The organism is Flavobacterium crocinum (assembly GCF_003122385.1).
Taxonomy (GTDB): Bacteria; Bacteroidota; Bacteroidia; order Flavobacteriales; family Flavobacteriaceae; genus Flavobacterium; species Flavobacterium crocinum.
On sequence record NZ_CP029255.1, the window covers coordinates 2,595,219 to 2,652,889 of the forward strand.

Below are 57,671 nucleotides of genomic sequence, written 5' to 3' on the forward strand. Positions count from 1 at the left end.
AGACCAGAACAAAGGCTAGAATTAATCCGATTTGTTTTTTCTTGAAGAAACTGATAAAAATGGTTCCAAAATTTTGATGAGGAGTTTCTTTTTTGCTTTCTACAGCATTGATTTCATTTTTTGGTGTAAAAATGAAATTGTAAGCTGTAATAAATGTCATTAACAAACCAACACAAATCATCGTATAAGACCATGCTTTTGTATTGTCACCGTATTTATGTTCTAAATATCCGGCAAAAAGGACTACTAATCCGTTTCCAGCCAACATTGAAAGTCTGTAGAAAGTACTTCTGATTCCGATAAAGAAAGATTGTTTATCTTCAGGTAAAACCAATAAATAGAAACCATCTGTTGCAATGTCATTTGAAGCCGAAGCAAAAGCGGCAACCCAGAATATGGCCAGCGACATCATGAAAAATCCGTTGGTTGGAATGGCTAATCCGACCAGTAAAAAGGCGATTGAAATTAATAACTGCATTGATAAAAACCATTTTCTTTTGGTTCCGATTAACTCAATAAGCGGACTCCAAAGCGGTTTTACTACCCAAGGAAGATATAATAAACTGGTGTAGACTCCAATGTCTTCATTTGAAATTCCCAGATTTTTGTACATAATTACCGAAACTGAAATAATTATGGCGTAAGGCAATCCAGATGCAAAGTTTAGAAGCGGAATCCAGAACCAAGGTTTATTATCTATTTTCATTAGGTTGTGCGGGTATATAGTTTTTTAATGGTTTTTTTAGATCGATGGCAGTTGGCGTACTTTCGTTGGCATAATAATCAATAAAAGTTACAGCGCAGGCTTTATAAAGGTTTAGTTTTCCAGCTGCAATAGAGAAAGTAATTTTCCCGTCAACTTCTTTTATAGTTACTTTTTCTACAATTTTAGTAGCATCGTTAATATCGATTTTTGAGCTGTTTTCTCCTCCGTAAACGACCATATATCGAACTTTTGTATTCAGCGGACTTTTGAAAGTGAAGTTATAACGAATACTATCTTTATTGTACTCAATCACTCTTGGCGTATCAATAATCACGTGTCTTAAATTCGGTACCGCTGCAGGAAGAGCGGGATATTTGTATTGGTTTTCTTCTAAATGACGAACTACATCAAAGTTTTTCCCCATGAACCATTTCGAGCTAAAATAAGCACTTCCGGAAACGTTTTTAAAGGTTCTTAGAAAATCAATCTGTGTTGGGATTTCGGTCATATAATTCCAGCTTTTATCAGAGTCACCTCTAATTTTATAAGAAGCATGACCAATGTAAATAGCAGTATTATTCGAATTTTCAGACCACCATTTTACCAATTTTGAATAAGAAGCTCTTGTGTTATTCATACTCCAATACAATTGAGGCAAAATATAATCAATCCAATTTTGCTCCATCCATAACATTGGATCGGCATACAAATCATCGTAATTAGAAGTGGATTGCGTTTCAGAACCTCTTGGATCCTGAGATTTATTTCGCCAAACCCCAAACGGACTAATTCCGAATTGAACCCAAGGTTTACTGGCTTTTATGGTTGTTGAAATGGTATGAACAAAGTTGCTCACATTGGCACGACGCCAATCTGCACGGCTTAAACCTGCACCATATTTTTGGTAAGAAGCGTTGTCGTTAAATACTTTTCCAGGAACAGCATACGGATAAAAATAATCATCAAAATGAATGGCATCAATGTCATATTTGTCCACAACTTCTTTAACTACTTTCGTTAAATGTGCCTGAACTTCGGGTAAAGCAGGATCATAATAATATTTTCCACCATATTCGATCATCCATTCCGGATGTTTAAAAAAATCATGTCCAGGACTTAAAAGATTTTTATTCAAATCAAAAGTCGCACGATATGGATTCAGCCAGGCGTGAAATTCAAATCCACGATTATGCGCCTGCTCAATCATCCAGGCTAATGCATCGTAATACGGATTTGGAGCCAAACCTTCTTTTCCCGTTAAAAAACGAGACCAAGGCGCAAATTCAGAAGGATAAATAGCATCGCCCACACTTCGAACCTGAACAATTACGGCATTGTAATTTAATTTTTTATAGGCTTCTAAAATCTCAAGATAATCAGCTTTTTCTTTTTCTACATTATCGATGCTCGTTTTCGGCCAGTCAATGTTAACAACGGTAGCAATCCAAACACCTCTAAATTCGTTTTTAGGATGCATTGTATTTTGCTGCGCGGAAATCGTCGAAACGAAAAATAGAAGTAGAAAAGAGAATATTAGATACTGATTTTTATGCATTTCAATGTTTTTTAACAAAAACCAAAAATAGTTTTTTTAGATGATTAAAGGAAATTTAAATTTCGCAATAATAATACCATTCTTTCTGAAATACTAAACTTTGAATATCAGTTTTCTTTTATATAAAATCCATAAGATAATTGACCAGAAAAGAGCATAAGCCAGCGCATAAGCCAACGATGCATTTAAAGGATTTTCAAAAACAGGAACAATTCCATATTGGTATAGGTAGGCTTGAAAACCAATTTCTTCGCCTCCAATTTCCGGATTTTGCATTTTTATAGAGCTCATTACTCTCGGAATTATTCCGGAAAAGTAAAAGACAATCATTGGGTTTACACCCCAGATTAAAAACAGTTTAGCCCATTTTTTATAATTCGCAACATCGATAACATAATACAGAAACGTTAAACATAAAGTAGCAATTCCGCCCGTATACAAAACATAAGAACTGGTCCAAAGTGATTTGTTAATTGGGAAAATAATATTCCAAAGTAATCCTGAAATCAGCAGGACAATTCCGGCAATTGTCAGTTTTTTTACAATTTCGATTTTACTAATTGATAAATTTAAAATCTGTCCGATAAACATTCCGGTGATTCCAGTTGCTATTGCTGGTAAAGTACTTAAAATTCCTTCCGGATCCCAGGTTTTAGAGACGCTCCAAAGATGTCCGTTTAAAAGTAAATTATCGAGCCATGCTGCCAGATTGGTGCCTTTTTCAAAATTGGCTTCTCCAACTCCGGGAACTGGTACAAAAGCCATCAACAGATAATATCCAACTAAAATTGAAACGGCAGTTATAATCTGTGTTTTTAAATTTGTTTTTAAATATAAAAGAGACGTAAAGAAATAAACGATTCCAATTCGCTGTAAAACGCCTGGAATTCTGGTGTCTTCAAAGTGTTCTAGACCGCTGTAGGCTAAAGATAATAATACAATTAAGATTCCGAAAACAAGATATGTCTTGACTTTTAGGCTAAAATTCCCTAAAAGTGCATAAGCGATTCCGAAGAAAATAATAAGTCTTATTGATAAAAGAGGAAAACCTTCGAGACCAAACAAATGTATTCTGCCGAAAAAAGCTAAAGAAAATCCTAAACAAAAAATACGCAGTGATCGAACTAGAATTTTATTAAAAACAGCACCATCAAGATGTTTAACCGGCATTGCAAAAGGGATTGCTGTTCCCATTATGAAAACGAAAAAAGGGAAAACTAAATCGGTTGGTGTACAGCCGTGCCATTCTGCATGTTCTAATGGCGGGTAAATAGATGACCAGCTTCCGGGATTGTTAACTATCGTCATTAGAAAAATAGTAAATCCTCTAAATACATCAAGTGAGGTTAAACGTTCTTTTGTCATGGTTTTGGTTATTAATAGTTTATTGTTTGTGGTTTATTGTTTTGGCTGGTTTTAAAAATTAATCAGGAAATGAAATTTTCCCCATAGTTACCGACGGAATTTTCACAGAATTAAATTTAAAATCTCCTCCGGCAACAGTTTCATTGGCTAAAACTGCAAACAGAATCGCTTCTTTGGCATCACTGTTAATTCCTAAATCATCGCTTTTGAAGAAAGAGCAAGGCAGTAATTCTTTTAGCCATTGTACAATTAATGGATTATTGGCTCCGCCGCCTGAAAGATATATTTTAAAGTCTTCAATTTTATAAGAAGAATTTTTAACAGCAAATTGAATCGCTTCTGCAATAGTTTCAGCAGTAAAACGTGTTAAAGTAGCCAATAAATCGGGAGCTAAAATATCACTAAGATTGCTTTTTGAAAGTGCTAATTCTACATATTCAGCATTGAATAATTCCTGCCCAATTGTTTTTGGAAATCCTTTTTTGAAAAAAGCATTGTCTTTCAAATTTTCTAATAAAATCTGATTTACATTTCCTTGTTTGGCTATTTCAGCATCTTTATCGTAGCTTTTATCCAGAAAATATTTCTTAACAAAAAGATCGATTAAGGTATTTCCTGTTCCAGTATCAGTTACAAAAGTGTCTTCTGTTTTTATAGCTGAAGGCAGATATGTAAAATTGGCAATCCCGCCAATATTTAGCATAATTCTGTTTTCGCCTTCCTTTCCAAATAAAAAATAATCACCATAAACGGCTAACGGAGCGCCTTCGCCACCCGCAGCAACGTGTTTTTGTCTAAAATCCGACAATGTGATAATTCCAGTTTTTACGGCAATATGATCGCCGTCTCCAATCTGTAAAGTTGCATTTGGAAATTTCTCCTGCTGATGCAAAAATTTTGGTGCATGCAAAACCGTTTGTCCATGAGAAGCTATTAAATCAATATCTGAAGCCGGAATATTCCATTTTTCTAAAGTTTCATTTACCATTGAAGCATGAAGTAAACCAATCCATTCGTTAAGTAAAGCCAAATGCTGAAAATCGATATTTTTCTGAGCAAAGATTTTACGAATTTCTGTTTTGATTTCTTCTGAGTAACTAATCGTTTCAAACTGAACCAGCTTTACATTGGTGTTTACACCAGATCCTGAAATTTCGCATAAAGCAATATCCAGTCCGTCGAGAGAAGTTCCCGACATTAACCCAATAATACGTTTTGTTTCTTTTTGAGCAATTTGATAAAGTGCTTCAATATTTTTGTTCATGAAAGTTTGTTTAAAATGCAGCTAAAGTTAATTAGTTGTGGGCAATTTTTTAACACATAGAAACATAGATTTTATTAGCTTTATAAAAAGTCGTTTCACTTGCAATAAAACACATAGCTCTATGTGTTAGAAACTGGTTTCTTTTGGTACTCTTTTTAATTCAGAACAAAATCTATGTTTCTATGTGTTTAAAAAACAATCCACAAAGTTATTTCATTATAGATTCATAAATTATTTTCTGAATATCTTCACGAATCTTTTCTTTCGCTAGTTTATTTCCTTCTTCGCCAACTTCAGGATACGTTCTGTTCGATAAAAACACATAAACCGTTTGGTTTTCAGGATCGACCCAAGCCATATTTCCTGTAAAACCAGTATGACCAAAACTTGATTTAGAAGCACATTGACAAGTTGGGCCGTCTTTTCCTAATCTTTTATCAAAACCTAAACCTCTTTCTACGCCCTGATTACAATAAAAACAAGTATTAAAAGTGTCAAATGTTTCAGGAGAAAAATACTGTTCGCCACCATAACTTCCTTTTTGAAGAAACAACTGCATCATTTTGGCAACATCCATAGCATTGGAAAAAATTCCCGCATGTCCTGCAACACCGCCTTCCATTGCGGCAGCCATATCGTGAACATAACCTTGAATTAATTGATGTCTGAAATAATTATCAATTTCGGTTGGTGCAATGACGTTTTTATCAAATTTCAACAACGGATTATAAGTGGTATAATTCATTCCCAACGAATTGAAAAAGTTCTTCTGACTTAAATCTTCCAATTTTTCATGTGTTGCTCTTTCCAAATATTCTTTTAAAATGATAAAAGTAAAATCACTGTATTTGTATTCTTTTTTAAGTGAAATAGGAGAGTCGGCAATAAATTTCATAATCGTGTCATGATAATCATTTCGAATGTAAAGACTATCGGCTACTTTAGTTGTGAAATTGTTTTCTGCAACTTTTCGATAATATTGATCAGAAGGAAAACCCTTGGCATCTAATGTCGATTTGTAAAACGGACTCCAGGCAATCAATCCTGCATAATGGTTTAATAAGTCTTTAAAGGAAATATCTTTTTTGTTTGATTTAGCAAACATTGGAAGCATTGTTCCTAATTTTGTGTCTAACTCAACTTTGTTTTTATCGTATAACTGCATCACGTTTGGAAGCGTGGAAATCATTTTTGAAATCGAAGCAACGTCGTATAAATCAGTATTCGAAACTTTCACTTTCTTGTCATAAGTCTGATAACCGTAAGATTTCTGAAAAACAACACTTCCTTTTCTTGCAACTAAAACCTGCATTCCGGGAGCCATTTTTCCGTCAATTGCTTTTTGGGCAATAGCATCTATTTTATACAAAATTGACGAATTCATTCCGACATTTTCAGGTGTTTCAAAACCTAAACGATCGATTTTTTCCGTATCAATTCCTTCATTTACTTTAAAATTATCGTTGATTGAAACGGGTAATTTTCCTTTAGCGCTTTTGGCTCCAAATAAAATTTCGGCAGAAACAATCTGAGAAATCGTTGAATTTTGGTACGAAACCATCAATCCTTCAATGTCATCAAAATTTTTGATGGAAAGAAGCGAATACGGTTTTGCAAAAACGTCTAAAATTACTTTATTGTTTTCGGCAATTTTATTCAGGAAAAACAATTCATTTGATGAGAAATCTTGTTTTTCCCAAGCCTTATTCACTTTGTGATAACTTACAATAACCAGATCGTATTTCTTTAATTGTTTGTTTAAAGAATCAATGTTGGTGTTTGAAACTTCTGTTATTTCAGTATATTTTTTTAGAGTTGAAACAAAAGTACTGTTGACATCTTCTCCCAGTTTTACATAAGCAATTTTCTGATTCAGATTTTTAATTGGAAGAATGTCTTTTTTGTTTTTTAAGACTGTAGTTGCGTTTTCGAATAAATTATATTGAAGTGCATCTTTGTCAGGACTCGTAAGATCTTTTTGTAAATTCTTTAAGTCAACAGGTTTGTATTTGTTTAATCCCGCTTTGAATTTATAATGCAGGATTTTTTTAACCGAATGCGCTAAACGTTCTTCAGTAATCTGACCATTTGCATAAAATGTTTTTAATTTTTCTAAAGCTGCCGGAACATCATCCGGGCAAAGGAAAATGTCATTTCCCGCTTGTAAAACAGCCAATTCCAAATCGCCGACAGGTTTAAAATTACTGGCGCCTTTCATGCCTAAACCGTCTGTAAAAATAAGTCCCTCGAAGCCTAATTGTTTTTGAAGAAGTTCAGTAACAACATTATAAGAAGCAGAAGAAGGAATATTTTCGCCAGGTTCTAAACTAGGAATATTAAGATGCGCGACCATTACAGAAGCCAGACCTTCGTCAAAAAGTTGTTTATAAGGGTAAATTTCCACTTCATCCAAATGTTCTTTCGTAAAAGAAACGGTTGGAAGTGCTTTATGAGAATCGACTGCCGTATCTCCATGTCCCGGAAAATGTTTCCCTGTACACAAAACGCCTTGGCTCTGAATACCTTTCATTATGGCAGAAGCGCGATTGGCAACATTGGTTTTGCTTTCGCCAAAAGAACGGTTTCCGATAATGGGATTTAGCGGATTGGTATTGATATCTAAAACTGGTGCAAAGTTGAAATGAATGCCCATTCTTTTGCATTCGCTTCCCATTTGTCTTCCGACTTTTTCAATAAGATTTAAATCCTGAATCGCGCCCAAAGTCATGTTCCAGGGATAAGCGTAAGTTGAGTCTAAACGCATGCTTAATCCCCATTCGGCATCAAGTCCTATAAACAGCGGCACTTTGGCTTTTGACTGATAGATGTTGGTTAATTTTGCCTGACGAACCGGCCCGCCCTGAAAGAAAATAATACCGCCAATTTTATATTTTGAAACCAGTTCTTTTACTTTATTAACATGTACAGAATCTTTGTTAGAATAAGCATTTGCAAAAAATAATTGACCCAGTTTTTCGTCCAGCGTCATTTGGCTGTAAATACTGTCTGTCCAACGATTTTCGGCATCACAATCGGGAACAAAAGGCTTTTTTTCTGATTTGCTTTTTGGGATGTAAACTTCTTTATTTTCTGTAGAAATAGGTTCATTAGTTTCAACGGCAGTTTTAGTCTTTTTTGAAACGCCGCAATTGACAATTAAAAAAAGAACAGCGGTAAATAAACCTATTTTTATAATAGCATTTTTCATGTAATCAATTTTTGAGAATTCAGATACAATCTGAATTGCTTTATTTTGGCTTTTAGAAAGATATTTTTTCTTCTGTGCGTTTACTTGTAAAATAAATTCCGATATAAGTAAATAATCCGTTGATGATAATTAATTCATTATCAAAAGTGTAACCGAATAATTGCGCTGAATTTTCGCTTAAGAAATACGTAAATATTGGAGAGATAATACAGATAATGGGAATCAGTTTGTCGTTTACTAATCTTGATTTTTGTAATAATCCAAAAGCGTATAATCCTAATAAAGGGCCGTAAGTATAAGAAGCAGCTCTGAAAATTAGCGCCACAACAGAAGCATCATTAAAGGAATTTAAGACAATAATTACCAGAAAAAGCAATATTGAAAAAGCGAAATGTACCCAATGTCTTATTGTTACATTTTTGTGATTATCGAGATTTTCAGATTTATCCATTCCAAGAAAATCGACACAAAATGAAGTTGTTAAAGCCGTTAAAGCCGAATCGGTTGTAGCAAAAGTGGCCGCAATAATTCCTAGAAGGAAAACAAAAGCCGGAACAATTGACAAATGATTTAAGGCGATTTCCGGGAAAAGCAAATCGGTTCTTGGTTTTCCTGTTGCTAAATCTAATGGAATCTGAACATTATTTTTTGCAGCGTAGATGTACAATAAAGCACCTAAACTCAGGAAAATAATATTGATTAAAACAAAAATTCCTGTAAACGTAAACATGTTTTTTTGTGCTTCGCCAATGTTTTTACAGCTTAGATTTTTTTGCATTAAATCCTGATCCAGTCCAACCATTGCAATGGTAACAAACATTCCTCCTAAAATCTGCTTTACAAAGTGGTACTTGCTCGTAAAGAAATCATCAAAGAAAAATATTTTAGAATAATTACTTTTTTGAATGGTTGAAACCGACTCAAGAACAGTCAGGTTAAGACTGTCACAAACAAAATAAATGGTTATAAACACTGAACTAACTAAAAAAAACGTCTGTAAGGTATCGGTAATAATAATGGTTTTTAGACCACTTCTAAAAGTGTATAAGAAGATAAGCGCCAAAGCCAAAAGTACCGTTACCGGAAATGGGATATGAAAATCGTTGAAGACATATCGCTGTAAAACTATAACCACCAAATATAATCTAAATGCAGAGCTAATGGTTCTGCTGACCAAGAATATGGAAGCTGCCGTTTTGTAACTTCTAATTCCCATTCTATGTTCGATATAACTATAAATCGAAGTCAGATTCATTCTGTAATAGAGTGGAAGCAGGACTTTTGCAATAATGATAAAACCAATTGCGTTTCCTAAAACAAACTGGAAATATTTGAATTGTTCTCCGTTTGGCGAACCCACTTCACCGGGAACCGAAATAAAGGTCACGCCGGAAAGCGCCGTTCCAATCATACCAAAAGCAACCAGATACCATTTGGAATTTTTATTCGCTTTGAAAAAAGAATCGTTGTCTTGTCCTTTTTTACTGATTACATTTGAAATAAAGAGTAAAAGGCCAAAATAAACAAAGATAAAAATGAGAATTGTAGTAGAAGACATTTTGGTTTTGGTTTAGTTTTTAGTTTATTTTTTGCTGTTATGATCTAACAAAACAGCGCGTACACTTTTATGTTTTTGCAGTAATTCTTCGGCTAAATCATATTCAATTCCCAGTTCTTCCATAATCATTTTGATGCCTCGTTTTACTAATTTTTCATTAGACAACTGCATGTCGACCATTTTGTTGCCTTTTACTTTTCCAAGTTTGATCATTACTGAAGTTGAAATCATGTTCAAAGTCAGTTTTTGAGCTGTTCCTGCTTTCATTCTTGTACTTCCGGTTAAGAATTCAGGCCCAACAATTACTTCAATTGGAAAATCGGCTTCCTGTGCTATAAGTCCGTTGCTGATGCAAGAAATACTTCCTGTTTTAATATTATGTTCTTTCGCTTTTTTCAAAGCGCCCAAAACGTAAGGTGTATTTCCGGAAGCTGCAATTCCGATAATAAAATCCAGGCTTGAAATTTCAAATTTAGCTAAATCTTTCCAAGCTTGTTCGGTATCGTCTTCTGCATTTTCAACCGCTTTTCGAATCGCAGTGTCGCCGCCGGCAATAATTCCGATAATCATATCATGAGGCACGCCAAATGTAGGTGGACATTCAGAAGCATCTAAAATTCCTATACGTCCGGAAGTTCCGGCTCCAATGTAAAATAATCGGCCGCCTAATTGCATTTTTTTGACGATTGCTTTAACCAGTTTTTCAATTTTAGGAATTTGACCTTCTATAATCTGTGGAACTTTTTGATCTTCTGTATTAATGTTTGTCAAGAGTTCTTTTACGCTCATTTGGTCTAAATCTTTGTACAAAGATTCTTGTTCGGTTTCAGGGTTTTTATTCTTCATTTTTCTTTTCTTTTTTTTTGGGTTTTGAAACAGCAGATTTTGATATTTATGATTTCGATTATTTGTATAAGAATCCTCTATTTTATAAAAAATAGTCGGTTTTGGAAATTTTAGGTTTTTAAAAATGCCTTATTTAGTAGAGTAAATAGGGTTTTCTCATGATTTGAAAGGCTTGTAAATCTTTTTTCCAGCTTGCCCGAATGTCTTTTTCTGAAACTCCCGATTCAATTTGCTGTTGCAGTTTTCTTGTTCCGGCAAGTTTGGTGAAAAAGGCATTAAAAAATTTCGATTTGTCACTGGTATTCTCATAGGCTTTTAAGAGCCATTTTAATTCTAATTGTTTGAGTTTTGGGTAGGAAGTTAAATCTTCGCCAAAACATTCTTTTCCGTTATAAAGCGGATCTTTGGCTCCAAAGTTAGGTTTTGGCGTAAAGCTGAAATTTGTTTTGGTTAAATAAGGAGAACCATAAATTTGAAATTGCTTTTCCGTTCCGCGTCCCATGCTTACATTGGTTCCTTCAAAAAGGCATAAACTGGCGTATAAATTTATAGATTGATCGTTTGGTAAATTAGGAGAAGGTTTTACCAGTAAACTATATTCCATATTGCGGTTGTAATTAGAGCAGGGAATAATTGTTAATTTACACTGCACTCCGTCTTTAAGCCATTTTTGTCCGTTAACCATTTGAGCATATTCGCCAATTGTCATTCCGTGAAGGAGTGGAATAGGATGCATACCAACAAAACTGGTAAATTCTTTTTCTAAAAGCGGACCGTCAACAATACTTCCGTTTGGATTTGGTCTGTCCAAAATGATAAGCGGCAAATTGTTTTCGGCGCAAGCCTCCATTACAAAATGCAAAGAAGAAATATAGGTGTAAAAACGGGCTCCAACATCCTGCAAATCGAAAATCATAATGTCGATTCCGTTTAATTGTTGAGGTTTTGGTTTTTTGTTATCTCCGTATAGTGAGATTATTGATAAACCGGTTTTAGGGTCTTTTCCATCAACAATATGTTCACCTGCATCTGCAGTTCCTCTAAAACCGTGTTCCGGAGCAAAGATGGTTTGAATGGCAATTTTTTTCTCCAGTAAAAAATCAACTAAATGGGTTTTGTCAGATAAAATTCCCGTTTGATTGGTTACAATTCCTATTTTTTTGTCTTTTAAAAGCGGTAAATATTTCTCGTAATTATCTGCCCCGGTTTTTATTGTCGGAGGATTGATTTCTGATGTGTTGCAATTTACAGCTGTTGAAAACGAATAAGAATGCAAAGACGTTATAAACAGAGAAGCTGTAATAAGAACACTTTTTATGATGAATTTTATCATTTTAATTACAGTTAATAGTTAAAGCCAAAAACAGACTAATAAAATTAAGTTATTATTTGATTGGTTGTTCTTTGTGATTGATGATGAGAAATGAATATCTGAAATTTCAGATTGTAGTATTATAGGTTTTTCTTCATTGAATTTGCAATGAAAAAGCGATTTTTAAATACTGCCTCTGGTTAGATTAATTCCAGAGGCAGTTTTATTATAAAGGGGCAAATAGTCTATTTATGAAAAGGGAATTACCAACCAGGATTTTGTTTCAGTTCTACACCTTCCGCAGCGTATAAATTGATATCATTAGTTGGAATTGCACTCAGGTAATTTTTTGGCGATACAAACAATCTAGACACACCTGCAGCGTAAGGAATTACATATCCTTGTGCGTTTACTTTAGTTTTAGTATTTCCTCCTATCAAAGCAGGTATTCTAGCTCCTAAAACAACATCAGGATTGGCATTAGTATCCAGGTAATCTCCTTTTTTCCAGCGCATAAGATCTTCTTTTCTCATAGTAGTCCAGCTCATAAACTCAATTCTGCGCTCACGACGGATTTCCCATATAATTGGATTAACAATTCCTGAAAGTTGTTCTAATGCAGTTGTTCTTTGCGGATCGTTTATTAGTACTCCACCAGCAGTGGCATTTGTACCATCTGTAGTCAAAGTAGCGATTCCTGCACGTGTACGAACTTTGTTCAGTGATAAATCAAGATCAACATTAGTAATTGTTCCTAATTCTGCACAGGCTTCAGCATAATTCAAATAAACTTCGCTTAGTGTAAAAACTGGAGCGTCAATTTGATTTTGTCCAATTGTTGAAACGTCTGTACCTGTTGTAGCAGGGTTATTATACAGTTGGAATACATAACCTGTGATAGAGGTTAAACCATTGTAAGGTTTATCAGAGTAAGCATAATCTGCTGTACTGAAAGCTTTAGCAAATCTTGGATCTCTGTTGGCAAAAGTATTGGCAATAGTATTGTCGCCTAAAAACTGAGCATTTCCAGCTTGCTTGATAGGAAGTCCATTAGTAGTTACATAACTTTCTGCAGCAAATTTTGTCAATCCGTTTTGAACTGTTGAGGTATTAGTATAGGCTTGTACTGAATTTCCTAAAACACCTTTAATATATCTTTTGGTTAAAATTACTTCAGTATTATTCATTAACTCAACAGAGTTGTAAAGTGCTTTCCAATCTGCATTTAGTTTGAAAGAATTATTATTCATTACCGCTAAAGAAGCTTCTTTTGCTTTTTGAAGATAAGCATTTCCGTTCTGTCCTAAATTGTATTTTCTGTAAGTACCTTCGCTTAAACATACTCGGCTTAATAATGCATAAGCAGTATATTTATTTACAGTAACATTGCTATCATCAACGTTTAGTAACATCGGAATTGCTTCTTCCAAATCTTTTATAACATTGTCTATTACTTCAGCTCTCGATAAAGCCGGTTTGTAAACATTAGCATCACTTTGCGCTAGATACTTATCTGTATACGGCACATCGCCAAACTGCTGTGCTAAACGAAAATAAGTATGAGCTCTGAAAAACTTTGCAACACCTATATAGTGATTTTTCTTCGTTTGATCCATAGGTACATTTGGCACTCTTTCTAACATAAGATTACAACGGCGAACCAAAGTGTAATATTCGTTCCAGTTTGCATTAGTTGCATTAGGAGCCGTTAAAAAGTTAGTAAAAACGTTCATGGCTAAATTGTCATCTATTAATCCTGTAGACGAAGCGTGAAAGTAAAAATCAGCTGTAGTACCAGCATTATTTCCGTATCCATTAAACGTATTATAGTTTAACCAAGAAAACGTTTTTACGTTATTTTCTGAAGTCCAAAAGTTTGCATCTGTAAATACATCTTCTGGCGGTGTATCCAAAAAATCTGAACAGCTAACAGTCAAACTTGCAAAAGTAAGTAAGGCAACTGAAAGTTTTATCCTTGAATTTATTATTAATTTTTTCATCTTAATTAAATTTTAATTTTTTAATACATTTTTTAAAATGCAAGTTGTATACCTACTGACCACGTTTTAGAATAAGGGAAAGTTCTTCCCCACATAGATTCGCTTTCATTAATTTCAGGATCTACAGGTAATTTGCTGCTTTTCCAGGTAGCTAAGTTGAAACCAGAAACATACGGTCTTATTTTATCAAATCCAGCTTTCTGAGAAATGCTTTTTGGGAAAGTATATCCAAGAGTCATCGATTTTAAACGTAAGTAAGACATATCTAACAGATAACGTGATTGCGCCACAAAATTGTTTGATCCAGGAGCGTAAGTTCCAAAAGCATTACCGGCATGTCCAGGGTATGGATTAGGGAAATAAGCATCTGTATTTTCTGGTGTCCAGTAATCATTCATGTTTTCATACATAGCATCTGTTCTGTTGTAGAATGGTAATACTAAGTCAGAAGTGGTCCAGTATTCACGTTTACCAACTCCCTGGAAGAAAGCATCGATATCAAAACCATATAAAGCACCACCTAAACGAACTCCATATTGATAACGAGGAGTTGTGTTACCAATAACTTTTAAATCTCCTGGATTCGTAGCTGTTCCATCTCCTCTTGAGATAACTCCATCCCCGTTTAGATCCTTATACATTACATCTCCAGGACCATATCTAAAAGCACCAGTTCTTATGTTTTTGTAATCAACACCATTTACTATTAAGCCTGTTGCATCAATCTGATCTGTTGATTGAATTAATCGGTCTGTTTCTAATCCCCAGATTTCACCTAATTTTTGACCTGCATAAAAAGATCCCAAAAGTTTGGAAGAGTTGTTCCATTCTGTTACTTCTGTCGTATTATCTGAAAGTGTAAGGTCAGCATAAACGTTAATATCTTTGTTTATTTGTTTGTTAAAGTTAAGAGCAAGTTCCCAACCAGTCGTTCTTAAATTTCCAGAGTTGGTGTTGGCAGCAGCCTGACCAAATGAACCCGGAAGTGTTTTACCTGGCGCTAACATTCCTTTAGTATCACGTTGATAATAATCAAATGTTAAACCTAGCATATTAAAGATGCGAATATCAATACCAATATCCTGAGTAGTTACCTTTTCCCAAGTTAAATTTGGGTCAACATTTGAAGGCTGATTAACAGTAGGAGGAATGGTTGAACCGCTACCTATCCAATAGGGGTTAGGGTTAGTAGTAACGTTAGTCATAACTGGTAAAAAGGCATTGTTAGCTATATTTTGATTTCCGATTGAACCAACAGATCCACGGATTTTCAAATCATTTAACCAGCTTCTTGTTCCCTCCATGAAACTTTCTTCAGAAATTCTATATCCAACAGAAGCAGAAGGGAAGAATCCCCATTGCTCATTAGTCGGGAATTTTGAGGAACCATCATAACGTCCGTTTATTTCCAATAAATATTTTCCTTTGTAATCGTAATTTACACGAGCAAAAAATCCTGCAATTGCATATCTGGATAAACCTGGATTTAAAATGTCATTAGCAACAAGAGGTGCAGTAAATTGATCACCAATAGCTAAGTTAAATTCAGGTTTGGTTTTATCCAAAAGTGTATTTCTACGAGCATACGTTCTTTCAAAATCATACCACTCTGTGTTTAAACCTCCTAATACTTTAAAGTTATGGTTTTCTCCTAATGTTTTAGTGTAATTTCCAAAGATATTTGCTACATTTCTTATGTAAGATGATTTGGATTGCGCTACAAAATCATTAGCCGTTTCCATTGATGTAGGTTTTCCGGCAACTAAGTCAGCTGCACTTGTCCACCAGTCCCAAAGAGGAACCTGACCACCGTTCATTTTTAGACTAGAGTAATTTGTATTAAAGCTATATTCTCCAACGATATTAAAGTCTTTTGTAATTTGAGCAGTAAGTCTTCCGCTTATCCTAATATCATTGGATTTACTTTCGTTTTGAGATGCATTTGCCATATAACCAGGTGCATGTCTGAAGTAAGTTCCATTATAAGTTCCATAAGGAAAATAAGAACCCCAACGCATATAATATCCGAAATACCCGTTACCGGCAGTATCGACACCATTATTATAGTAGTTAAAAGGAGAGTCATATTCCTGGAAAGTTCCTAATACTTTGAAATCTCCTGTAAGCCAGCTTGCTAACTCTGTTGTCATACCAAGATTAAGATTGAATCTTTGGTTGGTTTCGTTATTGATTTTCATTACACCGTCCTGATTAGCAAGACCTAAGGAAACAATAAACGTGCTTTTTTCGCCCAAAGAACCCTGAGCAGATAAATTATGAAGAGTTTGTACCGCATTCTTTTTTAACATTTCAGCATGCGGATCCCAAATTCTGTAGAAATATTCTTTTCCTCCAATAACATCAAAATCTTCTCCCAGGATCATGTTTTTGTCATTAGGGTTTCTTGTTGCAGCGTATTTTTCTTTCCAGTTAATGATACCAGGCAATAATGTTTTGTAGTTCATACCAAAAGATTCCGGATTTGCATTCCCGGCTCTGGCCTGAGCTTCAATCATTGCAGGAAGTTCTACTGTAGGATCATTAAACTGAACTAAAGAAATAGGGTTACTCCATCCTGTATTGTTGCTGTAAGCGAATCTTACTTTTCCTTTCGAATTTTTACCACTTTTAGTAGTAATTAATATAACTCCAAATGCAGCACGAGCACCATAAATAGAAGCAGAAGCAGCGTCTTTAAGTACAGACATCGATTCTACATCTTCAGCGTTTAACATTGATAAATCGCCAGGAACACCGTCTACTAAAATAAGTGGTGACCCTGAGGCTTCTCCGTTTACAATAGTTCCCATTCCACGAATATTAACACTTGATTGTTTACCTATACTACCAGACTTAAAAGAAATGTTAAGCCCTGGAGTAGTTCCTTGTAAACCTCTTGTAATATCAGTAATAGGAACACTTCCTAAAGCTTTTTTAACATCTACTTTTGCAACTGCTCCGGTAAGATTTGCTTTTTTCTGAGAAGCAAAACCTACTACAACTACTTCATCCAGTTTTGCCATGCTTGGAGAAAGATCAACATTTACTTTTTGTTGTCCTTCAATTTTGATTGTTACGGTTTCAAAACCCATATAACTGAAGCTAAGGCTTCGTCCTGGCGCTACACTGATACTGTAGTTACCGTCAAAATCAGTTGTAGTTCCATTGGTGGTTCCCTGAATAACTACACTGACGCCAGGTATGGGGAATCCGTCTGCTTTGTTTTTTACCGTTCCAGTGATTGTTTTTGTTTGCCCAAAAGTTGCTTGAATGAACAAAACCAACAATGAAATAAGAAATAGTTTTTTCATGATTACTTGGTTTTTTTAATGGTTGTTAAGCAAATATATTTATTTATTGCATACAAATGCATTTTTTGTGTTAATATTTTTAAAAAATCTTTCAAATAACGCAAAATAACGCATTTTTTAAATAGCTATTTTTTTGTATTTCGGATTTTTAATTAAAACATGCAAACTAATGCAGATATTAAGAGTGCTTTTATATTTCAATAAAATTATTTGATATATTTGTCGTGAACTTAAACTTTTAATACAATGCTGAAAGCCGAAAGACATAAATATATCATGACGAAACTTGTTGAAGAACAAAAAGTTGTCACAACTGATTTGGCTTTGGCTCTGGATTTATCGGAGGACACAATTAGGAGAGATTTAAACGAACTGGATAGTAAAAAGCTCTTAGAGAAGGTTTACGGTGGGGCAGTGCAGGTAACGGAAAAATCGACCGACGTTTTTAATATTAATATATCCGGCGAGGACGAAAAGAAGAGGATAGTTACAAAAGCATTGTCTTTACTTCATGATGATCAGGTGATTATAATGAGCGGCGGAAGCACTAATTTAGTTTTTGCAAAGCTAATTCCGGCAGATTTAAAAGCTACTATTTATACTTATAGTCTTCCAATAGCAATGCAGTTATCACAGCATCCAAATATTGATCTGATCTTTATTGGGGGGAAAATGCAGAAAAATGCAATGGTAACAATTGGTATGGATGTGATTCAGGTAGTATCAAAAATTAAAGCTGACATTTGCTTTATAGGCGCCAGCAGTATTAATATAAAACAAGGTTTGACAGAGATTGGATATGAAATCTCAATTGTTAAAAAAGCCATGATAGAAGCTTCTGACAGAGTGGTTTCGATGTTTTCTTCTGATAAACTGAATACGAAAATGCCTCATGTCGTTTGCGATTTAAAACAATTGGATACTATTGTCACTGATTTAGATCCGGAAGATATCAGTCTTGAAGAATATAGAAAATCCGGAGTTTTTATACTTTAAAGAAATACCATTTATAATTATTTTTGCATGTTTTTGCGTTATTTGTATTTGATTTTGTTAAATAACGCAAAATAATGTAATTGATTTGTTTTTTGTATATATTTGTTAAAACTATTTTCTAACAAAACCATATTATATGAAAAGCCATTCCTCTACTCCAAATAGACTTCAAAAAAGTGAGGAAACCTTATTTATAAAAAAGCATAAGGTAAAAACACTTTATACCTTATATTTAATTCTCTTGTTTTTTTCTGCAAAAGCAGCTACAGTTGACACAATTCAGGTTTTTAGCCCTTCAATGAATAAGAATATAAAAAGCTGTGTTATATTCCCGGAGAGTTATAAAAAAATGGATAAAAAATTTCCCGTGGTTTATCTACTTCATGGATATAGCGGAAATTATGGTTCCTGGGCAAAAGATTTCAAAGAACTAAAAAGTCAGGTAGATCAATATAATTTTATTGTAGTAGGCGTAGACGGAAATTACTCAAGCTGGTATTTTGACAGTCCAATTGATCCTAATTTTAAGTATGAAACTTATGTTATAAAAGAATTAGTTCCTTATATAGACAAAAAATACAAGACTCTTGCCAATCGTGAAAACAGAGCAATTTCAGGGTTAAGTATGGGAGGACATGGCGCTTTGTATTTGTCTTTCAAACATCAGGATGTATTTGGAGCAGCTGGAAGTATGAGCGGTGGAGTAGATTTCAGACCATTTCCTGATAACTGGGATATTAAAAAACGTCTTGGCACTATCACGGAATTTCCTGAGAATTGGGATAAAAATACCGTTACCAATATGCTTGATTTGGTAAAAGACAATAATTTAAAGTTGATTATCGATTGTGGGGTTGATGATTTTTTTATGGAAGTAAACAGACAGCTTCATGCTAAAATGTTAACCTTAAAAATAAATCACGATTATATAGAACGCCCGGGAAAACATGATCTTAAATATTGGGAAAACTCTTTAAAGTTTCAGTTGCTGTTCTTTAATAATTTTTTCAACGACAAAATAAAAAATTAGATAAGTAAGTGTGTGTTGCGATTTTACCCATAAAAAAAGTAATGCATAAATTTTGGTTGGTTACCTATCCTAACAGGTTTTTAAAACCTGTTAGGTATTTTTTCAATCAATTAAAATAGTCACAGATTGAAAGAATTTAAAAGATTTTTTTCCATAAATCGAGCGATAGTGAATTGCTGAAGCATAAATTTCCAAGAATTAAATCTGCCGAATCTGCGTGAGAAAAAAAATTGTAGAGATGCACCGCATTGCATCTTACACAAAGACATATAATTTAAATGAAGGTTTAATAAATAAAAAAAACACCAATGAAAAATCTATTTTCAAGAATATTATTGCTTTTTATAATAGTTTCCGGTTTTTCTCAAAATCCGGAAAAATCAGAAAATATCAAGTTTATACAGCTTACCGACCTGCATGTTTCAGTAGGAAATGATAATGATTTTTTACTGCAGAATATCGTAAAAGAAATCAATAATTCTGATTTTGAATTTGCAATTGTAACCGGAGATTTGACTAATCGTGGTGCCGATGATGAATTAAAACAAGTTCATTCCATACTTTCTAAATTAAAAATACCTTATTATGTAATTTCAGGAAACCATGAAACAAACTGGAGTGAAAGCGCCGGTTTGACTTATAAAAAAATATTTGGAGAGGATCGGTTTGTATTTTCAAAAGGAGATTATGTTTTTATTGGATTTCCATGCGGGCCGTACATGAAAATGGGCGACGGATTTGTGAAACACGAAGATGTGCTTTGGCTCGATAAAACCTTAAAAGAAAATCTTAAAAACAGCAATAAAAAAGTGCTGAATTTTGCTCATTATCCGTTAGATAACAGCGTCAGCAATTACAAAGAGGTACTTTCGGTTTTAGAAAAATATCCAACTGTTGCCACTTTTTGCGGTCACGGACATACCTTAAGAAAATATGATTTCTCTGGTTTGAGCGGTATAATGGGAACTTCTATCACTTCGCTTGACGGAAAAACAAAAAGTTATAATCAGGTAATTATCAGCAAAGACAGTATCAGTATCTATCAAAAAGAAATAGATAAACCGGGAGTTTTTAGATTTTCGGTTCCGTCAAAACCTTCTAAAATTACAATCCCGAAAGATAGCTTGGCAATGCAATCTCCTTTTATAAAAGATATTGCTTCTATTTACAGCCTTCCGGCATTTGATAAAAAGAACCTTTATTTTACAAATTCTATTGGAGAAATAAAATCGGTAAATTTGAAAAACAAAAGTGTGAACTGGAAAACCGAAACAGGAAATTCAATTTATTTTTCGCCCATCATTGTAAAAAATAATTTAGTTATTGGTACTATCGAAGGAAATCTGCAAGGTTTTGATACACAATCCGGAAAACAAAAATGGACAATTCCGGTTGGCGGTGTTTTGGTAGGTTCGCCAATTGCAGAAAACAATAAAATTTATACAGCGAGTTCAACAGCTTTTATTTGTGCAGATGCTGTAACGGGTAAAGTAATCTGGCAAAATAATTTACCAGCATCTTATTCGCAAGGAGTTCCTTTAATACAAGGCGATAAAATAATTTTTGGAGTTTGGGACTCGTACGTGTATTGCTTGGACAAAAACACAGGAAAACTAATCTGGAAATGGAATAATGGTAATGATAAGCAAATTCTGTATTCGGCCGGAAATGTCAATATGGTTGCAACAAAAAGCCGACTTTATTTTGTTACGCCACAGCGTTTCTTAACCATTTTAGATATTGAAACGGGGAAAACGCTTTTAAGAACTTCTAAATGGAAAATTAGAGAATCAATGGGGAAAAGCCAGGACGGCAAATGGTTTTATGGCAAAACAATGGATGGAGAACTGGTAAGAGTACCATTGAACGATACTATTGAGTTGACAGAAGAAAATGTAATTGCACAAAGTAAAGTTCTGGATCTAAAATTAGGATACGAGCACAATCCTGCAGGAATAGTAGAAAATAAGAATAAAATTTATATTGGAAGCCGAAAAGGAGAAGTGATAATCGTCGATGCAGCCAAATTTGAAATCATCAAACAAATTAATCTGGGAAGTTCAAGTGTAAACGGATTTGCAGTTGATGATAAAGGACAAGTCTGGGCTTCACTAATTGAAGGCGGAATCTTTTTGTTGGAATAATTTTTTAAGAGTTTTTTTCTAGCCAACAAATTTTCTCGCAAAGTCGCAAAGTTTTTTTCTTTCATGAGCTTTAAGTAATACTTTGCGACTCTGCGACTTTGCGAGATTAAAAAGAAAACTTAGCGAACCTTGCGTAAAACTTAGCGAACTTAGCGGTTAAATTATTAAACGACAACTAGCTAATCAAAATATAACCTTATGAAAAACCTAAAATTCATAATCCTAATATTGCTCTTTCAAACAAAACTTTTCAGTCAGGAATCTCCCAAAAGAGAAATGCGTGCAGCGTGGATTTCTACCGTAGATAATATCGACTGGCCATCAAAACCAGGTTTGTCAGACAAACAGATGAAAGCTGAAATGATTAGCATTTTGGATAATTTGCGATCTAATAATTTAAACACCGTAATTTTTCAAATCCGACCAACGGCTGATGCATATTACAAATCAACAAAAGAACCAGCTTCGCATTGGATAACCGGAACTCAAGGCGTTGCTCCCGGATTTGATCCGTTGCAAATGATGATTGATGAAGCAGGAAAAAGAGGAATGAACGTTCATGTTTGGCTGAATCCGTATCGAGTACAAAAAGACACTGTAAAAGATGTATTGACTAAATCTCATTTATATTTTAAGAAACCAGAACTGTTTTTAACCTACGGAAAATCAAGATATTTTAATCCGGGTTACAAAGAAACCAGAGATTTTGTGTCTTCTGTAGTAGGCGAGATTGTTCGAAATTATGATATTCAGGCCGTTCACATGGACGATTATTTTTATCCGTATAAAATAGAAGGACAAGAATTTCCGGATGAAAAAGCTTTCGCTAAAGAACCTCGTCAGTTTAAAGACAAAGACGATTGGCGAAGAGATAATGTTGATTTAATCATCAAGCAAATCAGAGATACTATTATAGCCAATAAACCAGAAGTTGAATTTGGAATTTCGCCTTTCGGTGTATGGCGTAATATTGCGAAAGATTCTCAGGGTTCTAACACTAAGGCAGGAGCCACCAATTATGATGATTTGTATGCCGACATTTTAAAATGGCAGAAAGAAAACTGGATCGATTATGTAACACCGCAATTGTACTGGCACATAGGTTTTGACAGAGCTAATTTTGAAATTTTGGCAAAATGGTGGGCAGAACATAAATATGGTGCAAAAGTTTATGTTGGTCATGGCGATTATAAAATTTCGAATACCGCAAAAGAGCCGGAATGGAGGAGTCCGGATCAAATAGTAAAACAAATAGAAATGATTCGTAAAATGCCTTTGATAGACGGTTCGATGCATTTTACAGCAAATTCATTTTTCAAAAAAGGCGATACGTTAAGAAATGCTTTAATTGAAAAACAATATAAATATATTGCTTTAACTCCTGAAGCAAACAGAATTACAAGAATAAAACCAAATGCGCCAACCAATGCAGTAATTGCTAAAAAAGGCGATAAAGCAGTTTTAAGCTGGAAAGCCGAAATGTACGATAAGAAATATGTGATTTACAGATTTTCAAAAGGAAAAATTACTGATTTCTCCAATTCGGCAAATATTTATTACGTGACTACGCTTACAAAATTGGAAGTTCCAAATCCTGATTTAGAAAATTATGTTTATGCTGTTTCAGCTTTAAGTCAGACCCAAACGGAAAGTATTCCAGTAGAATTTGCAACAAAATAAAAATGTAATAATGAAAAATAGAACATTTAAAATTGTATTCGCTTTTTTGATTTTTTCAGGAATAAGTGGTTATGCTCAGAAAAATTCCAAAAAATCTTTTGATGTAAAACGAAATGAAGTTTATATCGATTCAATGATGACCAATGCGATTGAGAAAGGATTTTTTCCTGGAGCTCAGGTTATGGTGGGAAACAAGGATGCTGTTTTTATTTCGAAAAATTATGGCTTTCAGGATTGCTCTAAAAAACACGCTGTGAAAAATGAGGATGTTTACGATCTGGCTTCGATGTCTAAAGTTTTGGGCGCAACGTTAGTAACTATGCGTTTGGTCGGAGAGGATAAAATAAAATTGACGGACAGAGTAGGCGACGCAGTGCCTTTTTTTAAAAACACTCCAATTGCCGATTTAACGCTTTTTGAATTATTAACACATACTTCAGGATTAAAAGCCAGCATTACTTTTTATCAAAGTCTGCTTTCAACACCCGATGGTTCGCCGCTTTTGAGTGATAAAAAATCTGCAGAATATCCGGAATTGTTTGATACTATGTATGTAAACAAAAATATAATTTACGATGTCAATTATCTTTCGTTTACACCCAAAGAAAATTGGATTCAGGTTTATAAAAATATGTGGCTGAATCCTGAATTTTACAAAACAGTTTATGAGCAGATTGCTAATGCAAATGTTAATCCACGAGGAAAATATGTGTACAGCGATTTAAATTTACTTTTGGTAAAGGAAATGATCGAAGCCAAAACAGGAAAAAAACTCGATCAATTGACTAATGAAATTTACACAGAATTGGGTATTTCTAAAATTGGATACAATCCTTTAAAATGGACATCTATTGAAAATGTAATGCCGACAGAATTAGATAATTTCTTTAGAAAAGATACTATTAGAGGCTATGTTCATGATGAAGCCGCTGCAATTTTTGGAGGTGTTTCAGGAAATGCAGGCTTGTTTGCCAATGCTCAATCCATTGCTGTTATCTGTCAAATGTTATTAAATGACGGAAAATTTCAAGGAAAACAAATTCTGAATGCGAAGGTGGTAAAAGAATTTACACAATCGCCTTTAGCAAAAGAAGGAATCTACCGCGGACTTGGCTTTGATAAAAGAAAACCAGATGAATTTTTCAAAGCAGATGATTTTGGTCACACGGGTTTTACAGGAACTTTTTTCTTTATGAACCCGGACAATAACAGATTTCTCATTGTTCTAACCAATCGCGTAAATCCAACAAGAACCAACAGATTAATGTACAAGGATGATTTTATGGCAAAAATCTGGAAGCAGATTAATAATTAAAAGTTTACTAAAGATTTAAAGGATTAAGAAGAATTTTTCACGCAGATCCAGCAGATTTCGGCAGATTTGATTTTAGATAAAAAAGAATCTGCAATATCTGCTTAAATCTTTTTTAAATCTGCGTGAAATAAAAATCCTTTTTAATCCTTTAAATCTGTGGCAAAAAAAAAAGAAATATAACTATTGAAATTACAGTAATTTTGTAATCTCATCAACAAAAAATAAAATCAGTTTTAGACAACAAATTAGAATATAATGTCAAACCAAGAGTTACAGCAGTTATCCGAATCATTAGAAGGAACACTTTTATATGATGATCTTCATAAAACACTTTATTCTACCGATGCATCGGTATACAGAATTAGGCCAAATGCTGTGGCACTGCCAAAAACTACGGCAGACATCAGTAAGTTAATTCGCTTTGCGTCGAAACACAATATTTCTGTTACGCCCAGAACAGCCGGAACTTCATTGGCAGGTCAGGCGGTTGGAGACGGATTGGTAATAGATGTTTCGAAACATTTCACTAAAATACTTGGATATGACGAAGCAAAGAAAACCGTTACGGTGCAGCCAGGAGTAATTCGTGATGAACTGAATTTATTCTTAAAACCTTATAATGTATTTTTTGCTCCAATCACTTCGACTTCAAACCGAGCGATGATTGGCGGAATGGTGGGAAATAATTCTTCAGGAACCACTTCGATTCGTTACGGCGTAACGCGTGATAAAATTGTTGAGGTAAAAACGATTTTGAGTGACGGAACAGAAGTAGCTTTTGGCGAACTGACTTCTGCTGAATTTATGGAGAAGACAAAAGGAGATACTTTAGAAAATAAAATCTACAAAAGCGTTTACGACGAACTTTCGATAAAGGAAAATCAGGAAGAAATTATAAGAGAATTTCCAAAACCGGAAATCCATAGAAGAAATACAGGTTATGCCGTTGATATTCTTTTAAAATCAGAATTATTTGGCGGAACTGAATCAACAGTAAACTTAGGAAAACTACTTTGCGGAAGCGAAGGAACTTTGGCTTTTACAACCGAAGTTACTTTAAAAGTAGATGATTTGCCGCCGGCTCATAATATTATGGTTGTGGCACATTATCATACCATTCAGGAATCTTTAGAATCTGTTGTGGTGGCAATGAAACATCATTTGTACACTTGTGAAATGATCGACGACACGATTTTGGATTGTACTAAAACAAATCGGGAACACATTAAAAACCGTTTCTTTTTAGTTGGAGAACCAAAAGCAATTATGTTGTTTGAAGTTGCCTCGCACAATTTAGAAGATGCAGAAAATCAAGCGAATGCGTTAATTGCAGATTTAGATAAACACAATTTTGGTTATGCCAGCGTTAAAATTTACGGGCCAGATATTGATAAAGCCAACGAACTTAGAAAGGCCGGATTAGGTCTTTTAGGAAGTATTGTAGGCGACGATAAAGCAGCCGATTCTATCGAAGATACAGCGGTAGAATTAAGTGATTTACCAGCATATATTGCTGAATTTTCAGCCATGATGTTAAGCCACGGACAAGAAGCAATTTATTATGCACATGCCGGTGCAGGAGAATTACACCTTCGTCCGGTTTTGAACTTAAAGAAAACATCTGACTTAAAATTATTCAGAACCATTGCAACGGATGTGGCACATTTGGTTAAAAAATATAGAGGTTCGTTAAGTGGTGAACACGGAGACGGAATCGTACGCGGTGAGTTTATTCCGTTTATGATTGGGGATAAAAACTATGAATTGCTAAAGAGACTTAAATTAGCTTTTGATCCAAACTCAGTTTTAAATATTGGAAAGATTGTCAATGCCCTGAAAATGGACGAAAACCATCGTGTTATTTCGGGAAGGGTAGAACCAGATATTAAAACGTTTCAGGATTTCTCAGACAGTTTAGGAATTTTGCGTGCAGCTGAAAAATGCAACGGTTCTGGCGATTGCCGAAAAATGCCATCAGCAGGAGGAGCGATGTGTCCTAGTTATCGAGCAACCAGAAATGAGAAAGAAACCACTCGCGCACGTGCAAACGCTTTAAGAGAATATTTGACGTATTCTGAAAAAGAAAACAAATTTGACCAGAAAGAATTATACGAAGTTTTTGAGTTGTGTGTAAGCTGTAAAGCCTGCGCCAGCGAATGCCCAAGTAACGTAGACGTTGCGACTTTAAAAGCCGAATTTTTATACCAATATCAAAAAGCAAACGGATTCTCAACTCGAAGTAAAATCTTTGCCAACAATGCCAAACTGAATAAAATGGGAAGTTTGTTCCCGTCAATTACGAATTTTATTTCGAATCAGTCATTGGTTAAAAAATCAATGGGAATTGCTCCTGAAAGACAGGTTCCGCTTTTAGCGAAAAAGACTTTTAGAAAATGGTATCAAAATCATAAGCCAACAGCAACAGATTTTCCAAATGGAAGATTGTATCTGTTTGTAGATGAATTCACGAATTATTACGATGTTAATATCGGGATTGATGCTTTCGAATTATTAACCAAATTAGGTTATCAGGTTTTGGTTGTAGATCATGAAGAAAGTGGCAGAACGTATCTGTCAAAAGGTTTTTTAGAAGAAGCGAAGAAAATCGCCAATCATAATGTAAATGTGTTTAAAGATTTGGTTTTAGCCAATGCGCCTTTAATTGGAATTGAACCTTCGGCTATTTTGACTTTCAGAGACGAATATCTCCGTTTGGCCGATGATAAAGAAGCTGCGGAAAAACTATCTCGAAATGCATTCACAATCGAAGAATTCTTCAAAAAAGAAATCATAGACGGAAAAATAACTCCTGATTCATTTTCAGACGAAACTAAAGAAATTAAAATTCACGGACATTGCCATCAAAAATCTCTAAGTTCTGTTGAAGCTACTTTTGCCATGCTGAATTTGCCTAAAAATAATACAGTTACTATTTACAATTCAGGTTGCTGCGGAATGGCAGGTTCATTTGGATACGAAAAAGAGCACTACAAAGTGAGTATGCAGATGGGAGAAGATACTTTATTCCCAAAAGTACGTAACACCGCCGAAAATGTAAAAATTGCGGCTGCAGGAACAAGTTGTCGTCATCAAATTTATGACGGGACAAAACGTGAAGCACAGCATCCGGTTAGTATTTTGAGAAGCTGTCTAAAATATTAGATTTTAGAGTGTAGATATTAGATTTTTTTTTCACGCAGATTTTGCAGATTCACGCAGATTTTATTTTAGATTTAAATAAAATCTGCTCGAATCTGCTTAAATCATTTTAAATCTGCGTGAAAAATTATTTAGATAAAGATTGAAAAATCATTCTAATCCTTTTAATCTGTGGCAAAAAAGATCAAAGTATAATTTTCTTACCAGTTTCAGCCGCTTTATAAATAGCATTAATAATTCTAACATCTTTAATTCCTTCTTCGCCAGTAATATGATTGGGAAGTTTTTTATTGGCTAAAATCACTTTACAAATCTCATCCATTTGGGTTTGCTGCTGATTGATAACCGGGAAATTAAATGGTTTCCCATCCGATCTTTTGCCTATAAAAGGACCATAACTGACAGCGGGACTCATTTCAAAGAAACCTTCATCTGCAGCAGCGTAAAATCTATCAATGCCAAAACCGTAAGAACTACTACAATTCGCAACAGCACCACTTGGAAATTCCATTTGCCAGGTAATATTTTCTTCAACCTGAGAAAACCTGTTTTTGTTGTTTATATTTCCAAATTGTGCGGTAACAGCAATTGGTTCTTCGCCTAAAACATAACGCGAAACCTGAATGCAATAAATTCCTAAATTAATCAAACAACCGCCTCCGGCCCATTTTTTAGTCAGTCTCCATTGGTTGCGGGCATTTAAATCGACTGGTTTATTTATGTCATGAACATCATAAGTACTATAACCTAAACCAGTTTCAATATAACGAACCTGTCCTAAAACTTTTTCTTGTCCCAGACGTTTTATTTCTAGATGATTTGGTTCATAATGCAAACGATAACCCATTGCCAATTGCACGTTATTATCGTTACAGGCTTTTATCATTTCTTCGCAATCTTCAGCAGTAATCGCCATTGGTTTTTCTACGATAACATGTTTTCCTGCTTTTGCAGCGCGAACAGTAAATTCTTTGTGCAATGCATTTGGAGTGACAACATAAACCATGTCAATATCTTTGTTTTTGGCAATTGCATCGAAGTTTTCGTAATTGTATATATTCTTTTCAGGGATGTTATATTTTTTCTTCCATGCTTCGGCTTTAGAAGGTGTTCCGGTAACAATTCCCGCAAGTTGACAGTATTCAGAAACCTGTAGACCTTCAGCTAATAATGAAGCATAGTTTCCTAAACCGCATAAAGCAATATTTAATTTTTTTCCGGCGTAAGGCACATGAGTTTTTTCTGTTTCGGTTATAAAAGAAGGAAGCGTAGTCATTGCTACCGAAGCTCCAACACCAAGTCCAAATTTATTTACAAAAGAACGTCTTGAGATTTTTTCCATAAAATAATTCTTTAAAATTAAATACTACTTAATTAGTAAGCTCATTTTGAGAAATGTTACATTTGTTCCAGAAATAGATTTAACTACAAAGAATACTAAGAGTTGAAGAAAAGATTAAATTTTTTTGCCACAGATTAATTAGATTAAAATGATTTTTTTATAAGGTTGGATTAAGTTTTTTAATCTGTGCGAATCCATTCAATCTATGGTAAAAAAATAATTCGAGAAATTAGTGGCAGAAAAAAAACTTAGAGTCTTAGCGACTTTGTGGCAGAAAAAAACACCACTCAAAACAAAATCGTTTTATATATTTGATTTAACGATAAAATTTGCATTATTTGCAAAATAAAACAAAAACGACTGAATTAAATTAATTTATAACAGCAAAACATATATGACATTTTCAAGTTTATTCCGAAAGAAAACAGTACAGGATATTCTGAAGCAGGTTGCACAGAACGAAACAGACGGTCATAATGCATTAGGAAAACATTTGACTACAAGGGATTTAACAGCTTTCGGAATAGCAGCTATTGTTGGAGCAGGAATTTTTAGTACAATTGGAAAAGCCAGTGCAGACGGTGGGCCAGCGGTAATCTTTTTATTCTTATTTACCGCTTTAGCATGTAGTTTTGCCGCTTTCGCTTATGCTGAGTTTGCATCTATGGTACCAGTTTCAGGAAGTGCTTATACGTATTCTTATGTAGCTTTTGGAGAATTAATTGCATGGATTATTGGCTGGGCATTAATTATGGAATATGCCGTCGGAAATATAACCGTTGCCATATCGTGGAGTGATTATTTTACTGGACTGCTCCAGAGTGGCGGAATCCATTTACCACAATGGATTCAGATGGATTATCTAACAGCTTCAAACGGATTTAAAGATGCCGAAGCTTTAATGCGAGGCGGAAAATCGTTTGAAAATTTAAGTACAGCTTTACAACAGGCACATACAGCCTGGACAACAGCTCCAACAATTGGATCTTTCCATTTTGTAACCGATTTGCCGGCGTTGTTTATTATTATCCTAATTACTGCTTTGGTTTACAGAGGAATGAAAGAATCTCGTAATGCGAGTAATTTAATGGTTGTGGTAAAACTTTGTGTGGTACTTTTAGTAATTGCAGTTGGAATATTTTATGTAGATACAGCAAACTGGAATCCTTTTGCGCCAAATGGAGTAGGAGGCGTTTTAAAAGGAGTTTCTGCAGTTTTCTTTGCTTATATTGGTTTTGATGCGATTTCAACAACTGCTGAAGAATGTAAAAATCCGCAGAGAGATTTACCACGCGGTATGATGTGGGCAATTATTATCTGTACTATTTTGTACATTGCTATTGCCTTAGTTTTAACCGGAATGGTAAAATATCACGAATTAAATGTCGGAGATCCTTTGGCATTTGTTTTTGATAAATTGGATTTAAAATGGATGTCAGGAATTATTGCGGTAAGTGCGGTAGTAGCAATGGCAAGTGTTTTATTGGTTTTTCAAATGGGACAGCCTCGTATTTGGATGAGTATGAGTCGTGATGGTTTATTGCCAAAGAAATTCTCTACTGTTCACCCAAAATTCAAAACGCCCTCTTTTGCTACAATTGTAACCGGTTTTGTAGTGGCAGTTCCAGCATTATTCTTAAACTTAACAATGGTAACGGATTTATGCAGTATCGGAACTTTATTTGCCTTTGTTTTGGTTTGTGCAGGAGTTTTGGTGTTACAAAACAAACCTGAAATTCCGAGAGGAAAATTCAAAACGCCTTATGTCAATTCAAAATTCATTTTGCCGGTATTAATGATTGCAGGCTTGTATTATGCTTTTGCTTTCAACAATAAAGCGACAATGGCATTTATCAATAACGAACCACAGATTTACGATGCGACTTCGATTGTAACTTCTTTAGATAAATCAGAATCGGAGAAAGTTTTTAAATATTTAGAAAGCATCGAAGTAAACAATAAAACAGCTGAAACATCAGATTTAGAACATTTATTAGGGCAATATCAAGACGATGAAGCAAAGTATGCTGAAGTTGTAAAAGGATTGCCAATTGCAGATAATGCAAAATACGAATCTGGATTTAGTTTGTTCAAACACAAAATTCCAATGTGGATATTCTTATTTGTTTTGGTTGGATTAGCGGTTTGGGCATTCAGAAAAAATCTGTCTTTGATTCCGCTTTTGGGATTAATCTGCTGTTTGTACATGATGGCCGAATTAAGTGTATGGAACTGGATTTATTTCACCGTTTGGTTAATAGTCGGATTGCTGATTTATTTTGGCTACAGCCGAAAAAATAGTAAACTGAATACTGAAAATATAGTTTAAAAAGTGAAATTTTTATAGAAAAGCCGTTCTAAGTACTTCAGAACGGCTTTTTGTTTTTTGGAATTTTTTATAGAAATATTCTTATGTTTTAAAAGCACTTTTCCTTAAGTTTGTTTTTAGTAAAAAATTAAAATTAATAAGTAATACATGGGTTTTCTTGATAAAATATTGGGCAAAAAAGAAGCTCCAATACAATCTAATGCTGATTTTTGGAATTGGTTTTTAAAAAATGAAAAAGAGTTTTTTAAAACGGTTCAAAACGGAGAAAATATAAATAAAGAGTTTTTTGATAAACTAGTGCCAAAATTAGATGAAGTTCACGATGGTATTTATTTTTTAACTGGAATGTTTGATGATAAAACAGCTGAACTAGTTTTTACTCCAGACGGAATTATTAAAAATATCTATGCAATTGAAGAACTAGTTCATAGTGCTCCTCAAATTGAAGGCTGGAAATTTACAGCTCTTAAATATGGGACAGATAAAGATGATTTTAGTATTAATTATGAAGGAGAAAAATTTTCTACAAATAATTTAAAATTTTATCCAACCATTCATAAAAACTATCCTGATGAAATAGACCTTACTATTGTATATAATAATTATGTTGAAGAAAATAAATCGCAAATAACCAATGCGGTTTATATTTTCTTAGATAATTATTTAGGCGAATTGCATTCAGTTACTTTAATAGATAATATGAAAGTACTGGGATCAAATGATATTTCTGAAGAATTGATTCCTATCGAAAAATTGAAAGATTATTTAATTTGGAGAGAAAAGGAGTTCGTTGAAAAATACGAAGGAACGAGACATAATACAGAAAATGATGGTTATGCAAATTATGAAGGAAGAACTAAAGAGGGACTTATGGTTTTGTCTTTAATGAATACTACACTTTTAGAGTGGGATAAAAAAGCTTCGCATCCTTGGGTTTTTATCATTTCAATTCCTTTTGAAGATTGTAATAATGGAGGATTACCTGATGAAAGAATGTACAAATTGTTAGATGAAATTGAAGAGGAAATAATGTCCGTCTTACCAGATTCAGATGGTTATTTAAATCTTGGGAGAGAAACAGTAAACAATAAAAGAGAAATCTTTTTCACTTGTAAAGACTTCAGAAAACCATCAAAAACTGCAGATCAATTAATCAAAAAATATGCTGGTTCATTTGATATAAGCTACGAAATCTACAAAGATAAATACTGGCAAACGTTTAGACATTACGAGCCAAGATAAAGCACAAAAAGCCGTTTTTATAACCTTCAAAACGGCTTTTTTATAAAAATCCGCTTAGAGAAAAATCTCCAGCGGATTCAAACAATCTAATAAAAATGTGCAAATTTATTTATAGAGGAATGTTTGTTTTTATTTTGAATAATTTTTCTCACGCAGATTCCACAGATCTAGCAGATTTTTTTTATAGTTTCTATATAAATCGGCATAATCAGCCAAATCTGCGAGAGAAAAGTTTTAGTGAATCTCTGTGTAAACTTCTTGGCGAATGGCTACGGAATTCAAAACGCCAAGTTCAACCATGCAAGCCCTCATCATTTCGTAAGTACGCTGAATATCATTATCCAAACCAATAGAAAAACGAATCAAGCCATCTGTCAATCCCATTTCTTTCTGTTCTTCCAACGGAATCTCGCTAGAAGTTGAAGTCCCAGGCGCGCTGAATAATGTTTTATAAAAACCTAAACTAACAGCCAAATAACCCAGATTTCTTTCCTGCATTAATTCCATTAATTCATTGGCTTTTTCTAAAGTTCCAACGTCAATCGTTAACATGCCACCGAAACCATATTCAGGATTAATCATCGTTTTATACAATTCATGACTCGGATGACTTTTTAATCCCGGATAAACCGTTTTTAAACCGTCTTTTTCAAACATATCAGCCAGAAAATGCGCATTATGACTGTGTTGTTTAATTCGGATATGAAGTGTTCTAAGGTTTTTCATCACACTTGCAGAACGCAGACTGTCCATCGTTGGTCCTAAAAGCATACTTGCTCCCGAATTTACATTTTTCAAAGAATTGATAAACTCTTTGGAAGCACAAGTCACGCCACCAACTGTATCACTGCTTCCGTTAATGTATTTTGTCAAACTATGAATCACAATATCAGCACCTAATTTTGCAGGAGAAACCGATAATGGTGAAAATGTATTATCAACAACCAACTTCAAATTATGCTTTTTAGCAATTTTAGCCAAACCAGCAATATCAGCAACTTCTAATAAGGGATTACTAACGGTTTCGCAATACAAAACTTTCGTTTTTGGCGTAATTGAAGCTTCTACAACGTCAAGTTTAGTAATGTCAACAAAGCTTGTTTCGATGCCAAATCTTGGTGTAAAGTTTTTCAAAAAAGCATAAGTGCCACCATAAATAGTTCGGCTTGAAACAATGTGATCACCAGCGCCACATAATTGTAATAGAGTAGGTGTAATCGCTCCCATTCCAGAAGCCGAAACATTCGCGGTTTCTGTTCCTTCCATCGCTGCCAAAGCCTGATCTAAATACAAATTACTAGGCGAAGAATGACGTGAATATAAATAACAACCTTCCATGTTCCCCTCAAAAGTATCAAACATAGTTTTCGCCGAAAGAAAAGTATAAGTAGAAGAATCAGAAATCGACGGATTAACACCGCCAAATTCGCCAAAGTATTGTAAATCCTGAATTTTATCTGCTGGGTTGAAGTTTTTCATAAGTTGATATTTTATTGTTTTTTGAAATTGAAATTGATTTTTGAAATTTTTAGAAGCTAATCCAGCTTTCCGTTTCAAGTCCTCATAAAAAAGTCAAAGTTTCTAATGTTCTAAAAAGAGCTTCCGTTGGTCGCTTTTTTAGAACAAGAAACTTTTGCCTTTTTTACTCCGGGCTTTCCACTTCAATCTGGGCTAGGGCACTCGTTTTCAAAAGAAATCCTGTTCAAAATAAGATTTAATTAGAAAATTAATCAACTATAAAATCAGTAATTAGATTTTAAAACTATAAAAATGTGTTTGTTGTGATTTTTAATCTAAATTTGACTCTAGAATTATAATTCAGTAGATTTTCTTTCTTTTCAATAACTATCGACAATCAACCAAAAAACATCAACCAAAAAACATCAACCAAAAAACATCAACCAAAAAAACATGACTTTAGACGCCATAGATAAAAAACTGCTCGTTTTACTACAAACCGACAGTAAAAAAACAACCAAAGAATTATCCTTAAAATTGGATCTTTCTGTCACAGCAGTATACGAAAGAATCAAAAAGTTAGAACGCGAAGGCATAATAAAAAACTACGTCGCCTTAGTCGATAAATCTAAAATTGAGAAAGGTTTTGTAGTTTTTTGTCATTTAAAACTAATTCAACATACCAAAGAATTCTTGACCAAATTCGAAAGCGAAGTCATCAAACTAAATGAAGTTTTAGAATGCCATCACGTAAGTGGCGATTATGATTATATTCTAAAAGTTTTAGTAAAAGATATGGAAGCTTACAGAGAATTTCTAGTAACCAAACTCACCTCATTACAGCATATTGGAAGCACGCAAAGTATGTTTATGATTAGTGAGGTCAAGAATTCAACAGTGATTTCTTTTTAAAAGGTTCAAAGGAGCAGAGAGGCAAAGGTTCAAAGAGTTTTCTGTAGAGATGAACAGCAGTGCGTCTAACGTCTAGTTTGTCATCCTGAACGAAGGATCACACGCGAAACTCTACAAAGATTGGCGATTTTGCATGCGGAGCTTCTAGTGTGATCCTTCGTTCCTCAGGATGACAAGCTTGATTATAAAATTTACGACTATGTATCTTTGCGAGACTAAAAAAAACAAAAAAACTTAGCGACCTTAGCGTAATTCTTAGCGCCCTTTGCGGTAAAATCCTCCTCCAAAATTTCACGCAAAAAACATTGAAAATTAAACTTTAAACAGAACTTTATTGCTTAATTTTGTAACCGCTAAAATAAAAACAAAATACTATGAGTTCATTTGACGTAGTCATTATAGGTTCAGGTCCTGGAGGATATGTATCAGCAATTCGTTGCGCACAATTAGGTTTCAAAACTGCAATTGTAGAAAAATATAATTCATTAGGCGGAACTTGCCTTAACGTAGGTTGTATTCCTTCAAAAGCATTATTATCTTCTTCACATCATTATGCAGAAATCGCTCATTTCGCAGATCACGGAATTGAAGTTTCTGGAGATGTAAAAATCAATTTAGAGAAAATGATCGCGCGCAAACAAGCCGTTGTAGATCAAACCGTAGGTGGAATCAACTACTTAATGGATAAAAATAAAATTACTGTTTTCAACGGTTTAGGTTCTTTCGTAGACGCAACGCACATTGCTGTTGCAAAAGCTGACGGAACTTCTGAAACTATCGAAGCAAAATATACTGTAATCGCTACAGGATCAAAACCATCTTCTTTGCCATTTATCAAAATCGATAAAGAAAGAATCATCACTTCTACTGAAGCTTTAGCTTTAAAAGAAGTTCCAAAACACTTAGTAATCATTGGTGGAGGAGTTATCGGAATCGAGCTTGGACAAGTTTACCTTCGTCTTGGTGCTCAGGTTTCTGTAGTAGAATTCATGGACAGAATCATTCCGGGAATGGATGGAGCTCTTTCTAAAGAATTGACTAAAGTATTGAAGAAACAAGGAATGAAATTCTACGTTTCTCATAAAGTAAAATCAGTTGAAAGAAACGGCGATGCTGTTGTTGTTCAAGCTGAAAATGCAAAAGGAGAAACAATCACTCTTGAAGGAGATTATTCATTAGTTTCTGTTGGTCGTCGTCCTTACACAGACGGATTAAACGCTGACAAAGCTGGAGTAAAAATCTCAGACAGAGGTCAGGTAGAAGTAAATGATCATTTACAAACTAATGTTCCAAATATCTATGCAATTGGTGACGTTGTTCGCGGAGCGATGTTAGCGCACAAAGCAGAGGAAGAAGGAGTAATGGTTGCTGAGATTTTAGCGGGTCAAAAACCACATATCGATTACAATTTAATTCCTGGTGTAGTTTACACTTGGCCAGAAGTTGCTGCAGTTGGACAAACTGAAGAGCAATTAAAAGCGGCTGGAGTTGCTTACAAATCGGGAAGTTTCCCTTTCAAAGCGTTAGGACGTGCAAGAGCAAGTGCTGACTTAGACGGATTCGTAAAAATCCTGGCTGATGAAAAAACAGATGAGGTTTTAGGAGTTCATATGATTGGTGCCCGTACAGCAGATTTAATTGCTGAAGCGGTTACGGCTATGGAATTCAAAGCTTCTGCTGAAGATATTTCAAGAATGAGCCACGCGCACCCAACTTTCGCGGAAGCGGTAAAAGAAGCAGCATTGGCAGCAACAGAAAATAGAGCTTTACACGTATAATTTTACGTTTAATACTAATATTTAAACCCCGTTAGAACTCAGTTCTAGCGGGGTTTTATTTTGGGCTAAATTTAATGCCTGAAAAATATAAACTTGAAGAAAAATTTTGTAAATTAGATGTGTAATTCTGATGTTATCTTTATGATAATAAAAAGATTACATCATGAAAAATAAATATATAGCTCCTGTTTTACTTGGAGCAACAATCGCTTTCCTATTATATTCCTGCAGTAGTTCAACTATTCCTAAAAATGCACAAGCAGTCGTTGATTTTGACAAAGCCAAATATTTAGGAAGATGGTACGAAATTGCAAGATTGGATTACAAATGGGAAAGAGATTTAGATAATGTTACTGCCGAATATTCTCTTAACGAGAATGGAACCATAAAAGTCGATAATAAGGGCTATAATGTCAAAAAAGACAAATGGGAACAGAGCATCGGGAAAGCTAAATTTGTCAAAAAGGACAACATTGGTATGCTTAAGGTCTCATTTTTTGGTCCTTTTTATTCTGGATACAATGTAATCGCAATAGACAATGATTACAAATATGTTCTTGTTGCCGGAAAAAGTCTGGATTATATGTGGTTACTTTCCAGAGATACTACAATGCCGGAAAGTATAAAAGCAGATTTTTTAATTAAAGCTCAGGAAATTGGATATAATGTCTCTAATCTGATTTGGGTAAAACATGATAAAGCCCATTAAATAATAAACCCGACAGTTAATAACTGTCGGGTTTTTATTTTGTGAAACGTTTTTAAATCAAGGAGTAAATACACTTCTGTAATTATCCCAGTATCTGTATATCAGGAATATATTACCAACGAAGAGTAGAACCGCAATAGGAAGACCTTCCGGAGCTAAAAAATAATTGATAAAAAGGATATTGATTGTGATAGGTAAAATCAGAATATTGGCCAGAGTTACAAAACGACCGCTGACGAAGGCAAGTCCGCAAAGTAATTCTACTGATTTTGCCAAAGGCATTAAATACGTCGCAGCCATTAAACCAACATTAAAGGCTTTGAAATTTCCGGTAGTTTCCGGTTCGGGCATCAGGTGGAAAAAATAACTGATCGATGCAAAAAGCAACAAAAGACCAATTAAAACACGGACAATAATGGTGGCAATTTTCATATTACTTAGGATTTTTTAAGGTTAAAAAATATAATTAAGTTATTGGAAAAGATGCAAGTTAAAGTCTCAAATTAGAATCACAAATTATATTTTTTGTGGTCTGTTTTTAAGAAATTTACAATCAAATCAGGTTAATTTTGGCATTAATCTAATTGTATATCAAATATAACGAATTTTTTCTTATTAAACAGCTGTGTTTTTAACCGTTTTATTGGTTTTGAAATTTTCTTCCAGATCTTTTTACTTTAAACTTTCATTTATCAATCTTTCCATTAGTTTATTTAAATATTCGACTTGATAATCCCCTACAGATGCAATAAGATGATCGTTTCCAATACCGCTATCGTTTGTAATAAATACATAAGTTCCGTTCGTCGCTATTGCCATATAGCGCATCAAAAACTCAGTTTCTTTGTCAATACCGCTGGCAGTAATCGGAATAATCTTGATTCCTTTTTTACTTGCTGTTTCAACTAAATCATGAATTTCAGATACAATCTGGTCTTCATAATGAGGTGGCGCATCTAGCACTAGAAAAAGTATTCTTGAAGTTGCATTTTCTGACCACTGTAAGTTATTAATTGATTTATCTAAGGCAGTTTCAACAGCTTCTGGAAAATCACCTCCCCCAGCTGCAGATTGTTCTTTTATAAAGTTGATTGTGGTGTTAATATTAGAAGAGAAATCGGAAATTTTGGTTACATATTCCTCTCCTTGATCTCTGTAAAACACCGCGCCCATGTTCATTTTTACGTTTTGATTTTCATCCTTTACTTTTGATATTACATCAGCTAATTCTTCTTTTAAGTAATCAATTTCATCTCCCATTGATCCTGTTGCATCGACCATAAACGCAACATCTATTATTTTTTCAGAATTCCTTTTGATGTAATTTTTTACGGATAAATCGTTGCTTTTTAATTTGCTGTATTTTTGAATGTTTCCAAATATCTCATTGCCAACTTTTACTTTCAAATTTTGTAAATCTGATTTTTTTGAGTTTTTTAAAAAAGGCCACAATACAGCATTTCCTTTATTATTGGTTCTAGAAATCCAGACTATTTCATCATTTGAATTAAGTAATGTCACTGGCGTATCAATTACGTTTTCTGAACCTGATTTTATCTTTACAGAAATTCTATCTCTTAAATTGTATTTCCAATAATTACTCATTTCCGAAAATTCAGAGTTTTCATTTAAGGATTCCCAAAATGACCAATTATTTAAATCATTCCATTCTCCTGCCGTTATTTGGCCTGCTTGAATTTGCAATTGCTGTTTAGGTTCTTCACTTTCTGAACTTGATGCATCTGTAGTTACTGCAGCTTCATCTCTGCTGGCAGACTCCATTTTTACATCTGCAGATGATGAGCTATCTGCCTTTTTGCAGGAAAAAAGTAAAAAAAATACGAATAAGCTCATAAGGCTTAATTTTAAAAGTGTTTTCATAAAAGTTGTAAATTGATTGAGTTTTTGATTGTTAAATGCACGTGAATTATTACAAATTCGATACAATAAAAAGCGTGCCAATAATTTTAAACATTAGTTTTTTTTTGTTGTAATTTTGTCACTTAAAAAAATATTCATTTTTGAGAGTTTCTATTACCAAGCCCATTTCAAATCCGGAGCAGTTTAAAGAGCAGCTTTTAAATTGGGCACAACAGTTTCGAGAAGTCGTTTTTTTAGACAGTAATTCCTATCCACAGCAATATTCCAGTTTTGATTGTTTATTGGCAGTTGATGCTTTTACGTCTTTAAAGACTGATTATTACAATGCTTTTGAAGATTTAAAACAATACCAGCAAAATACTAAAGACTGGTTGTTTGGATGTCTATCTTATGATCTTAAAAATGATATTGAAAATCTTCAATCTAATAATTTCGACGGATTAGATTTTCCTGATTTGTTTTTCTTTCAGCCTAAAAAGATTTTTATTCTGAAGGAAAATCAGCTTGAAATGCAGTATTTAATGCTTTGTGACGATGAGGTTGAGGAAGATTTTGAAGAAATTATAAAGATTCAAAACGAAACATTTGTCACACTGAGCGGAGTCGAAGTGAAGCAACGAATTTCTAAAGATTTGTATATCCAAAAAGTAAATAAAATGCTCGAGCATATTCATATAGGAGACATGTATGAAGCTAATTTCTGTATGGAATTTTATGCAGAAAATGTCGTTATAAATCCGTTTGAGAAATTTCAGAAACTAAATGAAATTTCAAAAGCCCCTTTTTCTGTTTTCTTTAAAAATTACAAACAATATCTGCTTTCTGCTTCGCCGGAGCGCTATTTGAAGAAAGTGGGAGATAAAATTATTTCTCAGCCTATTAAAGGAACTTCTAAACGTTTTTCTGATTTAGAAGAAGATGAAAAATCGAAAGCAATTTTAGTTTCAGACGAAAAAGAACGCGCTGAAAATATCATGATAACCGATTTAGTTCGAAATGATTTATCACACACGGCAAAAAAAGGATCAGTTGAGGTTGAAGAGCTTTGTGGTATTTATTCGTTTCTCCAAGTTCATCAAATGATTTCTACTGTAGCTTCAAAATTAGATTCGCAATATTCGGCAGTAGATGTTTTAAAAACAACTTTCCCGATGGGAAGCATGACTGGAGCACCTAAAATTTCGGTTATGCAAATTGTAGAAAATCTGGAAGAAACTAAAAGAGGTTTATATAGTGGTGCGGTAGGATATTTTACGCCCGAAGGTGATTTTGATTTTAATGTCGTAATTAGGAGTATTTTATACAATCAGGAAAACAAGTATGTTTCATTTTCAGTTGGAAGCGCCATAACAGCACAATCAGTTCCAGAAAAAGAATACGAGGAATGTTTATTGAAAGCCAAGGCAATGCATGAAGTTTTGCGTTAAAGATAAATCGCCAAGACCCGAGCGATAGCGAACTGGCGAAGCAATTACACGAATTGGTACGAATTATTTTTTTGCCACTCCCGATAGCTATTGGGATAAAAAGATTTACACAGATTTTTTAATCATTTGAATCCTTTTAATCTGTGGCTATATTTTCATCTCGGATTAAAGAAAAAATTAGTGCAAATCGGTGTAATTCGTGGCTAAAAACATCACTTAACATTTCATTTAAAAATAGATCGAATTTAATTTTTTACTTTTATCGGATGTTTTCAAAATTTCAAAATCATATCAGCTCCAAATTTCCTTTTCTGGCAGAAAAGAAACTTTTTCTGGCAGTTAGTGGTGGATTGGACAGTATGGTTTTACTGCATTTGCTTCATAAATTACCTTATGAAATTGCTGTTTTACATTGTAATTTTCAGCTTCGTGGTTTGGAAAGTTTTGGAGATCAGGAATTTATTCAGGACTACTGTAAACAAAATAATATTCCAATTTTTACTACTCATTTTGATACAGAAGCTTTCGCTAAAGATTATAAATTATCGACACAGGTTGCGGCAAGAGAGCTTCGTTACAGCTGGTTTTATGAATTGTTGGAAGAAAAAAACTTCGATTATATTTTAACTGCTCATCACGCCGATGATAATCTGGAAACTTTTATAATCAATCTGACGCGGGGAACCGGATTAGAAGGCTTGACTGGAATTCCTGAACAAAACGATAAAATTATTCGTCCGCTTCTGCCATTTTCAAGAGAAGACATTTTGAACTACGCTAATGAAAATAATATTCAATGGCGCGAAGACAGCAGTAATGCTTCTAATAAATATCTTCGAAATAAAATTCGTCATGATTTAGTTCCCATTCTAAAAGAAATAAACCCTAATTTTTTGAATGCTTTTGAGAAAACGCAATCCTTTTTAAGAGAATCAAAAGAAATGGTTGAAGATGCTTCGATTATGATTTATCAACAAGTAGCAAAGGAAGCGGGAGAAGATATCCATTTTGATTTAAATCAGTTAAAAAAGCTGCCCAATTATCAATCGTATTTGTATCAATGGTTAAATGAATTTGGTTTTTCGGCCTGGAATGATATTTATGATTTGGTTGAAGGACAATCAGGAAAGCAGGTTTTTTCTTCGGCATTCAGACTGCTTAAGAATCGGGAAACACTGATTTTGAGTCCGTTTTCTGAAACATCAGAAAAGGATGAATATCAAATTAATGAAAACGATAAAGAAGTTAATTTTCCCTTAAAAATTTCCCTTTGTAACGTTAGTCACATAACATTAGATTCAAATAAAGCTATATTTGTTGATGCCGATAAAATCAGTTTTCCGTTAATCCTGAGAAAATGGAAAGAAGGTGACGTTTTTCAGCCACTTGGAATGAATGGAAAATCTAAAAAAGTCAGTAAACTTTTTAAGGACGAAAAATTATCCTTGATTGAAAAAGAAAAAACCTGGATCTTATGTTCTAACGACCAAATTGTCTGGGTTGTAGGAATGAGGCAGGACGAGAGATTTAAAATTAACAAAACCACAAATAATATACTAAAAATAGAATTGCAATAATGAACTTTACTCAGACCCTAAAGGACAATCAGTTTAAAAACGTTTGGACTAAAACTATTCTACTTTTCTTGTTTTTCTTTGCTTTTGCAAAAAGTAACGCTCAAATATTAGAACCGGTAAAATGGACTTCTAAAATTGAAAAGAAAGGAAATAATGCAGTATTAATTTTCGACGCTGTTATCGAAAAAGACTGGCATATGTATTCACAATTTACTCCGGAAGGCGGGCCTCTTGCTTTAGAAATTACCTTTAAAAATCAGAAAGGGAATTATGAATTAGTTGGAAAAGCAAAGGAAGGAAAAACGAAAACTTCTTTTAACGATGTATTTGGAGTAGATGAAACTTATTTTGAAGGAAAAGCTCATGTAGAACAAGAAATAAAAATCATTAATCCAAACTTAAAAACAGTTGATGTAGATTTTGACTTTCAGGTTTGTAAAGAAGTTTGTATCAACTCAAGCAAGAAATTCTCTATTGCAATTCCGTCAACTTTTAAAGTAGAAGATGTTCCAGTTGTAAAAGAAGCTAAGCTAGACGAGACTAAAACAGTTGGAATTGCAGTAGATACAGTAAAACCTGTTGTTGCAGAAACGGCAAAAGAAGATGTTAAAGTAGCTAATAAAGAAGTTGCTTCTAAAGCAGAAACTCCTGCGCAGGCTCCTGCAAGAAGTTTATGGTCAATATTCTTTATTGCCTTTTTATCAGGATTTGCTGCTTTGTTAACGCCATGCGTTTTCCCAATGATTCCTATGACAGTAAGTTTCTTTACTAAGCAAAGTAAAAGCAGAGCAAAAGGAATTAGAAATGCTATTATTTACGGATTTTCTATTATTGCTATTTATGTAGTTTTAGGTTTAATTGTAACTAAAATTTTCGGAGCAGACGCTTTAAATGCATTGTCTACAGATGTTTGGTTTAACCTGATCTTCTTTGTGATCCTAATCATTTTTGCAACTTCATTCCTTGGAGCCTTCGAAATTATGCTTCCAAATTCATGGGCAAATAAAGCAGATCAGCAAGCAGATAAAGGAGGATTAATCGGAATATTGTTTATGGCCTTGGCTTTAGCAATTGTGTCGTTTTCTTGTACAGGGCCAATTGTTGGAACTTTATTAGTTGAAGCAGCTTCAAACGGAGGAATTGCTCCTGTTGTTGGAATGTTAGGATTCTCATCTGCTTTGGCACTTCCGTTTATGTTATTTGCCATGTTCCCGGGCTGGTTAAATTCATTGCCAAAATCGGGAGGCTGGTTAAATACAGTAAAAGTTGTTCTTGGATTTTTAGAATTAGCTTTAGCTTTTAAATTCTTGTCAAATGCCGATTTAGTATTGCAATTACATTTCTTGGAAAGAGAAGTGTTTATCGCGATCTGGATTGCTATTTTTGGAGCAATGACATTGTACTTATTCGGAAAAATTACATTGCCTCATGATAGTCCTACAAATCATATTTCTGTTGGAAGATTGTATTTAGGATTGTTAACATTTATATTTACATTGTATTTAATTCCGGGACTTTGGGGAGCGCCTTTGAAATTGATCAGCGCATTTCCGCCGCCGCCGCACTATAGTGAAAGCCCTTTTGGAGTTGGAGGATCAGGGAACGGAGCAGTTTCGGCAGAGTCAATAAAAGGATTGCCGGAGGGAGCTGAATTAGGCCCACACGGAATTATGGTTTTTCATGATTACGAAGATGGTTTGGCTTACGCTAAAGAAATTAAAAAACCGATTATGCTTGATTTTACAGGGTATGCTTGTGTAAATTGCCGAAAAATGGAAAACAATGTTTGGTCAGATCCGACTGTTTTACCAATTCTTAAAAATGATGTTGTTTTGATTTCGCTTTATGTTGATGATAAACGTGAACTTCCAAAAGAAGAACAATTTACTACAGCAGCCGGAGATAAAATCATAACAGCCGGAGATAAATGGACCGATTTTATGATTTCTAAATATAAAACGAATACGCAGCCTTTATATGTAATTACAGATTTAGAAGGTAATAATTTAAATAATACTAAACCAACGATTAGTTACGTTAGTACAGAAGAATATTTACAATGGCTGAAAGAAGGAATTTCTAATTTTAAATAATATTTTTGGAATATAGAATATAGAATTTTAAAAGCTTTATTCTAACAAATTAATTTTTCTTTGGGGGTTGAAATTAATTCAAACTAAAGGCTGTTTCGATTTTTGAAACAGCCTTTTTTATGTATTATATTGTTTGTTTTAAAAAGATAATTTATATCTGATTATTTCTGGTTGTTTCACGAGAAGGGGAGATATTGATAGTTTGAATTTGATCAAATATTGATTCGTAGCATAAGATGGCATCAAACAAAAAGCGCTCTAAAATTAATTAGAGCGCTTTTTTATTTATCAAGCGAAAGTGAAAATTAATATCTTACAAGAATTCTCCGTGTTGAGAGATATCTAATCCTAATTCTTCTTTTTCTTCAGTAACTCTTAGAGGAGTAATTTTATTTACAACAAAGAATAAAACATAAGAAGCAACAAATGCAAAGATTGATACTACAACAAGAGCAGTTAATTGGTTAAGGAATAAAGTTGGAGTTCCGAAGATTAAACCTTGGTTGTCACCAACAGCAGGGTTGATTGCTTTTGAAGCGAAAACTCCAGTTAACAACATACCTACCATACCACCAACACCGTGACAAGCGAATACATCTAAAGCATCATCGATTTTTCCTTTAGGGAATTTGCTTACTACAAGGTTACTCACAATTGCAGAGAATAAACCAATGAAAATAGCGTGAGAGATACTTACGAAACCAGCAGCAGGTGTAATAGCAACAAGACCTACGACAGCTCCGATACAAGCTCCAAGAGCAGATAATTTATGTCCTAAGATTTTATCAAGGAAAACCCAAGCCATTGCAGCAGCTGCAGCAGCTACAGTAGTTGTTCCTAAAGCCTGAGCAGCAAGACCGTTAGCTCCTAATGCAGATCCGGCGTTGAAACCAAACCATCCGAACCAAAGTAAACCAGTTCCTAATAATACATAAGTAATTCTCGCAGGGTTAACTTTTTGAACTTTTCTTTTTCCTAAGAAGATTGCTCCTGCCAATGCAGCCCATCCGGCACTCATGTGTACTACTGTTCCACCAGCGAAGTCAAGAACTCCCATTTTGAAGAAAACTCCATCAGGATGCCATGTCATGTGAGCAAGCGGAGTATAAATGAATAAGATAAATAAAACCATAAACAGTAAATAAGCCCAGAAACGTACACGTTCTGCAAAAGCACCTGTGATTAATGCAGGAGTAATGATGGCGAATTTTGCCTGAAATAATGCGAATAATATAAAAGGAATCGTTGGTGCAAGACTCCATGCTGTATTAGTTCCAACTCCCTCAAAGAATAAATTATAAGATGGATTTCCAATAATTCCTCCGATAGTTGGTCCAAAAGCTAATCCAAAAGCAACAACAGTCCATAAGATAGTAACAATTACCATTGCCATAAAACTTTGTAGCATGGTACTAATTACGTTTTTCTTACCTACCATTCCTCCGTAGAAAAATCCTAAACCAGGAGTCATCAACAGTACAAAAGCAGTTGCAACGATCATCCAGGCCGTATCTCCTGTATCAAACTTTACAGCTTCTGCTGGAATTGGGTTATCAGCGATGATAAAATTTGATATAAAGGTTAGTACCAAAATAGTGATAAGAATCACACTTAAAATAATTTTTCGCATAGTTATTTAGTTTTAAAATTTTTGATAAAAGTATAAAATGATTTAATACCCCCTAAAAAAATAGGGTTCAATGTTTAATTTTTGTTAAATTTAAAATTTGACCCCTATAAATTTCGAATGATTTTGTTAAAAAGGACTTAAAATTTATAATTTGGCAACGTTTTTTTTCTCCTCAATAGGACTTTTGATAATTTTCAGGTTAATTGATTGTTACTTTTTGCGATATATTGGATATTTGTTGATTAAAAATGTTGTGATTTTTTAGGTTAGGAATATTTTTTTAATCTTTTTAACAGTTTTGATGATTAAAATAGAAGTATGGGAAACAAAAAAATTAAATGGGGAATTATTGGTCTGGGAAATATTGCGAGTCAGTTTGCATCAGATTTATCATTATTGGAAGAGGCAGAACTTACAGCAGTTGCTTCCAGAGATCTTACTAAAGCAGAAAAGTTTGGAGAAAAATTTAATGCTGCAAGAATATATAATTCTTACGATTTGATTTTAGAGGATAAAGAGGTTGAAATTATTTATATTGCCACACCACATAATTTACATACCGAATTGTCCATAAAAGCTTTGGAAAAAGGAAAACATGTTTTATGCGAAAAGCCAATGGCTTTGTCTTATCAGGATGCATTGAGAATGGTTGAAGCTTCTAAAAAATACAATAAGTTTTTTATGGAAGCATTTTGGACACGTTTTATTCCATCAATCCAGGATGTTTTGCAGAAAATCAATAAAGGTTTAATTGGAAATGTAAATTATATAAATGCCGATTTTGCTTTCTATGGAAGTGAAACCGAAAACAAAAGACTTTTTGATAAAAAATTGGGAGGAGGAGCTCTATTTGATATTGGAGTTTATCCTTTGTTTCTTTCCTATATACTTTTGGGAAATCCGAAACAGATTATGGCAAAAGCAATAATGCATAAAAACGGAGTTGATTTGCAGACTTCTATTATTTTACAATATGAAAATGCGCAATCCATTCTACATGCTTCTATCGTTTCAGATTCGGAAATGAAAGCCACAATTAGCGGAACAAATGGAAGAATACATTTAAACTCTCCCTGGTTTATTGCTGATGGATATTCTTTGTTTGAAAATGGACAAGAAGAGGCTGTTTTCAGTTTTCCCCCTCTGGGAAAAGGATATGCACATGAAGCGATTGAATGTCATAATTGCATTAGAAATAATGAAATAGAAAGTAAACTTTGGTCGCATCAGAATTGCTTGGATTTGAGTTCGATTGTGGAAGAGGTTAAAAGCCAAGTGGGGCTCTCTTTTTAAAAATTAATTATTTTGTAGTAAAAATATTATATTTTAAATTATTTTCATTAGATTTAAAAACATTTAATGAAAAGATATTTATGTTAGTAAAAGTTTACGGGAGTGCTGTTTTTGGAGTTGAAGCAACCACAATAACCATTGAGGTTCATATGGATAAAGGCATTGGTTATCACTTGGTTGGATTACCGGATAATGCCATAAAAGAAAGCAGTTTCAGGATTGCGGCAGCACTTAAAAATAATGGTTATAGTTTACCGGGAAAAAGAATCACAATCAATATGGCTCCTGCTGATCTAAGAAAAGAAGGTTCTTCGTATGATTTAACTTTAGCGATGGGAATTCTGGTGGGTTCAGATCAAATCAAAGCTCCGGAAATTGAACGTTATATTATAATGGGAGAACTTTCGCTTGATGGTAGTTTGCAGCCTATTCGGGGAGCTTTACCGATTGCCATAAAAGCAAAAGAAGAAGGCTATAAAGGCTTTTTTCTGCCGATTCAAAACGTAAAAGAAGCTGCAATCGTAGCCGGACTTGATGTGTATGGGGTTGCTAATCTGAAAGAAATAATCGATTTCTTTTCCGGAAAAGGAACTCTTGAACCAACAGTTATCGATACAAGAGCAGAATTCTATAAAACACTTGATTTTCCTGAACATGATTTTTCAGATGTTCGTGGACAAGAAAGTATTAAACGCTGTATGGAAATTGCGGCAGCGGGTGGACATAACATTATTTTAATTGGTCCGCCGGGAGCAGGAAAAACGATGCTGGCCAAACGAGTACCAAGTATTTTACCTCCTATGACTTTACGCGAAGCATTAGAAACAACAAAAATTCATAGTGTTGCAGGAAAACTAAAAGAGGTAGGATTGATGAACCAACGACCATTTAGAAGTCCGCATCATACTATTTCTAATGTGGCATTAGTTGGAGGAGGAAGTTATCCACAACCAGGAGAAATTTCAATGGCACATAATGGAGTTTTATTTTTAGATGAACTTCCTGAATTTAAACGAGACGTTTTAGAAGTAATGCGTCAGCCATTGGAAGACAGAGAAGTTACAATTTCACGCGCAAAATTTACGATTACATATCCGTCATCTTTTATGTTGGTCGCAAGTATGAATCCTAGTCCAAGTGGTTTCTTTAATGATCCGGGTTCACCTAATACGACTTCCCCTCATGACATGCAGCGTTACATGAGTAAAATTTCAGGACCGTTGTTAGACCGAATAGATATTCATATAGAAGTTACGCCGGTTCCGTTTGAGAAATTGTCTGATGATCGAAAAGCAGAAAGCAGCGTTGAAATTCGTAAACGTGTAACTGCTGCGAGGGAAATTCAAACCAAAAGATTTGAAGCTGTAGAAAATGTGCATTATAATGCCCAAATGAGCAGTAAACTAATCAGAGAATATTGCGTTTTGGATGAGGCTTCAAAAGAATTATTGAAAACAGCAATGGAAAGGCTAAATCTTTCTGCCAGAGCTTACGACAGGATTTTGAAAGTTTCCAGAACTATCGCCGATTTAGAACATTCAGAAAGTATTGTTTCGCATCATATTTCTGAGGCTATTCAATACAGAAGTTTGGACAGAGAAGGATGGTTGGGGTAAAATTATAAAATGTGAGAGGCAAAGATTTTAATTTGCATCTCACATTTTAAAATATAATAAGGTTTATTCGTTATTTTTAGGATAAAAGAATTTAAAAGAACTCCCAACTGCAGGATGCAAAATTGTTCCATGGTTTTCTTCAGGGAAATAATCGAAATACACTCTTATGTTTTTACTTTTAGATGCCTTTATTTTTTCAGCTAATACATTAGCATCGACTTCCATAACTCTCGGAATTTCAGTTGGCGTTAATCCTTCTTTTCCAACGGCAATAAAAATATCGGTTTGTTGTTTAAAATTTTCTTTCAGTATTTCAGAATCTAAATCCAGAAGCGAACCATTATTCCACCATAAACTCGGACTGACAATGACATATTTATTAAAAAGAAATGGTTTCTTTAGCAGAATTTCAGTTTCCAATAATCCGCCTAAAGATTGTCCTATGATTGTTTTAGATTCACTCGTTTTGTATTTTTTATCAATAAAAGGCTGTAATTCTTTTTCGATAAAAGCAATAAACTTATCGGAATGACCAGTAGTTGGAAAACGGGTTTTGTCATTTTCAATGGTTGTTGGAAATGTAAAATCTCTTCTTCGGTCTACAGTTGCAATTCCAACTACAATTGATTTAGGAACCTGATTGATCCATTCAAAACTATTAAACTGAACTAATCCGGAAATATGAATAAAATCTTCGTCAGCAGAACCGTCAAGTAAATAGATAACAGGATATTTTTCGCTTTCAGACGGATTATAGCCTTCGGGAAGATAAATGTTTAGAATTCTTTTTTCCTTTAATTCTTTGGATTGGATTTCTTCAATAACACCTAAAACAAAAGGTTTAGGCATTTCTGTATTTTTTGCTTTGCTTTTTTGACTGAATGCTAAGGAGGAAGATAAAAGAAGAAAAGCTAGGGTAATAAATTTGTTCATTAATTTGGCTGTAATTATTCTGTATTTAAGCCGAAAATACAAAAAAAAACTGTATTTCCATGAGCCTTCAATCTTTATCTTTTCAAACTAAAGTGGCTTTTAAATTCTTTTCCATTTTGTCTTTTAACAATAAACCAATAGTCATCGGCAGGCAGGTTTTGACCATTAAATGTTCCATCCCAGGAATTGGAATGATTCAGTTTTTTTATAAGTTGTCCATAGCGATCAAATATGCTTATTTCCATTTCCGGTTCTAAAGAAGAAAGATCTACATTCCAGGTATCATTAAATCCATCTCCGTTTGGAGTGAAAAATTTTGGATACATTAGTAAAAAAACTTCTCCGGTTATGGTGCCACAATTATTTTTATCGCGAACATAAACGGTGTAAATGCCGCTTGACAAATTTTGAAAAACGGGATCATTCTGATAAGAAATACCGTCCAAAGAATATTCATAAAGACCTTTGCCGGAAACATCTACTTCTATGATGTTATTGTTCTCTGTAAAATCTTGTGTAACAATCTTTAGGATTGTGGCCCGATTGGATAAAATGACATTAAAATTTTTAGTAGAAGTACAAATCTGATCTCCATATTTAGATGTCGCAGTTAAGGAATAATTGCCAGGTTCATTAATCACAATGGAACTTGTTGTAGCTCCTGTAGACCATAAATAACTGTCAAAAGTATTTCCGGCATCAACCAAAACAGTTTCATTTTCACAAAGTATAACAGAATCCGGAATTAAATTAAATGTTGGAGGCTTAAGTAATGAAAATTTAATTTCGGCAACACTATAACAATTTTCAGGAGATATAACGGCAGCAAAAATTGTGGTGTTATTAGAAACTTCGTAGTTTGTAAAATTGTTAATTTCATTTGTTAAGACTAAATCTTCTGCATCGGATTGCGATACGAAATAATGAAAAGTATAATTCGAATAGTTATTAATTAAATGACATGCATATGATGATAAATTTACCGTTTCAAGGTTGTTATTTAGTTCATCACAAATAGAAACATGATGATGGTTAACGGTAGGATTTGTCAAAATAGTAGAATTAAAAGTGATACTACCTGGCTGAGAAAAACAACTAGTTCCATTTCTTACCAATAGCGTAAAATTTAAAATACCGCTTAAATTTGAAATTGTGTTGTTTTCTGACCATGTTAAACCGTTATTAAAACTATAGTAATCAGCCGGTGTTGTTATGGTAATGCTTCCAAAAGAATTACAGCCTGCATTTTTTATTGTATAATCAGGAGTGCTTGTCGAAATATCTCTTAATGGGACATACTTTGCAATAGATTCGCAATTAACCATGCTACGTACTTTTATAAAATAATCTCCCGCTGGAAGATTTGAAAATAAAGGATTGGAACACCAGGTTTCTCCATTATCAATACTATACTCTTTGGCATTAGTGGTGATTTTAATGCTTCCGTTGTTGTAACAGTTCGCATTTTCAAAAGTATAGTTTAGTTCAGTTTCAAGTATATAACTTCGAATAAACACTGATTCTGATAATGAAATACAGCCAGCATCATCTTTGACTTTTACAGTGTACCAGCCTGATTTTAAATTATTCATTGTGTTATTATTTGTCCAGGACATTCCGTCATCAAAGCTGTATTGTGACGCGCTGGTCGTAATGGTAATGCTTCCAAGAATACCACATGTAGGTTGTGTAGAAGTAACTTCAGGTTTTTTGGTGTAATCGGTTCCTATGTAAACCACTTTTTGTTGCGATATACACCCTTTTTCATTTTTAATTATAACGCCATACGAGTTCGCTTTTAAATTTTTAAAAACAGGATCTGTCGACCAGTTTATTCCGTTATCAATGCTGTATTGATAAGATGGAGAAGATGTTACTGATATTGTACCGCCAATTCCACAACTTGCATTGGTTTGCGTAACAGTTGGCATTGGTAGTAAAAAAGGATAAATTACCGCATAATAAGCATTAGAAATACAACCCAGTTTTGTTTTTATTCTGATTTTATAATCATGGTGCGGATCTGGAGGTAAGTTTTCTAATACAGGATTTGTGCCCCATGTAACCCCGTCATCAAAACTATATTCTAAAGCTGGAGTTGTCACAGTAAGAGAACCATTGTTTTGATCGCAAGTGGGTTGTTTTATAGTAACCTTAGGAAGTGTTGTAATGGTTTCTAATGGAGGATAAGTTAAAATAACATTTCTCAGATTCGAATAACAACCATTTTTCTTTATCGAGATAGAGATAGGATTGAACGATGCAGTCAGACCGCTTTTAGTCGGATTTGATGAATATGTGATGCCGCCGTCGAAACTATATTCATCTGCCGGAGTAGTAATGGTTAGCGTTGTAATTCCCGGAAAACACGCACTTTGATCAATTGAATATTCAGGTACATCGATAATTTCGCTAACATTATAAAGCGGACTTATTTTGCAAGAAGTAGCATTAGTAATTTTTACCTGATAATTGCCAATATTTGCTGAAGCAAAAGCTATAGAAAGTGTACTGTTTGTTTCTCCAACAATTGCAATGCCGTCTTTGTACCATTGATAAGTATAACCTGAACCTAGACTAGCGTCTATCTGAGCATTTAAAACTAAATTGTTTTCACAGAAACTACCTGTTGAAGTTATGCTAAGCCCTAAATCTGAAGATTTGTTTAAAAGGACATTATCTATATAAAAGTAGGGATAGCATAACTGGTAGTCATATTCATTAACATAACTGTCAGATAATTCCTTTGGAGCTCCTAACATTATGGAATTCATATCGAAAGGTGGGGTAAATTCTATTGTTAATTGTCCCCATTTTTTTGAAGGCAAATAAGTTGCTTTACCCAGTATAATCCAATCTGGTGGAAATTTATTACTGTTAACAGGAATTGTTTTATTACAATTGGCTCTGCCGTAAATGGTTATGTCTACTTTTCCGCCATTTAATTTGCCCGAGTTACAGACTTGTCCTAACGGAAGATTGTTAAAAGCGTCTCTGCCCGAAGTAGAAGCAGCTATATCAAAATTTACCTGATATTTTGTTCCGCCTTTTAAAGTAGTATTTGTGCAAGCTGCAATAAACTCTTTGTAGTCTTGAGAAATTAATATTCCGGCAACTCCATTTCCATTTCTTGCAGGAAAAGGATAAACTCCGGCATCAGTTGCAGAAGCGGGTATAAAACCACAAGAATTAATATAATCTGACGTTGCGGTACTGGGTAAAAACCAGTTTTCTACTTTATAAAATTGAGCAAAAGTGCTGGGACAGTCATTCTTTAGCTCAAAATCATGATTGTTTATTAAACTTGTTTGAGGAGAAACGGAACATTTACAGTCTTCATCATTAAGGTCAATTTTTCCATCCCCGTCATCATCGATGCCGTTATTGCAATTTTCTTGACCAAAGCTCAAAAAAGATATTAAAATAAAAGAAATTAAAAATACTTTTTTCATAACAATGATGAAAGAAAATTGATTGACTATAATTTATCCAAATGCAATGTTTTTAGTAGGTTAGAAATGCGTAATATAGTGAAAATACATACTTAGATTACTTTTATTGAAATTTGCGAAGGGGAATCGCTTTCAATATTTTGTAAAAATAAAAAAATCCTGCTCTTGAGACAGGATTTGTATAAGTTATTTAACGGTTTTATTATGCTTTTCCCGAAAAAATGGCATCCAGGCCTTCCATTGCAATGGTAAAGCCTTCTTTAAAGCCCATTTGGATGATCATTTCCAGATCAGAAAGTTTTTCATGTTTGATTGCAATATCCACAAAAGTAGAGCTTCCTTCTTCAGAAAAAGTTACATCCCAGTCAGAACGTGGAAATTCGTCATTCAAATTCCCTTCGCTGTCACAAAAAGCATCCAGCCATTTTACATTTGTTTTCGGATTTATAGATGTATAATCAGCAAGGGCCCAATGTTCTTGACCTTCAGGGCCAACCATAGCATATAATCTTCTTCCGCCTTCTTTAAATTCCATACTCTTTGTTCGCGATTTCCACGGAGCAGGCGCCCACCATTGATCTAAAATTGCAGCTTCAGTCCATGCAGACCAAACATTTGGCAAAGATGCGCTGAATTCACGTTTTACATTTACAGTATTATTTTCTTTATCTACAGTAAAATTCATTAACAGATTTGATTTCATTTTCTTTAGATTTTAAATTCATTAAAATTACCTTATCGAATCGTTTTATTTTGCTTCCAGAATTTTGTCAAGAGTTTGCAAAGTCATGGTAAAGCCTTCTTTGAATCCCATTTCAATTATTTTTTCCAATTCGGCTAAACTGTCTCGTTTTATGGAAATGTCAACAGTCGTTAAATCGCCATTTTCTGAAAATGTTAGATCCCAATACGAACTTCCAATCTCAGAATTCGGATTTCCATCGGCATCGCAAAAAGTAGAAGAATGTTTAAAATTAGTTTTTGGAGAAATCGAAGTATATTCAAAAATAGCCCAGCGTTCTTCTCCTTGCGGACTTACCATGGCATATAATCTTTTTCCGCCTTCTCTAAAATCCATAAACTTGGTTTTGGATTCAAACGGAGCAGGTGCCCACCATTTATCCAAAATATAGGCTTCTGTCCAGGCAGACCAAACGTTTGACAATGACGCATTGAATTCGCGTTGGATATTCACAGTTTTATTTTCCTTGTCTATAGAAAAATGCATTAAAAGATCAGATTTCATTTTCTTTAGATTTTAAATTAAGTAATACTTGATCAAGCTGATCAAAACGCTGCTCCCAGATTTTCTTGAATTGTTCCAGCCAATGATCAATTTCTTTCATTTTATCAATTTTGAGCTGATAATAAATTTCTCTGCCCAATTTTTTTTCTTCCAGCAAATCACATTCGTTTAATATTTTAATGTGTTTAGAAACAGCTTGTCTAGTCGTTTGAAATTGTTCTGCAATTGCATTTGGTGTTAATGCAGTCGAAGAAATCAAAACTAAAATCGCTCTTCGCGTCGGATCGGCAATAGCCTGAAAAATATCTCGTTTCATTGTTGTAAAAATTATTGCGCAACTAATCAGTTGCAAATATATGCAACTTTTTGGTTGCGCAATAAAAAAAAGAGTATTTTTTTAAAGAAAAGAACGTAAACAAAAAAAGGCGCATTAAAATTGCGCCTTTTTCCGGAATTATGCGTTACATAATTATCTTCTAAATTTATTTCTGACAATAATATCTTTAAGCTTAGCTTTCAGATCTTCGCCTGTATCAAAAACCATTTGCTCATTATTTGGAAACGGAACAGCTCGTTTCAAAAAATAATTTTGATAATTATCCTCACAGGCATTGCGGTCTCCTTTGTATTTCGAATAAACATTCTCAAAAACAAACTCACTGCTAATAGGAAATGTCTGCACTAACTGATTCGTTTTCAAATCCACATAATCCACTTTTGCCGTTACCTGACAAGATTTAAATTGTCTGAATTCATAAACCGTAGCACGAAGAATTTTAATATTATCGACTTTAATTTCTTTGCCTAAACTATCTTTAACAGGTCTTCCGCGACTGTCCAAAAGTGTTTTTACACCATCTTTTATCTGTCTTTCTTTAATAAATTCTTTCTCTTTAATTTGTTCCGGCGAAATATAAATATCTCTGAAATTAATAATCAGACTATAATCATAAATTGTGTTTTTCTGTCTTGTGCTGTGATAAACAGTCCATTTATCATTTAATCCGTAGGTTTTAAAATCCAAAAGATCCTCCTGAAGCATTTTCGGAATCACCATATTGGTTTCATTTTTCGCATAAACATCCACAAAATCGGTTCCTTTAAACAGAGCATCATCCATTAATTTTTTGGTGTTTTTGTAACCGGGATTGATACTTTCCAAATAAGCAAAATCATCGTAAGCTTTTCTAAAATCCATTTTGTTATTCGATTTCAAAAGGGTAGAAGCGTTTTCATACAAATATTTAGAAAGAGCGTTTTTACTGTTTACAATCTCATTCGAATAATTATCAAACGGGAAATAAGCATTTTTCCCGAGCTTTATTAACCTCAAAGGTAAAATCGGTCTGATTTTTTCCTGACGGTTATTCAGTTGTAAATAAGTGTTGTAAATACGTTCTGCATTGGCCGGATTTGCATCTTTAGAGAGCATTTCAAGATTGCGTAAATCTCTTTCTTTCCCTTTAGCAAAAGCCTCTTCCAGTAAATAAACATAATCTTGTTTTCCTTTAGAATCTTTGTTGGTTCTCAAAGCTTCAACCGCGCGATCAATTGCGCCATCATAATTCCCGTCGCTAATTAAAGCCTGAGTCGTTTTTACGCCACAAGAAGAAAGAATCAAAAAGAATATAGAAAAGAGTAAAGTAGTTTTTTGCATAGTGTTTCTTTTGAAGGTGTAAATATATTTCATTTAACTTTCAACAACTATGCCTTTTTTCAGATTTATTTTAAGGAGCAGATGCTATCAATTTCATAAGAACGTTCAGTCCCGCTTTCGCCTTTATCTCTCCATTTCATTACGAGGATATCGGCTCTATCGGGGCTAGATCAGAACGTTTAGTTTTTATAAGAAGTAAAGTAAAAACCTTGTCTTAAATAAAAATTACAAAAAAACATTCAGCTATTTAAGCAGTTTTACAATCTCTGTTAATTTCATTTTAGTAGCAATCTGAATAGGTTTTTTGCCATACGAAATATCATCGCCGGCATCAAAAGTTTCCGGTTTATTTTTATCAGCTCCTTTTTTCAGCAGGTATTTTACCATTTCGGTATTTTTATTTTTAATAGCAATTATTAAAGCCGTTTCTCCATCATAATTATGAGAGTTAACTTCTTCTTTATCTAATTTCAGTGCATTCAAAACCTCATAATCCGATTTTCGAACCGCTTGTTCAAACACCCAAAGTTTACCTCTAATATCTCCTTTTTCCTGACTGGCGCCTTTTAGCAAAAGTAATTTGGCGGCATCATAAAACTGATTAAATCCTGCAGTATTAAAAGCTTTATCAGAAATAGGACCACCTTTTTGAATTAGATACGATAAAATTTCAAGAGTTCCTTTTTCTGCCGCAACATCAATAGCCTGAGCATTTGAGCTGTTTATTTTTGCTCCTTTTTCGACTAGGGCTTTTACAAGTGCTATATTATTTTGCCAGATTGCAGCTTGTAGAGGTGTAACTTTATTTTGCGGTTCGTAATTGGCTGGAAATTTTGTACCAATCATTTTAACTGCTTTCTGGGTGTCGTTTGCAAAAATGGCATCATAAAACTCTTCAACTGTTTCTCTTGAAGGGACAGCCGGTTTTGCTTTAGTTTGCGCCAAAGATTTACAGCCAACAGTAATGGCAAGAATTAAAAGTATAGTTTGTATATTTTTCATCTGTGATTTAAGATTTATCTGTTTTTAATTTTCCCATTTTTCCATGATATTTTCGTTCCATAATTTACGGGCGAATTCTTTAAAGACTTTTGGGCCGTTTGTAAATTTTTCGTCAAACTTAAATTTCCCGCCTATAAATTGTTTTTCGCCATTATCATAAACTCCAACCTGAACTTTATTTTCGCCACGCATTGCATATTTTTGCGCTCCCTCATACATAATAATTTTCATGTCACACGGACTCACATCACCGTGACAGACCGTTTTGTACATTAACCAGACTTCAGCAATTCCGTCATTGTTCAAATCAGTAATCTGAAAAGTATCTTTTACAAAGGAAGCCACAATATCAACCGGACAATCTGAAATATAATCGTAAACTCTCCAGGCTTGTTTGGTTTTATCTCCTGAAACTATAAAATGATAAGCGAACAGTTCTGCATCGGCGCTGTCGTCAAATTCATGCTTGAATTTGGGATTAATATGATAACCTGTTTCTGTTGTAATCACAATATTATCGCCAAGTTTATCTTTCCACCGAACAGCATTTTTGATAAAGCCTTCGTATTTAATTGAAGCAGGAAACTGTGTAGAATCTATCTTTTCAACATTTAAAACAAAAGGAGTTTCTTTTATGTCCGAATC

The 57,671-nt window shown here is 34.1% G+C and carries 39 protein-coding genes (2 of these 39 cut by a window edge); 16 read left to right on the forward strand and 23 right to left on the reverse strand.

Features of this window, described 5'->3' with window-relative positions:
- The 10 genes from HYN56_RS11695 to HYN56_RS11740 form a co-directional block, all read right to left on the reverse strand.
- Positions 1-706: the 5' portion of an MFS transporter gene (locus tag HYN56_RS11695; RefSeq protein ID WP_109192332.1), read on the reverse strand. It extends 557 nt beyond the left edge of the window; 706 of the gene's 1,263 nt are visible here — the first part of the coding sequence; the start codon lies at positions 704-706; its stop codon lies beyond the left edge, outside the window.
- Positions 693-2,261, reverse strand: coding sequence for a glycoside hydrolase family 10 protein (locus tag HYN56_RS11700; protein ID WP_109192333.1), 1,569 nt, complete (start codon positions 2,259-2,261; stop codon positions 693-695). Before HYN56_RS11700 ends, HYN56_RS11695 begins: the two co-directional genes overlap by 14 nt.
- Positions 2,262-2,354: 93 nt before the next feature.
- A complete protein-coding gene (locus HYN56_RS11705; RefSeq protein ID WP_109192334.1) occupies positions 2,355-3,626 on the reverse strand; it encodes an acyltransferase family protein in 1,272 nt (423 codons plus the stop codon).
- Positions 3,627-3,684: 58 nt separating this feature from the next.
- Complete coding sequence (locus HYN56_RS11710) at positions 3,685-4,890, reverse strand: anhydro-N-acetylmuramic acid kinase (RefSeq protein WP_109192335.1); 1,206 nt, start codon at positions 4,888-4,890, stop codon at positions 3,685-3,687.
- A 208-nt stretch (positions 4,891-5,098) separates the two neighbouring features.
- Complete coding sequence (locus HYN56_RS11715) at positions 5,099-8,098, reverse strand: glycoside hydrolase family 3 N-terminal domain-containing protein (RefSeq protein WP_109192336.1); 3,000 nt, start codon at positions 8,096-8,098, stop codon at positions 5,099-5,101.
- A gap of 52 nt (positions 8,099-8,150) precedes the next feature.
- Positions 8,151-9,656: a sodium:solute symporter gene (locus HYN56_RS11720; RefSeq protein ID WP_109192337.1), complete on the reverse strand. Its 1,506-nt coding sequence runs from the start codon at positions 9,654-9,656 to the stop codon at positions 8,151-8,153.
- Positions 9,657-9,680: 24 nt separating this feature from the next.
- Positions 9,681-10,502 (reverse strand): N-acetylmuramic acid 6-phosphate etherase, encoded by an 822-nt coding sequence (gene murQ / locus HYN56_RS11725; RefSeq protein WP_109192338.1) that lies wholly within the window; start codon positions 10,500-10,502, stop codon positions 9,681-9,683.
- Between the two features lie 133 nt (positions 10,503-10,635).
- Positions 10,636-11,835, reverse strand: coding sequence for an exo-beta-N-acetylmuramidase NamZ family protein (locus HYN56_RS11730; protein ID WP_109192339.1), 1,200 nt, complete (start codon positions 11,833-11,835; stop codon positions 10,636-10,638).
- 242 nt (positions 11,836-12,077) lie between these two features.
- Positions 12,078-13,814: a RagB/SusD family nutrient uptake outer membrane protein gene (locus HYN56_RS11735; protein WP_109192340.1), complete on the reverse strand. Its 1,737-nt coding sequence runs from the start codon at positions 13,812-13,814 to the stop codon at positions 12,078-12,080.
- 32 nt (positions 13,815-13,846) lie between these two features.
- Positions 13,847-17,125, reverse strand: coding sequence for a SusC/RagA family TonB-linked outer membrane protein (locus HYN56_RS11740; protein ID WP_109192341.1), 3,279 nt, complete (start codon positions 17,123-17,125; stop codon positions 13,847-13,849).
- 246 nt (positions 17,126-17,371) lie between these two features.
- Here HYN56_RS11740 and HYN56_RS11745 point away from each other — a divergent pair, with 246 nt between their 5' ends.
- The 6 genes from HYN56_RS11745 (at position 17,372) to HYN56_RS11770 (ending at position 27,452) form a co-directional block, all read left to right on the forward strand.
- On the forward strand, positions 17,372-18,121 hold the full coding sequence (locus HYN56_RS11745) for a DeoR/GlpR family DNA-binding transcription regulator (protein WP_109192342.1): 750 nt from the start codon (positions 17,372-17,374) through the stop codon (positions 18,119-18,121).
- Between the two features lie 136 nt (positions 18,122-18,257).
- Complete coding sequence (locus HYN56_RS11750; protein WP_109192343.1) at positions 18,258-19,151, forward strand: alpha/beta hydrolase; 894 nt, start codon at positions 18,258-18,260, stop codon at positions 19,149-19,151.
- A 308-nt stretch (positions 19,152-19,459) separates the two neighbouring features.
- Positions 19,460-21,295: an outer membrane protein assembly factor BamB family protein gene (locus HYN56_RS11755; protein ID WP_109192344.1), complete on the forward strand. Its 1,836-nt coding sequence runs from the start codon at positions 19,460-19,462 to the stop codon at positions 21,293-21,295.
- 198 nt (positions 21,296-21,493) lie between these two features.
- Positions 21,494-22,975 (forward strand): glycoside hydrolase family 10 protein, encoded by a 1,482-nt coding sequence (locus tag HYN56_RS11760; protein ID WP_109192345.1) that lies wholly within the window; start codon positions 21,494-21,496, stop codon positions 22,973-22,975.
- A 10-nt stretch (positions 22,976-22,985) separates the two neighbouring features.
- Complete coding sequence (locus tag HYN56_RS11765) at positions 22,986-24,290, forward strand: serine hydrolase domain-containing protein (RefSeq protein ID WP_109192346.1); 1,305 nt, start codon at positions 22,986-22,988, stop codon at positions 24,288-24,290.
- A 255-nt stretch (positions 24,291-24,545) separates the two neighbouring features.
- Positions 24,546-27,452: an FAD-binding and (Fe-S)-binding domain-containing protein gene (locus HYN56_RS11770; protein WP_394336271.1), complete on the forward strand. Its 2,907-nt coding sequence runs from the start codon at positions 24,546-24,548 to the stop codon at positions 27,450-27,452.
- A gap of 181 nt (positions 27,453-27,633) precedes the next feature.
- On the opposite strand, the gene HYN56_RS11775 is transcribed toward HYN56_RS11770, so the two are convergent.
- Positions 27,634-28,791 carry a Gfo/Idh/MocA family protein gene (locus tag HYN56_RS11775; RefSeq protein ID WP_109192348.1) on the reverse strand — a complete coding sequence of 386 codons (1,158 nt, stop codon included), beginning with the start codon at positions 28,789-28,791 and terminating at the stop codon, positions 27,634-27,636.
- A gap of 394 nt (positions 28,792-29,185) precedes the next feature.
- On the opposite strand from HYN56_RS11775, the gene HYN56_RS11780 reads away from it, so the two are divergent.
- Entirely contained in the window at positions 29,186-31,120 is a 1,935-nt protein-coding gene (locus tag HYN56_RS11780) for an amino acid permease (protein ID WP_109192349.1), read from the forward strand.
- Positions 31,121-31,267: 147 nt separating this feature from the next.
- Entirely contained in the window at positions 31,268-32,362 is a 1,095-nt protein-coding gene (locus HYN56_RS11785) for a DUF695 domain-containing protein (RefSeq protein WP_109192350.1), read from the forward strand.
- 234 nt (positions 32,363-32,596) lie between these two features.
- On the opposite strand, the gene HYN56_RS11790 is transcribed toward HYN56_RS11785, so the two are convergent.
- Entirely contained in the window at positions 32,597-33,841 is a 1,245-nt protein-coding gene (locus HYN56_RS11790; RefSeq protein WP_109194783.1) for an aminotransferase class I/II-fold pyridoxal phosphate-dependent enzyme, read from the reverse strand.
- A 432-nt stretch (positions 33,842-34,273) separates the two neighbouring features.
- On the opposite strand from HYN56_RS11790, the gene HYN56_RS11795 reads away from it, so the two are divergent.
- The 3 genes from HYN56_RS11795 to HYN56_RS11805 all read left to right on the forward strand — a co-directional run bounded on the left by HYN56_RS11795 (position 34,274) and on the right by HYN56_RS11805 (position 37,219).
- Entirely contained in the window at positions 34,274-34,732 is a 459-nt protein-coding gene (locus tag HYN56_RS11795; RefSeq protein WP_008462051.1) for an Lrp/AsnC family transcriptional regulator, read from the forward strand.
- 374 nt (positions 34,733-35,106) lie between these two features.
- Entirely contained in the window at positions 35,107-36,510 is a 1,404-nt protein-coding gene (gene lpdA / locus HYN56_RS11800; protein ID WP_109192351.1) for a dihydrolipoyl dehydrogenase, read from the forward strand.
- 163 nt (positions 36,511-36,673) lie between these two features.
- Complete coding sequence (locus tag HYN56_RS11805) at positions 36,674-37,219, forward strand: lipocalin family protein (protein WP_109192352.1); 546 nt, start codon at positions 36,674-36,676, stop codon at positions 37,217-37,219.
- Between the two features lie 57 nt (positions 37,220-37,276).
- Here the strand turns inward: HYN56_RS11805 and HYN56_RS11810 are convergent, their stop codons facing one another.
- Positions 37,277-37,651 (reverse strand): DoxX family membrane protein, encoded by a 375-nt coding sequence (locus HYN56_RS11810; RefSeq protein WP_109192353.1) that lies wholly within the window; start codon positions 37,649-37,651, stop codon positions 37,277-37,279.
- A gap of 240 nt (positions 37,652-37,891) precedes the next feature.
- Positions 37,892-39,073 (reverse strand): vWA domain-containing protein, encoded by a 1,182-nt coding sequence (locus tag HYN56_RS11815; RefSeq protein WP_167398307.1) that lies wholly within the window; start codon positions 39,071-39,073, stop codon positions 37,892-37,894.
- 167 nt (positions 39,074-39,240) lie between these two features.
- Here HYN56_RS11815 and HYN56_RS11820 point away from each other — a divergent pair, with 167 nt between their 5' ends.
- The 3 genes from HYN56_RS11820 (at position 39,241) to HYN56_RS11830 (ending at position 44,197) form a co-directional block, all read left to right on the forward strand.
- Positions 39,241-40,527 carry an anthranilate synthase component I family protein gene (locus HYN56_RS11820; protein ID WP_109192355.1) on the forward strand — a complete coding sequence of 429 codons (1,287 nt, stop codon included), beginning with the start codon at positions 39,241-39,243 and terminating at the stop codon, positions 40,525-40,527.
- A gap of 266 nt (positions 40,528-40,793) precedes the next feature.
- Complete coding sequence (tilS, locus tag HYN56_RS11825) at positions 40,794-42,104, forward strand: tRNA lysidine(34) synthetase TilS (protein WP_109192356.1); 1,311 nt, start codon at positions 40,794-40,796, stop codon at positions 42,102-42,104.
- Positions 42,104-44,197, forward strand: coding sequence for a protein-disulfide reductase DsbD family protein (locus tag HYN56_RS11830; protein ID WP_109192357.1), 2,094 nt, complete (start codon positions 42,104-42,106; stop codon positions 44,195-44,197). The genes tilS and HYN56_RS11830 overlap by 1 nt, the downstream gene beginning before the upstream one ends.
- Positions 44,198-44,510: 313 nt before the next feature.
- Here HYN56_RS11830 and HYN56_RS11835 read toward each other — a convergent pair whose 3' ends face one another.
- Positions 44,511-45,827 carry an ammonium transporter gene (locus tag HYN56_RS11835; protein ID WP_109192358.1) on the reverse strand — a complete coding sequence of 439 codons (1,317 nt, stop codon included), beginning with the start codon at positions 45,825-45,827 and terminating at the stop codon, positions 44,511-44,513.
- Between the two features lie 318 nt (positions 45,828-46,145).
- On the opposite strand from HYN56_RS11835, the gene HYN56_RS11840 reads away from it, so the two are divergent.
- Both HYN56_RS11840 and HYN56_RS11845 read left to right on the forward strand, forming a co-directional pair.
- Positions 46,146-47,120 (forward strand): Gfo/Idh/MocA family protein, encoded by a 975-nt coding sequence (locus tag HYN56_RS11840; protein ID WP_109192359.1) that lies wholly within the window; start codon positions 46,146-46,148, stop codon positions 47,118-47,120.
- A gap of 80 nt (positions 47,121-47,200) precedes the next feature.
- Positions 47,201-48,736 carry a YifB family Mg chelatase-like AAA ATPase gene (locus HYN56_RS11845; RefSeq protein ID WP_109192360.1) on the forward strand — a complete coding sequence of 512 codons (1,536 nt, stop codon included), beginning with the start codon at positions 47,201-47,203 and terminating at the stop codon, positions 48,734-48,736.
- 63 nt (positions 48,737-48,799) lie between these two features.
- Here HYN56_RS11845 and HYN56_RS11850 read toward each other — a convergent pair whose 3' ends face one another.
- The 8 genes from HYN56_RS11850 to HYN56_RS11885 all read right to left on the reverse strand — a co-directional run.
- Positions 48,800-49,669, reverse strand: a complete 870-nt coding sequence (locus HYN56_RS11850; RefSeq protein ID WP_109192361.1) for an alpha/beta hydrolase — start codon at positions 49,667-49,669, stop codon at positions 48,800-48,802.
- A gap of 74 nt (positions 49,670-49,743) precedes the next feature.
- On the reverse strand, positions 49,744-53,079 hold the full coding sequence (locus HYN56_RS11855) for a T9SS type B sorting domain-containing protein (protein WP_167398308.1): 3,336 nt from the start codon (positions 53,077-53,079) through the stop codon (positions 49,744-49,746).
- 244 nt (positions 53,080-53,323) lie between these two features.
- Positions 53,324-53,824 carry an SRPBCC family protein gene (locus HYN56_RS11860; RefSeq protein WP_109192363.1) on the reverse strand — a complete coding sequence of 167 codons (501 nt, stop codon included), beginning with the start codon at positions 53,822-53,824 and terminating at the stop codon, positions 53,324-53,326.
- A 45-nt stretch (positions 53,825-53,869) separates the two neighbouring features.
- Positions 53,870-54,367 carry an SRPBCC family protein gene (locus HYN56_RS11865; RefSeq protein ID WP_109192364.1) on the reverse strand — a complete coding sequence of 166 codons (498 nt, stop codon included), beginning with the start codon at positions 54,365-54,367 and terminating at the stop codon, positions 53,870-53,872.
- Positions 54,357-54,683, reverse strand: a complete 327-nt coding sequence (locus HYN56_RS11870) for an ArsR/SmtB family transcription factor (RefSeq protein WP_109192365.1) — start codon at positions 54,681-54,683, stop codon at positions 54,357-54,359. The genes HYN56_RS11865 and HYN56_RS11870 overlap by 11 nt, the downstream gene beginning before the upstream one ends.
- 153 nt (positions 54,684-54,836) lie before the next feature.
- Positions 54,837-56,024 (reverse strand): hypothetical protein, encoded by a 1,188-nt coding sequence (locus tag HYN56_RS11875; RefSeq protein ID WP_109192366.1) that lies wholly within the window; start codon positions 56,022-56,024, stop codon positions 54,837-54,839.
- A gap of 243 nt (positions 56,025-56,267) precedes the next feature.
- Positions 56,268-57,026: an ankyrin repeat domain-containing protein gene (locus tag HYN56_RS11880; RefSeq protein WP_109192367.1), complete on the reverse strand. Its 759-nt coding sequence runs from the start codon at positions 57,024-57,026 to the stop codon at positions 56,268-56,270.
- Between the two features lie 24 nt (positions 57,027-57,050).
- Positions 57,051-57,671 carry the 3' portion of a M949_RS01915 family surface polysaccharide biosynthesis protein gene (locus HYN56_RS11885; protein WP_109192368.1) on the reverse strand. It continues 90 nt past the right edge of the window, so only the last 621 of its 711 coding nucleotides appear in the window; the start codon falls outside the window, past its right edge — the gene reads right to left on this strand; its stop codon occupies positions 57,051-57,053.

Excerpts from the sequence above, each read along its gene's own strand:
- HYN56_RS11700 (WP_109192333.1), bottom strand. The coding sequence starts at position 2,261 with ATGCATAAAAATCAGTATCTAATATTCTCTTTTCTACTTCTATTTTTC.
- HYN56_RS11705 (WP_109192334.1), bottom strand. The coding sequence starts at position 3,626 with ATGACAAAAGAACGTTTAACCTCACTTGATGTATTTAGAGGATTTACT.
- HYN56_RS11710 (WP_109192335.1), bottom strand. The coding sequence starts at position 4,890 with ATGAACAAAAATATTGAAGCACTTTATCAAATTGCTCAAAAAGAAACA.
- HYN56_RS11715 (WP_109192336.1), bottom strand. The coding sequence starts at position 8,098 with ATGAAAAATGCTATTATAAAAATAGGTTTATTTACCGCTGTTCTTTTT.
- HYN56_RS11720 (WP_109192337.1), bottom strand. The coding sequence starts at position 9,656 with ATGTCTTCTACTACAATTCTCATTTTTATCTTTGTTTATTTTGGCCTT.
- murQ (WP_109192338.1), bottom strand. The coding sequence starts at position 10,502 with ATGAAGAATAAAAACCCTGAAACCGAACAAGAATCTTTGTACAAAGAT.
- HYN56_RS11730 (WP_109192339.1), bottom strand. The coding sequence starts at position 11,835 with ATGATAAAATTCATCATAAAAAGTGTTCTTATTACAGCTTCTCTGTTT.
- HYN56_RS11735 (WP_109192340.1), bottom strand. The coding sequence starts at position 13,814 with ATGAAAAAATTAATAATAAATTCAAGGATAAAACTTTCAGTTGCCTTA.
- HYN56_RS11740 (WP_109192341.1), bottom strand. The coding sequence starts at position 17,125 with ATGAAAAAACTATTTCTTATTTCATTGTTGGTTTTGTTCATTCAAGCA.
- HYN56_RS11745 (WP_109192342.1), top strand. The coding sequence starts at position 17,372 with ATGCTGAAAGCCGAAAGACATAAATATATCATGACGAAACTTGTTGAA.
- HYN56_RS11750 (WP_109192343.1), top strand. The coding sequence starts at position 18,258 with ATGAAAAGCCATTCCTCTACTCCAAATAGACTTCAAAAAAGTGAGGAA.
- HYN56_RS11755 (WP_109192344.1), top strand. The coding sequence starts at position 19,460 with ATGAAAAATCTATTTTCAAGAATATTATTGCTTTTTATAATAGTTTCC.
- HYN56_RS11760 (WP_109192345.1), top strand. The coding sequence starts at position 21,494 with ATGAAAAACCTAAAATTCATAATCCTAATATTGCTCTTTCAAACAAAA.
- HYN56_RS11765 (WP_109192346.1), top strand. The coding sequence starts at position 22,986 with ATGAAAAATAGAACATTTAAAATTGTATTCGCTTTTTTGATTTTTTCA.
- HYN56_RS11770 (WP_394336271.1), top strand. The coding sequence starts at position 24,546 with ATGTCAAACCAAGAGTTACAGCAGTTATCCGAATCATTAGAAGGAACA.
- HYN56_RS11775 (WP_109192348.1), bottom strand. The coding sequence starts at position 28,791 with ATGGAAAAAATCTCAAGACGTTCTTTTGTAAATAAATTTGGACTTGGT.
- HYN56_RS11780 (WP_109192349.1), top strand. The coding sequence starts at position 29,186 with ATGACATTTTCAAGTTTATTCCGAAAGAAAACAGTACAGGATATTCTG.
- HYN56_RS11785 (WP_109192350.1), top strand. The coding sequence starts at position 31,268 with ATGGGTTTTCTTGATAAAATATTGGGCAAAAAAGAAGCTCCAATACAA.
- HYN56_RS11790 (WP_109194783.1), bottom strand. The coding sequence starts at position 33,841 with ATGAAAAACTTCAACCCAGCAGATAAAATTCAGGATTTACAATACTTT.
- HYN56_RS11795 (WP_008462051.1), top strand. The coding sequence starts at position 34,274 with ATGACTTTAGACGCCATAGATAAAAAACTGCTCGTTTTACTACAAACC.
- lpdA (WP_109192351.1), top strand. The coding sequence starts at position 35,107 with ATGAGTTCATTTGACGTAGTCATTATAGGTTCAGGTCCTGGAGGATAT.
- HYN56_RS11805 (WP_109192352.1), top strand. The coding sequence starts at position 36,674 with ATGAAAAATAAATATATAGCTCCTGTTTTACTTGGAGCAACAATCGCT.
- HYN56_RS11810 (WP_109192353.1), bottom strand. The coding sequence starts at position 37,651 with ATGAAAATTGCCACCATTATTGTCCGTGTTTTAATTGGTCTTTTGTTG.
- HYN56_RS11815 (WP_167398307.1), bottom strand. The coding sequence starts at position 39,073 with ATGAGCTTATTCGTATTTTTTTTACTTTTTTCCTGCAAAAAGGCAGAT.
- tilS (WP_109192356.1), top strand. The coding sequence starts at position 40,794 with ATGTTTTCAAAATTTCAAAATCATATCAGCTCCAAATTTCCTTTTCTG.
- HYN56_RS11830 (WP_109192357.1), top strand. The coding sequence starts at position 42,104 with ATGAACTTTACTCAGACCCTAAAGGACAATCAGTTTAAAAACGTTTGG.
- HYN56_RS11835 (WP_109192358.1), bottom strand. The coding sequence starts at position 45,827 with ATGCGAAAAATTATTTTAAGTGTGATTCTTATCACTATTTTGGTACTA.
- HYN56_RS11840 (WP_109192359.1), top strand. The coding sequence starts at position 46,146 with ATGGGAAACAAAAAAATTAAATGGGGAATTATTGGTCTGGGAAATATT.
- HYN56_RS11845 (WP_109192360.1), top strand. The coding sequence starts at position 47,201 with ATGTTAGTAAAAGTTTACGGGAGTGCTGTTTTTGGAGTTGAAGCAACC.
- HYN56_RS11850 (WP_109192361.1), bottom strand. The coding sequence starts at position 49,669 with ATGAACAAATTTATTACCCTAGCTTTTCTTCTTTTATCTTCCTCCTTA.
- HYN56_RS11860 (WP_109192363.1), bottom strand. The coding sequence starts at position 53,824 with ATGAAATCAAATCTGTTAATGAATTTTACTGTAGATAAAGAAAATAAT.
- HYN56_RS11865 (WP_109192364.1), bottom strand. The coding sequence starts at position 54,367 with ATGAAATCTGATCTTTTAATGCATTTTTCTATAGACAAGGAAAATAAA.
- HYN56_RS11870 (WP_109192365.1), bottom strand. The coding sequence starts at position 54,683 with ATGAAACGAGATATTTTTCAGGCTATTGCCGATCCGACGCGAAGAGCG.
- HYN56_RS11875 (WP_109192366.1), bottom strand. The coding sequence starts at position 56,024 with ATGCAAAAAACTACTTTACTCTTTTCTATATTCTTTTTGATTCTTTCT.
- HYN56_RS11880 (WP_109192367.1), bottom strand. The coding sequence starts at position 57,026 with ATGAAAAATATACAAACTATACTTTTAATTCTTGCCATTACTGTTGGC.